Source organism: Chryseobacterium camelliae (genome assembly GCF_030818575.1).
Lineage (GTDB): Bacteria > Bacteroidota > Bacteroidia > Flavobacteriales > Weeksellaceae > Chryseobacterium > Chryseobacterium camelliae_A.
Genome location: NZ_JAUTAL010000001.1, coordinates 3,344,564 through 3,402,234, shown reverse-complemented (window position 1 = coordinate 3,402,234; position 57,671 = coordinate 3,344,564). Strand labels below are relative to the sequence as shown.

Sequence of the window (57,671 nt, the reverse complement as noted above, 5' to 3'; positions counted from 1 at the left end):
AGGTGCAGATACCGAAGGAATCAAGAATGAATTAAAAAATTACGGATTCAGTGATTCGGATATCATCGTTTCACATTCCACTTCAGCCACTGACGTGTCCGGAGAAGCTCATCAGAAAGATGTAAAGGACAGAGGGTTCTGGGATTTTGTGTTTGCCAACGATGTGGAAGCACTGGATGCATACAGGAATGAGAGCGCAGGAAAAATCAATATTGTTGTCTATACAGACAGCCTGGAAGAGGCACAGAGAGCCAAAACGGTCCTTAATGAAAGAGGCGCTATCCAGGTACAGCGTAAAGGAGCAAAATCAGAAAGCCATGAAAGTGCACCGGCAGGCATGTCACAGGAAGTATATGACGGAATTATTGCCAAAGCAAGGCACAACATCTATTTTCTGGGATCGAACAGAGAAGACAATGAAAATGCCCGAGGAATGGAAGATGAGATGGACAGCCAGGGCTCAAAAGACTAATATAGCACAAAAATATAACCTAAAACCTGAATCTTTATTCAGGTTTTTTTGATGTGAAATTTTGCATATTCGGAAAAAACCATATATTTGCACCCGAAAATCAGTATTAACCCTTTAAAATAACGAAGCAATGTTCAATGCACAACATTTTTCTACAGTTGGATTACCGCTTATGGTGGTAAGGCTTCGTGGTTGGGTACATTCTTAGAATAACAGTACAAATATACCTCCCGGAGCCACTGGTTCCGGGTTTTTTATTGCGCAATATTCAAAATTAAGTTAACCCGGATCTTTTTTATCAGGAGCTTTTTCCCGCTTTCCGCTGCTACTCCTCGCTCGCCTTTCAGGCTCGCTGCGGGGTATCCGCTGCAATAGGGGCTAGAAAAAGGCATCCGTTCGAATGCTGCCCTCTCATCAGTGGCACATTGAACTAAATATTTCGTCAGAACTCTGATATCTGAAATCAGAACTCATACCAAGCGAACATCTGGTATCTGAAATCTGGATCTGACATCTGACCTCTAAAACCAAAACAATGGGAAATTTAAAACTTAAAGGAAAAGACATATTAAAATTAGGCTATCCGAACAACCAGAGCATCAATATAGCCTTGGAAGTCATGAAACGGAATTTTGCCACTAAAAATATCCATCACGTAAAATCAGTCCTGAAAGATATTCTGCTGAACCCGGAACATTTTGAACAGGACCTTACATTTGGCCAGATTGCTGAAGCTCTGCTTTCTTCGCGGAAAACGGAAAAAAGAATGATGAACAGGCAGCGTGCCTCATTTCAGATTTTCGGGAACAATATCTCAGACGAAGCTAAAAACCAGCTGTATACCGCACTGAAATTGCCCATATCGGTACAGGGTGCACTAATGCCGGATGCCCACAGTGGATACGGACTGCCGATTGGCGGAGTGCTGGCTGTAGAAAACGCAGTCATCCCTTACGGAGTCGGAATGGACATCGGATGCAGGATGAGCCTCAGTATTTTGGATACACCGGTTTCCTATCTAGACGGTGCCAAAGAAAAATATGAAAAAGCACTGGCAGAGCATACCAAATTCGGGATGTATGAAACCCATAAATCGCATGTGGACCATGAGATTTTTGAACAGGATACGTTTGATCTCATTCCCATATTGCGAAGGCTGAAAGGAAAAGCCGTAAAACAGATGGGCACTTCCGGTGGCGGAAATCACTTCGTGGAATTCGGTGAAGTGGAAATTACCGGAGAAGATGAACAGATCGGTCTTCCCAAAGGCAGGTACCTGGGCATCCTTTCGCACAGTGGCTCACGAGGCCTGGGAGCCGAAATCGCTCAGTATTATTCCAGGGTAGCGGCAGAACAGTGCCCCCTTCCCAAAGAAGCGCAGCAGTTTGCCTGGCTGGGCCTGAATACCCATCTGGGACTTGAATACTGGACAGCTATGAGCCTCGCGGGAGATTATGCTTCGGCTTGCCATGACGATATCCACAGGAGGCTGGTAAAAGCAGTAGGCGGCCGGGTAAAGGCCAGGATTGAGAACCACCACAATTTTGCTTGGAAAGAGATCCATAACGGCAAAGAAGTGATTGTCCACCGCAAAGGTGCAACGCCGGCTCATGACGGTGAACTGGGCATAATTCCAGGCTCTATGACGGCAAAAGGATTCATTGTCAGGGGCAAAGGAAATCCTGAAGCGCTGAATTCGGCATCTCACGGAGCAGGAAGAGCTTTCTCAAGAGGAGAATGCAGGAGCCGCTTTACCCAGCATGACATTAAAAAAGAGCTGCAACTCAAAAATGTCACACTGATGGGCGGGAATGCAGAAGAAGCACCAATGGCCTACAAAGATATCCATGAAGTGATGAATGCACAGAGCGAACTGGTGGATATCCTGGGAACTTTTCAGCCGAGGATGGTGAGGATGGATAAATAATATGTAATGAGTAATGAGCAATGAGTAATGAGTAATGTTTTTCATAAGTTACAGTTACATGATGGCATTATATCTTACAATCAACAATTAAATTAAAAAAATCAACGAAAATGGGAGCACCACATAATACCAAAAGATATGGAGAGCTATGGCCGGAATATAGAATTCAGTATGGCCTGGAAATTTTAGAACACTTAAAACATAAGGTCATTATATCGGGCGGCTGGGCCTGGCATTTCATGTCGGAAACCGGGCATATGGAATACAAGCACGCCCATGACCATAAAGACATTGATATTTTTGTAACCAAGGAAAATGTAGCGGAAGTCGTTATGCTGCTTCAACAAAAAGGGTTTTCCAAAGTCTGGACACGGTATGATCACCTGCCTAGCGAAGAAAACTTCAGGCGGTATGAAAAGACCGTAGAAACGGAAACCGGGAAGACCCACAGGATCACGATAGATTTCTTTGAACGTAGTGATCTGGATACCATTGAAGTAAACGGCTTTACCATTCCTGAACCGCAGATTCTGCTTTCCTTTTACAGAAATATCCATTCAAGCGATAAATGCTGGGCTGTGATGGCGGCGAAAAGATTGCTGGATCATAACATTGATCCCGTCGGCCATCCTGAACTCAGTAAAATACCGGAATAACATGGAAAAATTAATACAGATCACCTCGGGAAGAGGTCCTTTAGAATGCCAGTGGGTAGTTGCCAGGGTATTGAAGGCATTCCTTGAGGAGGCTAAAAACAATACGATAGATTACGAAATCATTCACCGGGAGAAAGGGGATGAAAATATGACCCTCAAATCCGTCACCTTGCTTCTGAAAGCAAAAGAAGAACATTTGACCGGATTTCTGAAAAGCTGGACGGGAAGCATCTGCTGGACCGGGAAAAGCACGTTCCGCAAGCTGCACAAAAGAAGCAACTGGTACATAGGTATATTTGAGCTGGAAGGAATACAAAAAATAACTTTCAGTGAAAAAGACATCAGGTTCCAGGCTACAAGAAGCCAGGGAAGCGGCGGGCAGAATGTCAACAAAGTCAGTACTGCGGTACGGGCTACCCACATTCCGGCCGGAATCAGTGTTTTTGCACAGGATTCCCGTTCTCAACTGGAAAATAAGAAACTGGCAATGATGAGATTACGGGAAAAACTAATGGAACTTCACATCAGGCAACTGGAAAAAAGGATGCAGGATACCTGGAACAATCATCTTCAGGTTGAAAGGGGAAATCCTGTACGGACTTTTACCGGCACTGATTTTAAGAGTCACCATCGGGACCTGTCTTTCAAAAAGCAGAGGTATGCTTTAAAAAAACAATTAAAAAACGAGCACAATGACCTTAACTAAAAGTAAGTATTACTTTGAAGCGCTGGATAATTACCCTTACTGCCTGCCGGATTGTCTGGAAGCTCTGAATTATGCGCTTTCTTATGATCCGGAAGATGCAGACAGCTTATGCCTCATGGGAAGGATCTATGCTGAAAGCCTGAGGGACTATGAAACAGCAAAATCATATTTTGAAATGGCAATGCAGAGCAATGTCAGCAATGTCAATATCCCTAAGTATTATATCTCATGCCTCATCGATAATGAAGATTATGATGAGGCTGAGAAGCTGATTGCATATGCCCTGAAAATAAAGGGAATTGCAAAAGCAGACCTGCTGTACAGGCAGTCCTTCCTATACGAAAAGAAAGAAAATTATAAGAAAGCTTTGCAGTATATTAAGGAAGCAAAAAAATTCAGCTACCATAAAACCATGACGGATTTTCTTAATGAAAGGCAAAAGTTTGTAAAAGGCAAAATACCTAAAAAAAAGAAAAAGACCCATAAAGACGTGAAGGAGACATATTAGTCTCCTTTTCTTTTAACAGGACCATAGGTTATTAATATTCAATTAATTAAATTGCAGTTGGAAATTAAATGAGCTTTGATGAAAAAATTGCTGATCCTGCTGCTTACTGGATGCCTGACCCCTTCCCCGGCCTATGCACAGAAGCAAAGCACAAATACTGAAATAGAGCTATGGCCAGGCGTGATGCCCGATGCCGGAGGAGCCCGCGGTCCGGAAATCAATAATAAAGGTTCCATTACCCAGGTTTCAAAGCCAAGGCTGATTGCCCATGTCCCCGAACACCCTAATGGTATCGCAATGCTCGTTATCAGTGGGGGAGGATATGCCCATATTGAAACCGGAAAAGAGAGCAGCCCCGCAGCAGAATGGCTGAAAGCAGAAGGCGTTACTGCATTTGAGTTGATCTACAGGCTGCCGCAGGAAGGCTGGAAGACACGTCTGGTCCCATTTGAAGATGCACAGAGAGCCATGCGGATAATAAGGAGTCAGGCGAAGCTCTATCATATTGATCCACATAAAATAGGTGTGCTGGGCTTTTCAGCCGGAGGTCATCTTGCCGGGATTACCGCAACATTACCGGATAAGGTTTTTTACCCGCCGGTTGATGATGTGGACGCCACCCCTTCAAAGCCTGATTTTGCTGCGCTTATCTATCCTGTGATCTCCATGCTTCCTCCTAATGATAACACGCACTCGCATAAAAGCATTTTAGGAAAAGAACCAAGCCTTGAACAGGAAACCGCATTTTCCGTAGAAAGACAGGTGAAAACAGGGATGGGACCGGTATTTCTCGCTCAGGCAGCAGACGACCCTGTTGCTTCAGTGGAAAACAGCCTGCTGATGTTTGCTGCTTTGAAAAAAGAAACCGTTCTGTCCGAAATGCATATTTTCCAGGCGGGTGGACATGGATGGGGTATGGGAAAACCAGGCAGTGCTGTATCTTCCTGGCCACAGCTTTTTAAAAAATGGTTAGAATGTAACGGAATCTTAAATAATTAAGATTCAATTAAGGATAAAATAAAAAATAAGCTTTCAAAGAAAGCTTATTTTTTATTGGCAGAGGCCAGATAATCATACACCATCTGATGTTGTTCATCAGATAGTTTGGCTTTTGGGGCCATTCTGCTTAATGTTTTTATCCATCCCTGGTCATCATGCTTCGCAGGATCGGGAAGCTTATGGCAGCGGTTACACGAATTTTCGAAAATTGTTTTCCCCTCGGCAATCTTCTCGGTGGAAGAGTATTTGGGCCCTGTTACAGCAGTGCTTTTAGGTCCGCACGAAGTGAGGAATGCCGCGGCGGCCATCAGGATCAGAACTGAATTTTTCATATGGTAGTATTTAGCGAATTGATACGAACTTATTTTTTTCCGGCAGACACTATATAGTCATACACCCATTGGTGCTGTTCATCTGTCAGCCTTGCCTTAGGTGCCATAGAATTCATGATTCCTACCCACTGTACAGAAGTGTGGCTGGCCGGATCAGGCAATTTGTGACATCTTCCGCATGAATTTTCAAAAATGGTTTTTCCCTGGGCGATCTGTTCTGCAGTAGAAGTCGCAGGGCCTGTAGCGGCTGTGGGGGTAGAGGTCTTAGGCGTACAGGAAATCAATAAGACAGCAGTAAATGATGCTGCAGCGATGAATTTTTTCATATCCGATATTTAGGCTTAACAAAACAAATGTAATCAATTCCGTTAGTGGTTCGTAAGGCCAAACCTAATTTAGAAGCAATAAAATTAAAGGCTGGGAAAGGATTGTCCCGGTTATTTTATATTTTTGACCTAATGAAATTTTCTACAGAAGAGCTTGTCGACGGGATACGGTCAGGAAACAAACGCCTGATTGCAAAAGCCATTACCCTGGTTGAAAGTAAAAAGGCAGAACACCGCCAGCAGGCAGAAGATCTGCTTAAAAGGATCATGCCTTTTACAGGAAATTCACTGAGGGTAGGCGTCACCGGAGTCCCGGGAGCCGGAAAATCCACGTTTATAGAAAATTTCGGCAGGCTCGCTATTACTAACGGAAAGAAAGTGGCAGTTCTGGCTATAGATCCCAGTTCCTCAGTCAACAAAGGAAGCATCCTCGGGGATAAAACCCGCATGGAAGAACTTTCCAGGGAAGAAAATGCCTTTATCCGGCCTTCTCCAAGCTCAGGTTTTCTGGGCGGTGTAGCCAACACCACTTTTGAAACAATGATGATTTGTGAAGCTGCAGGTTATGATTATATTTTGATTGAAACCGTAGGAGTAGGACAGTCTGAAGTTCTGGTAGCTGATATCACCGATGTTTTTCTGTTCCTCAAAATCATTGGGGGAGGAGATGAGCTGCAGGGCATCAAGCGGGGCATTATGGAAATGGTAGACATCATTTTTATCAACAAAGTGGATCAGGATAACCTGCCGAAAGCAAAAAATGCCAGGCTTGAGCTTAAGCGCGCACTTGATTTTATGCCTCCGAAGGAAAAAGGCTGGAAAGTGCCGGTACTGCTGGGTTCAGCATTGCATAACGAAGGGTTGAATGAAGTTTTTGAGCAGATTGATACCTTCATCAGCCTCAAGAAAAAGTCAGGAAGCTTTGCTGAAGTCAGGACACAGCAGGCAGAAAAAAGATTTGAGTACTGGGTACAACATTACCTGCTGAATATGATGAAAAAGGATGCTTCCGTGGAAGAAGCCTATGCAGTCCATAAAAAAAATGCTTCGGACAGGATTTCCAATCCCAGTACCGAAGCAAAAATATTCGTTGAAAGCGTGTTTTTCAAAAAAACTTAGGGTTTTGCCGTTGCCTCATTTTTTGAGATGTACCCGTCATACGTGATCGGCTGTCGGTCATTGCTGCGAATAGATGTAAAAGCCTTTCCGGTTTTATATACCTCAATGATAATTTCATCAATATTCTTACTGTCATTGGTCTCAGGCTTTATCCTGACGATCCAGTTGCCCTTTTTATTCTGGGACTTATTCACGGTGAAATTCTTCGTCGTAAATCTGAAACTGTTGTCTGCCCCGTAAGTGGGGTTGAATACCCTGCCGAAATAAGGCAAAGCGACATCCAGCATATTATTTTTCAGCACTACTGTATAATTTCCGTTGAGCTGCAATATGTTCGTTGATGTTGAATTCGGAATAGAGTTCATAACGTTGATTACATCATAGTTCGTAGGGTTGGCTCTCTGTGCATAGAACGTAAATTCCTGTGAATTAACGAGGGTATCTACAGTTTTGGAATCGAGAGATCCCTGTGAGGAGCAGTTTTGGAAAAAAAATAGAAATCCAAGCAGGGCCAAAAGCGGAATACGTTTTTTCATGATATGATAATTAGAAAGTAGAGAGAGCAAAATGCATGCAAATATAGCAAGCTTATTTTGTTTGGAATAATAATTGTTAAAGTTGAAATAAATAACACTCGGAATATGAAAATAAAACATTTGTTAGGAACATCCGCAATAGCACTTTCTGTAATGGCATGTACAACCAATCCTATTACAGGAAGATCTTCCTTGCAGCTGGCTAATAATTCTGAAATAGCCACGATGGCTGCACAGGAATACAAAACTACATTGTCCAAATCCAAAGTGATCACCGGAACTGCAGATGCCAGAAGAGTAGTTAATGTAGGAAGCAGGATAAAGGCTGCTGCCGAAAGATATTATCAGAATATAGGAAGGTCTGCGGATCTGGCTAATTATAACTGGGAATTTAACCTTATTCAGAGCAACGAGCTGAATGCGTGGTGTATGCCAGGTGGTAAAGTAGCTGTATATACAGGTATCCTGCCGATTACTAAAAACGATAATGGCCTTGCAGTTGTTATGGGCCATGAGGTATCCCACGCTCTTGCAGGACACGGTAATGAGAGGATTTCCCAGGCCATGGTAGCACAATACGGCGGAGCCATTCTGGGCGGAACTATTTCTAATGCGCAGTGGGCGAGCGTTTTCCAGCAGGTGTACCCGATAGGTTCGCAGGTGGCATTATTAAAATACGGCAGAAACCAGGAATCAGAAGCTGATGAAATGGGATTGTACCTAATGTCTATGGCAGGCTACGATCCTCGGGAAGCAACCGCATTCTGGGGAAGAATGGAAGCAGCGTCCAAAGGAAGCAGGCAGCCGGAATTCTTGTCTACCCACCCGAATCCTGAAACCAGAATTTCAGATATTCAGAAAGATTTACCAAAAGCTCTGGAGTATTATAAGGCAGCCGGAGGAAAAATATAAATCAACAACAACACTTTAATCTATTCACGAAGTAAGCCTTATCCGGATCTTGATCTATGGAATAAGGCTTTCTTTTTCTTAACCAAAACAAACACATTATTATGAAAAGTTTATCAATTACAGGGATTGTACTTTTAGCCATATCGGCGTTATTGTTCTACCTTACTACAGATTTTACCGTAGAAAGAATTACATTGTCCCATGTTATGGGCGTTATGGCAGGAATTGGAATCGGTCTTATTATAGGCGGGATGGTAGGATACGTAAGTAAAGGAAGTGCAGTGAAGGCCGAAGAGAAAAGAAGAGAATACAAGCAGCTTCAGAAAGAAAAAGAAGACCTGGAAAAGCAGGCAGCAGAACTGGCCAGGAGAGAGGCAGAAATACAGGCTGAAGCTTCTTATAAAAATCAAAATCCTCAAATTTAATATTTGAGGATTTAATTTTTTATTGATAGAAGGATATGCCTTAAAACTTATATCCGAGTCCTACCATAAACAGGTTAGGTCGGTTATCATATCTGATCTCTTCACCGGATACCCTGTTGATGAAATCTCTGGAATCCTTGCTGAAAGAGCCTTCATATTTCGCGTTGATGATCAGGCTTTTAAGTTCAACCTGAGCCCCGAACTGGTAGCCTACCGTAAAGTTGTCTCTTGCATTTTCCCTGAAGTCATTGAAGGTATCTTCCTTGCTCAGGTTATAGCTGGCTACGGGTCCTACAAAGGCGCTCAGTGTATTACCTAAAAGGTTATATCCTAAAAGGACCGGAAGGTCTACTCTGTTGCTTTGGATATCAAATGTAGTATTGGACGCTGTAAACTCATTTTTAAAATGGGTATAATACAATTCCGGCATTACATAGAATGCCATAGGAATACCTACCTTCATGGAAAGTCCTACGTTGAAACCTGCGTTGTTCTTGCCTTCTCCTTCAACAGCCGTATTAACGGTACCTTTAATATTTTTCCAGGAAGGTGATCCGGTAGGAAAAATAAGGTTGGCTTTTCCTGCAAACGAAATCTGGGCAGAAGCAAACAGGGCTGCATTAATAAATGCTATACTAAGTACCTTTTTCATTGTCATCTAGTTTAGTGATTGTATTATCAATAGTTTTGTTATTCTCCAGTAAATATTCCCTTAATTCTTTAAACAACTCTGATGAATAAACGAAGTCAATCAGGTTTTTATTGCCGGCGGTAATCAGAATATCTTTATTTCCTTCCCATTCCTTGATTCCCAATCGTAAATAAACAATCTTTTCACCAATAGTCATTACAGAATTCATATCATGGGTATTGATAATGGTCGTTGTATTGTACTCCTTTGTAATTTCCAGCAAAAGATCATCGATGACATTGGATGTATAAGGATCAAGTCCGGAATTCGGTTCGTCACAGAACAGGTATTTTGGGTTATTTACAATTGCCCTTGCAATGGCCACCCTTTTCTGCATCCCCCCGGAAATTTCTGAAGGATATTTTCTGTTGGCTTTATCCAGATGCACTCTTCCGATGACATCAAATACCCTTTTCTTTTTTTCTCTGAAAGTTAAATTCGTAAACATATCCAATGGGAACATGATGTTTTCTTCTACTGTTAAAGAATCAAACAAGGCGCTTCCCTGAAATACCGTGCCAATCTCAGAGCGGAGATGTTGTTTCTCGTCCCTGGTCATTACATTAATATCTTTGCCATCAAAAAGGATTTCCCCTGAAGAAGGCTGGTATACGTTCAGCAGGCTCTTAAGAAAAACCGTTTTCCCGGAACCACTCTGCCCGATGATGAGGTTTACCTTTCCTTTATCAAACGTCGTTGAAATCCCCTTAAGCACTTCAACCTGATCAAAACTCTTTTTAAGATTTTTTACCTCAATCATCAGCTTAGTATTAACTGGGTTAAAATTAATTCAGAAATAATAATGAACACCATTGTCCATACCACAGCCTGGGTACTGGCTCGACCCACTTCCAGTGAACCTCCTTTAACAAAATAACCGAAATAGGAAGGAACGGAAGCAATGATAAAGGCAAATACAATAGTTTTGGTGAATGCGTAATAAATAAATAAAGTCGGCATATACATCTGAATACCGGTAATGTAGTCATTCTCAGTCCAGTTACCCGTTAAGATCCCGGCAAGATACCCTCCGGCAATACCGAATACGATGCTGATGGCAATAAGCAGAGGATTGAATATCATACAGGCCACAATCTTAGGGAGTACCAGGAAATTGGGTGAATTAACCCCCATAATATCCAGGGCGTCAATCTGTTCGGATACCCTCATGGTTCCGATACTGGATGCAATATAAGAACCCACTTTTCCGGCCAAGGTCAGACTGATGATGGTAGGAGAAAACTCCAGAACCAATACCGCTTTGGTCGCATATCCTACAAACGAAGGAGGAATAGGAAATGAAGATGCATCAAAATTGTTAAACATCTGAATAGCAACTACCGCACCTACGAATATGGAAGTGAACACTACCAGCCCAAAAGAATTGACCCCAAGATCATTGATTTCCCTCATGAAGAGTTTCCAGAAAACTTTCATTTTCTGGGGCTTCTGAAGAGATTTGCCCAAAAGGATCATATATTCTCCTACGGCTGTAAAAAACTTTTTTAACATATCGCTAAATTAGACTTTTTTTATTAAAGCTTTATTCATTTTGCATTTTTATCTCCCGTGATGACCAGTACCACGGTCTTCACAATAATCACCATATCCATGATGAAACTCCAGTGCCGTACATAAAAGGTATCGGCCAGTACCCGTTTGTTCATTTCCACCTCAACATCCCCGGAATCACCCCGTAAACCGTTTACCTGGGCAAGCCCGGTAATGCCCGGGCTTACCATGCTCCTCAGGCTGTACCTTCCGATTTTGGGTTTGTAATACTGGTCAACAGCCAGCATGTGAGGGCGGGGTCCCACTATGGACATCTCTCCCTTCAGTACATTGATGAACTGAGGCATCTCATCCAGGCTGGTCTTCCTGAGAAGGCCACCGAAACGGGTAATCCTGCTGTCATTCTCACAGGTTGTACGGATTGCTGACTCATCATTCACCACCATAGTCCTGAATTTGATGCAGTTAAAAACCTCTTCATGAAAGCCGTATCGCTTCTGGATGAAGAATACCGGGCCTTTTGAAGTCATTTTAATGATGAGGGCAATGACCGGAAAAAGCCATGAACAGATAAGTACCAAAATAAGTACCGAAAAAACAATATCAAAGATTCTTTTTAAAAGAAAATTCGAAAAATAATCCAGAGGGTACCTGGCCTGGTTAAGGACTGGCTGAGTCTGGATATAACCGAGGTCATGCAGGAGGAAATCACTCTGCGCAATGCTGGGAACAAGGGAGATGTGTACCTTGTTGTTTTCCGCCAGCTTAAAGACCTCTTTTTCGGTATCTTCGCTAAGGGAATTCTCCAACGGAAGGAATACAGTGTAAATTCCGTTTTTTTTCCAGAAGCTGACCAGCAATTCGGCATTAATTTCCGTACTGCCGTAATCAAAAATCTTATAACCATAGTCTTTCCTTTCGGTAAGAATATTTTTAAGTACTTCTGTGGCAGCATTTTCATCCAGAAACATCACATTTCGATGGTTGATACCCAGGCTCCTCAGGTATTTTATTGCAAAGAAAATAAGGGACTTCACCAGAAAAATAAAGCAGAAAAGATATAAGGAAAGCCAGTATACATCCGAATTAAAGAACGTATTATAACTTACTTTACTGATCAGCAGGATACCGAGGATAAACAGCAGGCAGTGAATGAACAGCCGTTCCAGAAACAGGGTATAGGTTAGGTTCCTTGCGATATTGTATATTTTTGTCCTGCCGCTTAAAAGCATCCAGAATAAAAATAACAGGATCAGGGAAAACATATTCTGATACCAGGTCTCCTGATTGTATTTCAGATGTTCGTTCCTGCTCACAAAAAAGAATATAAAGACCGATGCAATAACCAGAAGGTCAAGCAAAATAATAATCGATTTCACATATCTCGAATATCGAATTCTCTGCATCTAATTCTTTTAGCGATACGAGGAGCTAATGTACGTAATTTTACGGGATATTCAGATATTTATGGGTCTGAACTGAAGCCTGCCACCGCGGGTGGGCCAGAATAAAATCGGTAATTTTAGGATACATTTCGTCGCGCTTGCTCCATTCACTCTGGAGGTACAGTTTACAGCTTTCAGAAACCCGGGCCGCCTGTTCTTCGGCAAAAATAAAGTCATGCTGATTGAAAATAATGACTTTCAGCTCATGGGCTTTCTGGTAGATTTCCTCTTTCGGCAGGCCGGTCTTTTTCGGTGACAATGTAATCCAGTCCAGTTGTCCGCTCATAGGATACGCTCCTGAAGTTTCAATATGAATCGTACATCCCAGGGATTTTAACCTTGAAGTAAGGATATCCAGATTCCACATCAGTGGTTCACCGCCTGTCAGCACAATGGTTTTGCAGTGGGCTGCTGCCGTTTCTGCAATTTCTTCCGCGTTCATCAATGGGTGAAGGTCGGGATTCCAGCTTTCCTTTACATCGCACCAGTGGCAGCCTACATCGCAGCCACCCAAACGGATGAAATAGGCTGCTTTTCCGGTATGTGCCCCTTCTCCCTGTAAAGTGTAAAAATGCTCCATTACGGGGAGCATTTTACCTTCTTGCAATAAAATATTTTTTTCTTCGCTGTTCATTATCAATTTAGTCGTTATAGACTGAGGTCTTATAGGCGAGGATGGTATTTTTCATCAGCATGGCTCTGGTCATCGGACCTACTCCTCCTGGAACAGGCGTGATCCAGCTGGCTTTTGCCGCACAGCTGTCGAAATCCACATCTCCCGCAAGGTAATATCCTTTCGGAGAATCGTCATCTACTCTGGTAATTCCTACATCCACAATTACGGCTCCTTCTTTAATCATATCTCCCTTCAGGAAGTGAGGATCTCCGAGTGCTGTAATTACGATGTCCGCTTTTTTGGTATAGGCTTCAATATCTTTCGTATAAGAGTGCGTAAGGGTAACGGTAGAGTTCCCCGGGAAATCTTTTCTTCCCATCAGGATACTCATCGGTCTTCCTACAATCTTACTTCTGCCGATAATCACACAGTCCTTACCTTTGGTTTCAATATTGTAACGCTCCAGAAGGGTTAAGATCCCAAATGGGGTAGCAGGCAGGAAGGTATCCATTTCAAGGGCCATTTTGCCGAAGTTTTCCGGATGGAACCCGTCAACATCCTTTCTGGGATCAATAGCCTTGATGATCTTTTCCTGATCGATCTGATCCGGTAGAGGCAGCTGAACAATAAATCCGTCCACTGCTTTGGATTTATTCAGCTCATCGATTTTTTCCAGCAATTCAGCTTCTGAAACCGTGCTTGGAAATTTGATGAGGCTGGACTGGAATCCTACTTCCTCACAGTCTTTTACTTTACTGTTTACATACGCCTTGCTGGCTCCGTTGTTTCCTACAAGAATAGCCACCAGATGCGGTGCCCTCCTCTTACTCTCAAGGATCTTTTCAACCTCCGCCTTAATTTCCGCTTTAATTTCTTTGGATACTTTCAGTCCGTCAAGAATTTCTGCCATTGTACTTTTTATTACTTTTTATTTAGATTTTAGGATATTTATCCGGATTCTGATGGGTACAGAAAACAGACAGGATGTAAATTATTTTTTTCTTCTTCATCAACTTCATAGAAAATAACGTAGGAAAAGTTCTTCACAGGAAGAGCCCTAACCGGTCTGAACCTTTTTTTGAAAATAAGGGTTTCTCAAAATATTGCTTATAGAAACATCTATTTGCTTATTAAAACTTTTAAGTACCTTAAAAGAGATATTGGCATAATAATCAGTTGCCTCTTCAATATCACGTTCTGCAGTCGGCAAGAATTTATAATCAAAGTCCATATTTGGCCCTGCTTCTTTTTAAAGACTCCTTGCCGTCCACCGTTTCAGACCTGTCCTGCTTTAGTGCATCATCCTCATTTTTTTCAAAGCTGATCTTCGTCCTTTGCAGAAGATTTTCCATAAAGGTCTCTTCTTCCTTATTTTTCAGATGTATTGTTATGGTGCTCATTTCCTTTAATTTTAATCAAAATTAATGAAAATATGCAACACTTACTTATTTGCTTTATAATAGTTAATTAAACCATTGGTTGAAGAATCATGAGAGCTTACTGCTTCATTACTTTCAAGTTCCGGTAAAATTTTATTGGCCAATACTTTCCCTAATTCCACTCCAAACTGGTCAAAGCTGAAAATATTCCAGATCACTCCCTGAACGAAAATCTTATGCTCATATAAAGCAATCAGTTGTCCAAGTGAAAATGGGGTTAATTCATTGAATAATATGGAGTTGGTAGGCGTATTTCCGTGGAAGACCTTGTAATTCAGCAAGGCATCGATTTCATCGTCAGATTTTCCGGAGCTTCTGAGTTCTGCTTCCACTTCCTCTTCTGTCTTTCCGAAAGCAAGAGCTTCGGTCTGGGCAAAAAAGTTGGCCAGCAGTTTATCCTGATGGTCAGAAACTTTGTTCGGGCTTTTGGCATAGGCGATAAAATCTGCCGGGATCAGTTCTGTTCCCTGGTGGATCAGCTGATAGAAGGCATGCTGCCCGTTTGTTCCCGGTTCACCCCAGATGATCGGCCCGGTTTCATATTCCACAAATTCACCATTTCTGTCTACGCACTTTCCGTTACTTTCCATATCTCCCTGCTGAAGGTAGGCGGCAAAGCGGTCCAGATATTGGGAATATGGAAGAATAGCATAGCTGGTAGCGGCATAAAAATTACGGTACCAGATTCCTAAAAGTCCCATCAGAACAGGAATGTTTTCAGAAAACTCCGTGTTACGGAAATGCTGGTCTGTATCTGAAGCCCCTTTCAGGAGCTGCTCAAAGTTTTCATACCCTACTGAAAGCACAATGCTCAGTCCGATAGCACTCCAGAGTGAGTATCTTCCGCCAACCCAATCCCAGAATTCGAAGATGTTTTCTTCTGCAATCCCGAATTTTTTAACTTCCTCCACATTGGTGGATAATGCTACGAAATGTTTCGATACGTCTTCCTGCTGACCTTTTTGAAGGAACCAGTCCTTGGCAGAATTGGCATTCGTCATCGTTTCCTGTGTGGTAAAAGTCTTGGAAGCGATGATAAACAAAGTCGTTTCAGGATTGAGGTTCTTTACCACTTCAGCGATGTGGTTGCCGTCAACATTGGAAACGAAATGAGCGTTTAACCTGGTCTTGAAATGTTTCAGTGCCGAACACACCATTACCGGACCCAGGTCTGAGCCACCGATTCCGATATTCACCACATCCGTAATCTCCTTTCCGCTGAAACCTTTGTGCTGCCCGGAAATAACGCTTTCGGAGAATGATTTCATGTGATCAAGCACTCTTCTGATCTGCGGCTTGATGTTTTCCCCGTCAACCAGGATTTCCTCATCTGAAAAATCCCTTAAGGCTGTATGAAGGACGGCCCTGCCTTCCGTTTCATTGATCTTGTCGCCGGAAAACATTTTAAAAATGGCATCTTTCAGTTGGCATTCCTCTGCAAGGTTGAGCAGTAATTCTTTCGTTCTTGCATCAATAAGGTTTTTAGAATAATCAAACAGGAAATTGTTTTTCTTAATGGAAAAATCTTCAAAACGGTTTTCGTTATACTGGAATAGGGTTCTCAGATCAAAATCATTATTTTCAAAATGTTCCGTTAACGCTTTCCAGCTTTCCGTGTGAAGAGGATTTATTTTTGACAGCATAAGTAAATTCTGTTTTAAGATTGAGCATTCAATGGGTGACGGAATGTCTACCGGTTGAAATTAAAATGCAAATTTACGGAAAATTGAACGGATGAAAAATTTTAGCGGATAATTTTAAATGGTTAATTTTAATCAATATTCATCTGTAACCATGCTTAATAGAAGAAGTTTTATCAAAAAGTCCGGAATAGGCTTAGGATATTCCTTATTACCAGGTTCTGTAAAGTTTTTATCACCACAGGATTTTATTTCCCGCAGACCGGAAGTCGGCAAAAGAAAATTCATCTCAAAAGAGGTGGAGAAAACGATACGTTCTGTAAAGAAAGTGATTGCCGATCCGGAGCTGGCCTGGATGTTTGAGAATTGTTTTCCGAATACACTGGATACCACTGTCACCTTTTACCATAAAAACACTAAGCCATATACCTTTGTCATTACCGGTGATATAGATGCGATGTGGCTCCGGGATTCTTCAGCGCAGGTATTTCCTTACCTGAACCTTGCCAATGAAGATGAAAAACTGAAAAACCTTTTGAAAGGTGTCATCAATAAACAGATTGAATTCGTGCTGCTGGATCCTTACGCCAATGCTTTTTATGATGATCCAAGTAAAATCAGCGAATGGAAAGATGACCGCACCGAAATGAAACCCGGCATCCATGAACGAAAGTGGGAAGTGGATTCTTTATGCTATGTTATGCGGCTGTCCTATCATTACTGGAAAGTAACCGGAGATGCCTCTGTATTGGATGAAGATTGGAAAAGAGCTATGGGTCTGATTGTACAGACGTTTAGGGAGCAGCAGAGAAAAAATTCGAAAGGGCCGTACCACTTCCAGAGGGCTGACGGGAATCCTCTGGATACACAATTTGCCGGCGGATATGGAAATCCAACCCAAAAGATAGGGTTGATCCATTCTATGTTCCGGCCTTCCGATGATGCTACCTTTTATCCGTTTCTTATTTCTTCCAATATGTTTGCAGTCGTGTCCCTCAGGCAGACCGCAGAAATCTTCAATGACGTTTTTAAGGACCGGTCTATGGCAAAAGACTGTATGGACCTCGCAAATGAAGTTGATGCAGCAATCCGTAAATATGGAATTTTGAAACATCCTGAAGCAGGCAGTATTTACGCCCTGGAGATAGATGGCTTCGGAAATGCCCTGTTCATGGATGATGCCAATGTACCCAACCTGCTGTCAATTCCTTATTTAGGATATGCTTCCGGGGAAGATGAAGTATACAGGAATACGAGGAAGTTTTCTCTGAGTAATGCCAATCCCTGGTTCAGTACAGGAAAATTTGCAAAGGGGATCGGAGGTCCTCACATAGGTGAACATAAAATATGGCCTTTAGGCCTGATTATGCAGGCCCTGACCACAGACCAGGAGGATGAGATCATCTATTGCCTGAAAACATTAAAAGCCACACATGCCGGAACCGGCTTCATCCATGAATCTTTTGACGTGAACGATCCCGGAAATTTTACGAGGTCTTGGTTTGCCTGGGCCAACACTCTGTTCGGCGAACTGATCCTTCATCTTTATAAAACCAGGCCGGGTCTGCTGCGCATGAAATTCTGAAATTATATCAGATGCCGCTATAACCTTCAGGTTTTTTCTGAAGGTTATGGGAATAACGTAATTGATGAGATCCGAACGAAAATTTACTCAGAGATCGTTTTTTGAATTTTCCTCGCTGGCTTTCTTCTTTTTATGAAGACAAAAATAAGTAAAGCGATAACCCACAGCGGCCAGATGGTCATCAGCAATACAATGATTTTCTGGATCAGATAGCAACCTTCGGCAAAAGCATTTTTCATGCTGTATATAAAACTGATCCTGTATTTATTGTCAATATGGGTTGTATTGGTAACCGCGATTTCCGAAACCCGGAGCTTGGGCTCTCTGATGAAAATGTCAACGGTGCTGTATTTGAGGCGGTCTGTAATATCCATATTAGCTAGTTGCTGCATATTATCCTCAGACATATTCTCGTCACTGAGCTTCACTTTGTCCTTGCTGCTTTTGAGTTCGGAAATATGATCAGCAGTGGTCTTCATTCTTTTTCTTTCAAGAGCAGCATACTGTATTTCCGCTGTAACATCTTCCGCACTGATCGTTCTTGAATTCAGGAACAGTTTTTTCGTGTTGATCAGCGTAAGGAATTCTCCGAGGTTAGCAGTCGGAATACGTACCTTCATTGAATTTTCCGTCTGGTATTTTTTAACGAGCATGGCATCCTTGTCGGACGTATTGTAGGTTTCTTCGGATAATACTGAGCTCTGCAAGTTGCTGTTGGTTACAAATCCGCCCATATCCTGAACGGTTTTTTCTATGGAGATGGTGGTTTCATATACATCCTGCACTTCCATATTCACGTCTGCGGTTTTTACGAACTGCTTATCCTTTACTTTCATGGTTGCTACCGAAGATATGCTGTCGGAAGTAACAGCGGCTGCAGAGTCTGCTGTGGCGGAAGCTTCATAATCTTTGCGGGCTGCTTCTCCCTTTTTACAGGAATATAAGCCTAATAGCAGAACAGAAGCCAGCGATAGTTGAATGCAAATGGTTTTCATAATGTTGATTTTTAAGGTTTGTCTTTTCCAAAGTTCAGGGTGAATCGTTTGTAAAGATTGAAAATCAAAGGCAAAAGCTTTGTAAAAAGAAATTCCGGTTCAATGGTTTGATATTAAGGGTTTTGTAAAACGTAGTATGAGGTAGGCATTGGTTTTCGGATTAATTTTTGCTACCTTTTAGGAATCAAACACAATCCATTTATTATGTCAAATACCTTTTCAAAAATCAGAAACGCAATAGAATTATTCCGGACTATAGATTTCGACCAGCTGAGTACCATTTCACAAAAAGTAAATCTGCCGAAGCTGATGGAGAATTTCTCCAAGCTGGATGATAAGCAGCTCAGCGGACTTATGAAAATGCTCGATCCCAATAAAAAGAAAAAAGAACTTCCGCCTATCGATGGTGACTTCTATGATATCTACCATACGCTAACGCCGGAACAAAGGGAAATCCAGCTGAAAGTAAGGGCTTTCATGGAAAAAGAGGTAAAACCTCTGGTAAACCATTACTGGCTAAGGGATGAATTTCCCCATGAGCTGATCCCGAAATTCCAGAAGCTGGATATCTGCGGGGTGACCTATGAAGGATATGGCTGCCCGGGAATGCCTTTCCTTATGGAAGGGGTGATTGCGATGGAAATGGCAAGAGTAGATGCTTCCATAGCAACCTTTTTTGGTGTGCAGTCAGGATTAGCAATGGGCTCTATCTATATCTGCGGATCTGAAGAACAGAAACAGAAATGGCTTCCACAGATGCAGAAGTTTGAGAAAATCGGGGCATTCGGACTTACTGAGCCTGAAGTAGGTTCCGGTGCAGCAGGCGGATTAACTGTTACCTGTAAGAAGACTCCGGAAGGATGGATACTGAACGGACAGAAAAAATGGATTGGTAACGCAACCTTTGCAGACCTGGTTATCATCTGGGCCAGAGACCTTGATGACGGAGAAGTGAAAGGGTTTATTATTGAAAAAGATAATCCGGGCTATTCCGTGGAAAAAATCAAAGGTAAGATGGCATTGAGAATCGTGCAGAATGGATTGATCACCTTAAAAGACTGCCTGGTAACGGAAGAAAACCGATTACAACATGCCAATTCATTTAAGGATACAGGAAAGGTACTGCGAATGACCAGGGCAGGCGTAGCATGGATGGCTACAGGCTGTGCAAGAGGTGCTTATGAAAGCGCTCTGGACTATACCCGCAAAAGAGAACAGTTCGGGAAACCGATCGCCTCTTTTCAGATGATACAGGGCCATCTTGTGGAAATGCTATCCAATCTTACGGCAATGCAGACCATGGTATTCAGGCTTTCTGAGATGCAGGATGAGGGGATTCTAAAAGATGAACACGCTTCATTGGCAAAAGTATTCTGTACGCTGAGGACCAGGGATATCGTTTCCAGGGCACGAGAGGTCCTGGGAGGAAACGGGATCCTGCTGGAGTATGATGTAGCAAGATTTGTTGCAGATGCCGAAGCGATTTACTCTTATGAAGGAACCAAAGAAATCAACTCGCTGATTGTAGGAAGGTCTATTACCGGATTCAGTGCATTTGTGTAGAGAAGAACAGGTGTTGAAGCGAATAAGCGATCGTGAATGATCAATTCGCTATGCTTGTGAATGATAATTTCATCCGGAATGAATTATACAAAAAGCCTTCTTCGGAAGGCTTTTTTGTGATCATATATAACATATATAAGTTGTAAAGGTCAGGATATTTTATCGATACAAAGATTAACTAATTAATATAGGAAATAAATTGACGAGCTTAGTGAATTGACCGTTTACTCTTAAATCCCCTCAATCCATCTCCTTTAATGTGATATTCTTTGATATCTTATAGGTCTTTTTCTTCTTATCAGGCTTCTCATCCTCTCCCAGTAATTTTCCCCAAGGCTGCAGCCCTTCAATTTTTTCAAATATAATTTTAAGGATGGCAATAGCCGGAATGCACAGAAACATTCCTGCAATTCCCCAGAGATGTTCGCCGACAAGAATTCCCAGAAATGAAAACAAAGCATTGATTTTTACCTTAGAGCCCACTACGAATGGCAGGATAATGTTTCCGTCAATGATATGCACCACGATATAGCCGATAACTACGTAGATACATGTGGAAGGTGTTCCTGTAGCAAAAGCAATAAAGCACGAAATAAACAGCGAAATAAAAATACCCAGATAAGGGATTACATTCAGTAATCCGGTGAGAACCGCCAGGAGGATCGCATATTTTACTCCTATGATAGAAAGTGCGATTCCTGTTAAAGTTGAAACAATGATGATCTGAAGGCATAATCCAATGATATATTTCTTTGTCATGATCCGGATTTCCGTAACGGCTTCCTGTACACTGGCTTTGTGTTTCTCGTTAAAGACCGTCAGAATGAAATTGTTCAATACCCTTCTGTAGTTCAGGATAAAGATGAAAAACAGGATGAAGAACAGGATAAAGCCTATGCCGGTAGAGAATATCCCAAACGTAAATCCTAAAATAACGCCTGAAGAGGACAACAACTTGCTCAATCCCTGGTCAATATAATCCAGCTGTTCCTTGATTTTTACATGGAATGTCTTTGAAACCCAACGCTGAAGATCATTGAATACGGTGTTGAATTGCATGCGTAAGCGCGGAAGGTCTTTGCTGAAACTGGAAAGCTGTGACCCGAAAAAATAAATCAGTCCCGTAAGGATAATCAGCATCAATAAAACAGCCGCCATCGTTGATAAAGATCTTGGGAGCCTTAATCTTTTTTCCAAAAAGGTTGCCAGAGGCAGAAAAAGCATGGCCATAAGAAAAGCAAGGAAAAATGGAGCGATGATGCTCTGCCCTAAAGCCAAAAGGTATCCAAGGCCTATAATGGAGATGACAACAAGCGTAAGCTTGAGGAGAAAAGGAAGTTTAAAATAATTCATATCCGATTGTGATTTTGCTACATAAAAATAAGAAAAACCTCATCATATACAGATGAGGTTTTAAAAAAAATATCGTTAAAATGATCATTATTGTAATAAATTACACAATACAGGGTCTTTAACCCTATTATCATCATTGATCAAAGTGAAATTTGATCACCCAATTACTGCTCAATGGCAATTTCAATTACTTCTTCCATCCGGCTTACGTAATGGACTTTCAGGTTTCTAAGGTAATCTTTTTTAATTTCTTCCACATCTTTCCTGTTGGCATCGCACAGAATCACGTCCTGTATTCCCGCCCTTGTAGCAGCCAGAAGCTTTTCTTTAATTCCGCCTACGGGAAGTACTTTACCTCTCAGCGTAATCTCACCGGTCATGGCCAGATGTGGTTTTACCTTTTTATTTTTATAAGAAGAAACCATAGAGGTCAGCATGGCAATTCCTGCAGAAGGGCCATCTTTTGGAGTGGCACCTTCAGGAACGTGTACGTGGATGTTTGTCTTATCCAGGTCATCTTGTGGGATGCCCAGGTCTTCATGCCTTGCCTTAATGTATTCAAGCGCAATCGTGGCAGATTCCTTCATTACGGTTCCAAGATTCCCGGTCATGGTAAGATTTCCCTTTCCGTTGCTCAGGATACTCTCGATATATAAGATATCACCGCCTACACTTGTCCAGGCAAGTCCGGTAACGACACCGGGAACACCCGTGATTTCCGACAGGCTTTTCGGTCGGGGAACACCCAGGATTCCGTCAATCTTATCAATTGAGATTTTAGGATTGTAATCCTTGAGGAGTGCAGTCTGCAGTGCTACCCAGCGTGCTATGGCAGCAATCCTTTTCTCCAGGGTTCTTACCCCGCTTTCTGAAGTGTGCGCTTCAATAATATGTTTCAGTTCATCGTAACCCAGCTTGAATGATTTAACATCAAGTCCGTTTTCCTGTTGCTGTTTCTTAATGAGGTGCCTTTTTGCAATTTCAATTTTCTCCTCTAGCGTATAACCGGCAATCTGTATGATTTCCATACGGTCGAGAAGCGGTGTCTGGATCGTAGACAATGAGTTGGCCGTAGCGATGAACATAACCTTAGACAGATCGTAGCCCATTTCCAGGAAATTGTCGTAGAATGATTTATTCTGTTCAGGGTCAAGGACTTCCAGTAATGCAGAGCTTGGATCGCCGTGAATTCCCTGCCCGACTTTGTCAATTTCATCCAGGACAATAACCGGATTGGAAGTCCCGGCTTTCTTAATCGACTGTAAAATCCTGCCGGCCATTGCTCCGATATAGGTTTTTCTGTGCCCGCGGATTTCACTTTCATCATGGAGGCCGCCTAAGGAAAGACGGACATATTTTCTCCCTAAAGCATCTGCAACAGATTTCCCTAAAGATGTTTTTCCTACTCCCGGAGGCCCGGATAACAGAAGGATAGGAGATTTCATGTTATTTTTAAGCTTCAGCACGGCCATGTGCTCAAGGATTCTTTTTTTGATGTCTTCAAGTCCGAAGTGGGCTTTATCCAGCACCTTTTCCGCTTTGGCAATGTCAAAAAGGTCTTTCGTATACGTTTCCCACGGAAGGTCGGTGAAAAAATCAAGGTAATTCCGCTGGACATTATAATCCGGCGAATTGGGATTCTGGCGCTGAAGGCGGGCAATCTCTTTCTGGAAATGTTCTTCCACTTCCGGAGACCAGGTTTTGGCTCTGGCTTTTTTTACCAGCTCTTCCGCATCGTTTTCAGGTCCGCCGCCCAGTTCTTCCTGGATGGTGCGGATCTGCTGGTTAAGGAAATACTCCCTCTGCTGTTTATCAAGATCTTTGGAAGTCTTCTGATGGATCTGGTTTCTCAGCTCCAGTTTCCTGAAATCTTCATGCATCATTTCATAGGACTTTTTAGCCCTTTCCATGAGGTTTTTCTCCTCCAGCAGTTTCTGTTTCTCAGATGACGGGAAATTGGAATTAGTACAGATGAAATTAAGCAGATCATCATTATTATTGATATTCTTGATCGCAAAATTGGCCGCATTCGGAATGTTTGGATCAAGTTCTATGATCTTTAATGCGAGATCTTTGATATTTTCGAGCAATGCGTCGTACTGCTCTGTATTTTTAGCCTTTGTATCTTTCAGACGTGTAATTTCAGCTTTAAAATAAGGCTGTTTCTCAACCATTTTCCTGATTTTGAAACGGTAAAACCCTTTTGTAATAGCCGTAATATTCCCTTCGGGAAGCTTGATGATCTTAATGATCTTTGCCATTGTGCCCACCTGAAAAATGTCTTTTTCATGTGGCTGTTCCACATCCGAATTTTTCTGGCTTACAATACCGATCAGGCTACCGCTTGTCTGAGCCTCTTCCAGCAGCTGTATTGAATTTTTTCTTCCGGCCGTAATGGGAATGACCACATTGGGGAACATCACCATGTTTCTTACCGGCAGGATGGGGAATATTTTTTGTTCGGAGTCCTGATCCGTTTCCGAAAAATCGGAAAGATTGATTTCTTCTGCTACAATATCAAATCCGTCATTGATCATTTCTTCTAAACTTATATCTTCAAATTCTGTCATAGGTTATTGAATGACAAATTGTCATTTCCATTTTTAAATCGTTAAGTACGGCGGCGGCAACATCCCTGAAAAACACATCATATGCCGTTGGGGATAAGAACGCACAAGACTTATGCCATTTGTTTTTTCGTGGAAATTACGGCCAAAATTTCCTTTTTTGCATTATTTGGATTTTAAAAATTAAAAAAAGGTTTCAGATTTCTGTAATTTCTTAAAAATGTGTATTTTCGCAAACTGATAAAAAACTATAATTTATATAATGGCAATTTTAGGACAGATTAGGAACAGACCTTGGCTTTTGATGGGAGTAATTGCACTGGCGCTTTTAGCGTTCCTGGTGAACCCGGACAGCATCGATAAGGTTTTTGGTAAAAATCCTGATGTTTTAGGAAAAGTAAATGGCGATAAGATCACCCGCGAAGAGTTTAATGATCAGCTTTTCGTGCTTCAGCAGCAGGCAGAACAACAGGGCCAGCCTAAGAACGGTCTTGAAGAGCAGGCGTGGCAATTGCTGGTGCAGTCTAAGCTTATCAAGCAGCAGTTTGAGAAGTTGGGCTTTGAAATGACAGACGATTATTTCTGGAACCAGATCCAGTATGATCAGATGTTTGCTCAGAACAAGCAGCTGTTTGATGAAAAAGGAAACTTTAAGACGCAGGAGCTTAAAAAACAGATCGAGGACATCAAGGCAACGAATCCAGAGGCATACAACCAGTGGCTGAAAACCAGAAAGTCTATTGAATACAGGCTGATGGCAAGACAGGTATTTGCCAATGTTTCCACAGGGATCACCACCGGAAAAAAAGAAGCTGAAGAGCTGATGAAAGAAAGAGATCAGCTGGCAGATATCGACTTTGTAAAAATCGATTATGCTACTTATCTTCAGAAAAACAATATCAAAGTAACTACAGCAGATCTTGCAGACTACATCAAGCAACATCCTGTAATGTTCAAAACAGAAGCCAGCAGAAATCTTGGGATCGTTTATTTCCCTTCTAAGCCAAGTGCGGCAGATGACGCAGCAGCTCAGAAGGAAATTACCAAATTGTTCTCAGGAGGTACAGATGCGAGCGGTGGTAAGGAGAATTTCCAGAATACGACGAATGATTCACTGTTTGTAATGGCCAATTCAGATATGCCGTTTACTAACCAGTATTTTAAGCCTGATCAACTGCCTCAGACAATCCAGGGGCCTATCACCACGGCAGCTATCGGCCAGACTTTCGGTCCTTACAAAGAGCAGAATTTCTATGTGGTGTCCAAGCTTATCGATAAGAAAACTTCAGACTCCACTTTATCCAGACATATCCTGATTGCCTTCAAAGGAAGTCCTGCAGGAGAGGGAGTGACCAGAACCAAAGAACAGGCTAAAAAATTAGCGGATTCTATCGGGGCAATCGTAAAGGCTAACCCTGCCAGGTTCACGGAATTCCTTAAATTATCCAGTGACCCTAACTCTGCTGCGCAGGGAGGAAGCCTTGGATGGACAACTCCTGAAACACCTTTTGTGCCTGAATTCTTACATTATCTGGCGAACAACCCTAAAGGAGCAACAGGTGTGGTAGAAACTCAGTACGGATATCATGTCATCAATATCGAAGATAAAAAACCGGGCGCTATGGCCTATAAAGTAGCCAACCTGGTAAAAGCAGTGAAGCCTTCTGACGCTACAGAAGCTGATACCGATAAAAAAGCAAGAAGATTCATCCAGCAAGTGCAGGGCAAATCATTCAATGATTTCGTGAATATTGCTAAAAAAGGCAATTACCAGTTCTCCAATCCTAAATCTGCTAAAAGGTTTGACGGACAACTGCAAGGTTTAGGAACCGATAAAGATGCAGAAATTCTAGCCTGGGCATTTGATAAGAAAAGGTCTAAAGGAGATACCGAGTTCTTTACCGTAGATGGTACCGGAGATAAGATCGTGGTTTACCTGAACGGTATCCAGGAAAAAGGAACTGCAGATCCTGAGTCTGTAAGAGACCAGATCGAGGTAATTGTGAAAAACAAGCTGGCTGCAAAACAGATTTCTGAAAAGATCAATGCAGCTAAAGCTTCAAACCTGGATCAGATTGCCAAATTGTTCTCTGTAACAAAACAATCTGCTCAGGTAAATCTTCTGAACCCTTCAGTGGCAGGAGCTATGGAACCTAAAGTGGCAGGAGCTGCCTTCGGTGTTGCGAAAGGAAAACTTTCCAAGCCGGTTGAAGGAGGAACAGGGGTTTATGTTGTTCTTAAAAAGAATGAGACTGTAAACAAGCAGCCGGGAGACCTGAAGCAGTTTACGGAAACCATTACACAGAGAAATGCAGGAATGTTTGGACAGGCTTGGTTAAAGAGTCTTCAGGACAATGCTGATATCAAAGATTACAGAATCGAAATCTGGAATAAACTGGGTTCTCAGCAACAATAAAAATAAATTTACATACCTATAGAAAAGTGGCAGAATTTTTGCCACTTTTTTTGTGGTTTAACACAGGGCAATACAGAAAAACATTAATTTAAAATGTGCTATATTTGCTCATAAGAAAAATTTAGCAAGTGAAGTTCAGTAAAGAATTAAAGGCAGGTTTAATTACGCTCTTAGCCATTGTTGGCTTTGTCGTATTATTTCAGTTTATGAAGGGCAGGAGCCTTTTTACTACCGACAATATATTTTACGCAAAATACAATAATGTGGAAGGGCTGGCGCAGTCTTCGCCCGTTTCAATCAATGGTCTTAAAGTGGGTCAGGTGGATAAGATCATTCCTCAGACTTCCAAAGACGGTAAAATTGATTTTATCGTAAAAATTACCATTGACAATAATTTTGAATTCTCAAAAAATTCTACTCTTGAAATCTTTGAACCGGGTTTGATGTCCGGAAAAGAAATGAGAGTTAATCTCGCTTATGGAGGCGCAACGGCAAAAGATGGCGACACGCTCAGAGGTGCATTCAAACTGGGAACGCTGGGAAGCCTTTCTTCTCAGGTAGGACCGGTAAAAGATCAGCTCCAGACCGTGCTGTACCGTGTAGATTCTCTTATGTCCAGTGCCAACCAGGTTGTGAATGCCCAAAACAGGGAGGAAATCAGGTTATTGCTGGCTAACCTTAACAAAACAGTAGCTGCACTGCAAACGACCGCCGGAAGTATCAACTCGTTGGTCGGGCACAATGATCCTAAACTGCAAAAGGTTCTGGATGATGCGAGCCTTACCATGCAAAGCGGAAAAGTTACTTTGGATAAGTACGGTACCTTAGCAGAAAGCATCGATACCCAAAAGCTGAATGCTACCATTGCCGATCTTGATACCACAGTAGGAAAACTGAACCAGGTAATTACAGGTATCGATAACGGACAGGGAAGTTTAGGTAAAATCATGAAAGATGACCAGCTGTACAATAATCTGAATGCGGCTTCCAATAATCTGAATCTGCTCATTGAGGACCTGAAAGCGAATCCGAAAAAATATGTAAACTTCTCGGTATTCGGGAAGAACAGTAAATAAACGAATAGGTAACCATGCAGTATATTGATAATATTGTTTTCCTCATTTTGCTGGTAGCAGGCTTTGGATTGTTTGCCAAAAGTTTGCAGAAAATATACAGGAACATTACGTTAGGAAGGGCCATCAATCGCAGCGACAGAAAAGACGAGCGTTGGGCTACCATGGCGCGGGTTGCCATGGGACAGAGCAAGATGGTTAAACGTCCTGTTGCCGGTGTCCTGCACCTGTTTGTTTATGTTGGATTTATTATCATTAATTTTGAACTGATTGAAATCGTTGTAGACGGACTTTTCGGGACCCATAGGTTCCTCGCGTCTATAATGGGTCACAATGTATATAATTTCTTTACAGCAACTTTAGAGATTCTGGCACTGCTTGTAGTTATAGGAGTGGTTATCTTTTTCATCCGCAGGAATTTCTACGGAGTAAAAAAGGCTGAACATGAAAGAACTCTTCGGATGGCCGAAACAGGATGCCAACTGGATTCTAATCATTGAATTTGCTTTAATGGTGGCTTTCTTTACCATGAACACCTCAGATTGGGTTTTGCAGCAACGAGGGTTACTGGCAGAACATGGAAGTTTCCCGGTTAGTGCTAATATTTTTGCACCTATTTTCAGCAATTTCGGAGACCGCTTTTTATTCTTTTCAGAAAGAGCGGCATGGTGGTTCCATTTTGTCGGGATCCTTTTCTTTATGAATTATCTGTATTATTCAAAACATCTTCATATCATCCTGGCTTTTCCAAGCACATGGTATGCTAACCTGGAGAAAAAAGGGAAATTCAATAATCTTGAATCCGTAACGAAAGAAATAAAACTGATGATGGACCCGAATGCTGATCCATACGCCGCACCTGCGGAAGGAGATGAAGCGGCGGCACCATCAAAGTTTGGGGCAGAAGATGTATTTGATCTTAACCAGGTCCAGTTACTCAATGCCTATTCCTGTACAGAATGCGGAAGATGCACCTCGGTTTGTCCGGCCAACATTACCGGCAAAAAATTATCTCCGAGATTAATCCTCATGAAGACCAGGGACCGCCTGGAAGAAGTAGGTAAGAATATAGATGCAAACGGCAAATTTGTAGACGACGGGAAGAAGTTGCTTAATGACTATATTACCAAAGAGGAACTTTGGGCCTGCACTACCTGCAATGCCTGTACGGAAGCCTGTCCTGTATTGCTGGATCCGCTTTCCATTATCTTTGATATGAGAAGGTTCCTGGTGATGGAGCAGTCTGCGGCACCACAGGAGCTTAACCTGATGATGGCCAACGTAGAAAATAACGCCGCACCATGGCAGTATAATCAGGCAGACCGTCTGAACTGGGCAAAGGATTAAGAATCAATTACGAAATCTGAAAATTTGAAAATTAATCACTTGTATTTTCAAATTTTCAAATTCATACATTTTCAAATTGAGAAAAAAAATGGATTTCAATATAAAAACAATGGCAGAATATGCTGCCGAAGGGAAGTCACCGGAAGTTTTGTTCTGGGTGGGATGCGCAGGAAGTTTTGATGACCGTGCCAAAAAGATTACCCGTGCATTTTGCAAGATCCTGAATAAAATCGGGGTTGAATTCGGGGTACTCGGGCAGGAAGAAAGCTGTACAGGAGATCCTGCCAAGAGAGCCGGTAACGAATTTGTATTCCAGATGATGGCGCTTACCAATATTGAGGTACTGAATGCCTACGAAATCAAAAAGATTGTTACGGCATGCCCGCACTGTTTTAATACCCTTAAGAATGAATACCCGAGCTTGGGCGGACATTATGAAGTTCTTCACCATACCCAGTTCCTGAAAAATCTTATGGAAGAGGGAAGGCTGAAGATTGAAGGCGGATCTTTCAAAGGTAAAAAAATCACATTCCATGATCCTTGTTACCTTGGCCGTGCCAATAACGAATATGAAGCTCCCAGGATGCTTCTTGAAAAATTGGATGCCGAATTGGTAGAAATGAAGCGTTGCCGAAGCAACGGACTTTGCTGCGGAGCCGGAGGAGCACAGATGTTTAAGGAGCCTGAAAAAGGCAGCAAAGACATCAATATCGAAAGAACTGAAGAAGCACTGTCGTTCGAGCCGAAAGTGATTGCTACCGGATGCCCGTTTTGCAATACCATGCTTACCGATGGAGTGAAACACTTTAACAAAAATACGGAAGTAGCCGTAAAAGATATTGTAGAACTTCTGGCTGAAGCAGAAGATTTATAAGATTTGATTAAATAACGTACAGAATGAATGAGAACCCGGAATTTCCCGGGTTCTTTTTCTTTTGTCATGAATAATTCATAAATTTATACTTTAAAATATTGGAAATGAAAATTGAAGAATCCAGCATTGTAGAAACCAACGACTACAGAATCATCATATATCCTGCATCCAGGCCTTTCAGCACCAAAGAAGCCAAAACCATTACGGAGAAACTGTTTGATTTCCTGGCCACCTGGGCTGCTCACGGGAAACCGCTGAGTTCCTCTTTTAAAATAGAGAAGAACCAGTTTATTGTCATCTGTGTAGATGAAGAAAAAGAACTGGCTTCAGGCTGCAGCATAGACGCCTTGGGAAAACTAATGAGGGAAATTGACGGTGAGTACCAACTGGGACTTTTTGACCGTATGAAAGCAAGCTACGTAGAAAACGGAGAGGTGAAAACTTTGAAACTACAGGATTTTAAATCTAAAATAAGAAGCGGGGAGATTTCCAGGAATATTGAAGTTTTTGATTTTTCAAAAAATACCTATCTGGAATTCCTGAGTAATTTTTTACTGCCTTTTGATAAAAGCTGGGCTGCTTCGATACAATAAAGATCATCATCAGTATAAAATAAAAAAGTGGAAGGAGTTCCACTTTTTTCGTTTTAGTATATTTGCATGGAATCTGACCGCTTACCCTGCTTTGATAAGATTAACACATGCCCAGAATACTTTTTTTAACCACAGCCCACCGGTACAATGACGACCGGATTTTATACCACCAGGCAAAAGAACTGAAAAGCAGGGGATATGATGTGAAAATCTGTAGCCTCAGTTCGGAATATCAGGGCTGTATTGACGGAATTGAAATTGAATCCTATCCGGTGCTGGATCAAAGCTCAGATGAAAAAACCAGGCTATTTAAGGAGGTCTGCAATACTTTTCGTCCGGATTGCATCATCGGATCAGAGCCTCTCGCGATTATTGCGGTTAAAGAGTATCGGAAAAGGCATAGAACCAGCCTCATTTATGATATTACCGAGTGGTACCCGTCAATGAGAATGGTCCGGGAATATTCTTTTTTCCTGAAGATATTTCATACGCTTAAATTCCTGATGATCCAGCTGTATGCCGGGTATCTCAGCACGCATTTTATATTTGGTGAAAAAACCAAACGGTTTCCTCTGGCTTACTGCTTTCCGTTTAAAAAAAGCATTATTCTTCCTTATTTCCCGGACGACCAATATATTTATACAAGTATCAGGCAACCTGAAGCCGGTAAAATAAAGCTGTGTTACACGGGGCAGATCTCAGAAGAAAAGGGAATAGGGAACTTTTTTAATGCGGTTGACCGCCTTCGGAAGCTTAGGCCCGGGCTGCAGATCTCCATACTGATCATTGGCGGTGCCCGGACAGAAAAAGATCAGGCCTATTTTGAAACTCTCCTCAAGAAATACCAATGGCAAGACATCAGCATCCGCAAGCCGGCCTCTTTTGAGACTTTTACCGAAGCATATTCGGAAGCGGATATCTGCTTTGATCTCAGGGAGATCAATTTTGAAAACCATCATTGTCTTCCAATCAAGATATTCTATTATGCTGCTTCCGGCAAACCGGTGATCTACAGTGATCTTAAGGCAACACGGCGGTTTGTGGATATTTCAAGGTTCGGATTTCTGGTTGATCCTGAAGATGCGGATGCTATAGCTGAAAAAATCATAACTTATATAGATAACCCGACACTTTATAAGGCGCATGCGCATGGGGCAAGAGCTGTATTTGAAGAACAGTACAACTGGGCTACCATTAAAAATTCATTTGTGGATTTCGTAAAACAATCAATGCTCAAATGAAACATGCAACCCTCCTGAAAACGTTTGTTTCCCGCTTCTTAATTCTGATACTGAATTTTGGGCTGGTGGTCTATTCCACGAATGTTTGGGGCAGTGAAGGAAAAGGGGTGATCTCTATTGTCATTGCCGACTTAACGGTGATCAGTTTTTTTGCGAGTATTTTCGTAGGCAGCAGCATCACTTATTTTGCGCCCAAGTACAAAACGGAAGAGATCCTGCTGTATGCCTATGCCTGGTCTTTGCTGATTGGGATTACCATGCCGCTGCTGTTCGCCTTTACGAAAAATACCGTGCATTTAGGATATCTTACCGGCCTGTCAGTTTCGTCATCGCTGCTGGCGGCCAATGTCAATCTGTTTGTAGGTCAGAAGAACATCAGGATGTTTAATGTATATACGATCCTGCAACAGGCGGTTCATATTGCTTTTATTGCTCTCCTTGTGTATGGGATTGGCTTCACTTCGGTTTCTGCTTATTTTTTAGCCCAGATCGTCTGCTACAGCGTGCTGTTCTTTGCCAGTCTCTATCAAATCATGAAGGGCAGGCCACTGCCAAAATTTTCTGTCTCCGGTCCTGTATTGAATTCTTTGTTCAATTATGGCTGGAAAACACAACTGAGCGCTTTTTTTCAGTTCCTGAATAACCGGTTGTCCTTTTATTTCTTGGAATATTTCCGGGGCATGATGAGTGTAGGCGTATTTTCTGTCGGCGTAGCGTTTTCAGAGGCTATATGGACGGTCAGCAGGAGCCTTTCGGTGATCTTATACGCTGATGTGGTTAACAGTAGCAATTCGGATACGGCTATCCAGAAGGCTAAAGTGTCGATGAGAATCAGTTTCCTGGTCACTTTATTGTTTATCACCATCATTCTTTTGGTTCCGTCTCATTGGTACGCCCTGATCTTCGGAAAAGATTTTTCACAGGTCAAGAAAATTACGCTGCTGCTGGCTCCAGGTATTATGGCTATTGCAGTCAGCAATATCATCGGATACTATTTTGCCGGGATTAACAAATTGCGGATCTTAAATATGAAATCACTAATAGGGCTTATCTTTACTCTGGTTTCCTCTTTCATTATTATTCCGCGGTGGGGGATTGCGGGGGCCTGCATCATTACCTCTGTTTCCTACTGTCTTTCCTCATCTCTGCTGTTCTGGAGATTTTATCAGGAAACTCCATTTTACTTCAGCGATTTTATTCTTTCCAGGGCGGAAATACGGATATTAGTGAATAAATTCTTGAAGAAATAAAACTTAAGTTTTATCTTTGTTGGGATGAGAAACGTCTTCTTCGGTACAGCACTGGTCCTTTTCGCACTTCTGAGTTGCAGGAGTGACGAAGACTCTATCCAGAATATTGATCAGATCCTGGATATTTATATTAAAAACAGTGCAGGGCAGGATTTACTGAATGCCAAGAAAAACGGTTCTTTTTCTGGATATACAATGACCGACCTATTTGGGACCATAGATAATGCGCCGGTAAACAATACGCTTAAGGTAACTGCTGACTCCCTGTATTATATCGAGTATATTGCAGGAGCAAGACGGATCACGCTGGATTCGGTGAGTCCGGACAACAGGACCTATCACTCCAGAATTGCTCTGGCTTTAAGAAGGACACAGAATAATGTAACAGATACCATCAATGACACCCTTGAAATCCAGTATCGCTGGACTCCCTCAGTCTTTGAAGTCTCGAAAGTCTATTACAACAAAAACCTTAAATTTACCAAGCAGCCAGGATCTCCCAACGTGGTTACTATCATAAAATAAAGTACATTTGCAAATGATTAGCTCTAAAAAAGCTAATTTCTAATATTTAACATCTCAACACAATGTTACAGGTTAATTTTTTGCGCGACAATAAAGAACGCGTTTTAGAAGGTCTTAAAAAAAGACAATTCAAGAATCTTGAGTTGGTAGATGAAGCGATCGCTACTGACGATGAAAGAAAAAAAGTTCAGTTTGAACTGGATTCCCAGCTTTCCGAGATCAACAAGATCTCCAAAGAAATCGGTCTTTTAATGAAAGAAGGGAAAAAAGAAGAAGCTGAATCCGCGAAATCTAAAACCGCACAGTACAAAGAGTCGAGTAAAGAATTGCAGTCCCAGTTGGAGATCAAAGAACAGGCTTTACTGAATATCTTATATCAGATTCCTAATATTCCTTATGAGCTGGTGAAAAATGGGGCATCTGCCGATGATAATGAAATTATTTATCAGTCTCATGATGTTGAAGGATTGGGAGAAGGTGCCATTCCGCACTGGGAACTGGCCAAGAAATACAATCTCATCGATTTTGAGCTGGGGGTAAAAATTGCTGGCGCAGGATTTCCCGTATACCTCGGGAAAGGGGCCAGGTTGCAGCGGGCTCTTGTCCAGTATTTCCTCGATAAAAATATCGAAAAGGGATATATGGAGGTCAATCCGCCCCACGTAGTGAACGAAGCATCCGGATACGGAACAGGACAGCTGCCGGATAAGGAAGGGCAGATGTACCATATCGGTCAGGATGACCTTTACCTCATTCCTACAGCGGAAGTTCCGGTAACCAACCTCTATAGGGATGTATTGCTGGATGAAAAAGACCTTCCGATAAAAAATACGGCTTTTTCCCAGTGCTACAGACGGGAAGCGGGAAGCTACGGAGCCCATGTACGGGGACTGAACCGTCTTCACCAGTTTGAAAAGGTGGAGATTGTAAGGATCGAAAAGCCTGAAAATTCCTATGCTGTCCTTGAGGAAATGGTAGAACATATCAAGGAAATCCTGACAGACCTTGAGTTGCCTTACAGAGTGTTAAGGCTTTGCGGAGGCGATACAGGTTTTGCTTCTGCTATGACCTATGACTTTGAAGTCTGGAGTGCAGCCCAGGAGAAGTGGCTTGAAGTAAGCTCCGTTTCCAATTTTGAAACGTTCCAGGCCAATCGTCTGAAATGCCGGTACAAGGCCGACGGGAAATCTCAGCTGGTACATACCCTGAACGGCTCAGCTATGGCACTGCCAAGGATTATGGCCGCTTTGCTGGAAAACAATCAGACGGCAGAAGGCATCAGGCTTCCGAAAAAAGTCGCTGAATACGCGAGATTTGATTTGATCAGTTAAAAATATTCGTCAATTTATTGAAAGAAATAAACCCCCGTTGTATTTACAATGGGGGTTGTTATAAACTATAATATATTTCTTAATGGCAATTCGTGCCACTATGATTATGCGTACTATGGTCTCCAGGCAGATGACAATCCCCCTGATTATCCTTTGAAACCGTCATGGCTTCAGCCCGGGGAGAAATGTACGGAATTCCCAGTTCCAGGCCTCGTACAATAAATAACCCACCCAGTATAATCATCACGATGGGAACCGCTTTCAGGACTTTAATCCTGAATGCCTGATTCATCAGGTTTCCGACCAGAACTACCGCGAACATGAACGGAAGTGTTCCCAATCCGAATAAGGCCATATAAACGGCTCCCTGCCATATCCCGCCACTGGCAAGGCTTGCAGTGAGTGCCATGTAGACCATTCCGCAAGGAAGGAACCCATTCAGGATACCGGTTGTAAATCTGGAACGGTAGTCTGCTTTTTGAAGCAGTCTTCCGAGATTCGATTTTACAGAGAATAAAAATTTTGAAAAGAATGGGATCCTTGAGGCAAAATCCTTTCCTCCAAAAGAAAAGACAGCCATGACAATCAGCAGGATGCCCACAGCAATGGTCAGATACTGCTGTATGCCTGCCATTTCAAATCCTTCACCGATGATTCCCAGGACAGCACCCAGCAGAGCATACGTAAAAATACGACCGAACTGATAGGTGAGGTTCTGCAGGTAGAAATTGGTGGCCTGTTTCTTCGTTAAGCCCATCGACAGTGCAATGGGTCCGCACATTCCCACACAGTGGAAACCTGAAGCGAATCCCAATCCAATGGCCGATACTATAAGTGCTATTTCCATATCACATCAAAGTCCATCCGGTAGTCTGTCTTATCTTTAGTCCACATCAGTCTCAGGGTGTAATTCCCCGGTTTCAGTACCTGCGCCGGGATTGTAAAGGACTGTGACGGATTCAGCTGTACAGATTTCTTTACATCCAGGTTCTGGTCATCTGTTCTGTTCAAAACAAATTTAACGGAGGTATTGGAATTATTGTAATCTTTTGGGAAAGATATGGTAATACCGCCTGCGTTCTGTGTATACTGTGGTTTTTCCTCCAGTTGATCCGCTCTCTTCTTGGCATCAATCACATCCTGGTATTTCAACTCTTCCTCGTAATAGTTATCTGTTACCATTTCGGAATTTTTCTGGCCGTTAGGGAACAGGAACATCATGGAAAGTATAAAGATTATAAAGGCTGCCAGTGCGATTACCACACCGTGGCCCCAACTAAAATTTTTCATTTCTAAAACTTAAAATTGCAATTTAAAAGGTCCTTCAAAATACGTCTGGTAAGAGTCGATCAGCTTACCTTTCATATCATAGACACCGATGGTAATATTCTGTTTGGACAGCTTCATTTCGCTTTCCGGAAAGCTGATATTAATGGTTCCTTTGGATATTTTATCCCGGTCCACCTGTATTTTGCTTGAGGCACTGTACGTGATTTCACCATGTGCAGGTTCAATGACCTTTACCGTTACTATTTTTTTGTCATTCGTCTTATTGAGGAATGTATAGTTATAGGTATTGGTAATTTTACCGTCCCTTACAAAAAAGGTGCTTCCTGCAGGCTTGATGAACTTGGCTTCCATTTCTCCCCTGTTATACAGCAGGTATCCCAGGAATCCCATCAGGAAGATGAGAATAATGGTAAAGCCTTTCATCCTGCCGGTAAATTGGAAGGAGGTCTTATTTTCAATTTCATTTTCCGAAGCGTAGCGGATCAGGCCTTTCGGTAATCCTACTTTTTCCATGACTTCATCACAGGCATCAATACAGGCGGTACAGTTCACGCATTCCAGCTGCTGTCCGTCCCTGATATCAATCCCGGTAGGACAAACCACCACACACTGATGACAGTCGATACAGTCTCCTTTCCCGGCAGCTTTCCTGTCTTCTCCTTTCCTCCATTTCGCCCTGTTTTCTCCACGGTTGAAATCATAGAACACATTGATGGTATCTTTGTCGATCAGCACACCCTGCAGTCTTCCGTAAGGGCATACCAGCGTACACACCTGCTCCCTGAACCATGCGAAGACAAAATAAAATGCTGCTGAGAATAGGACCATCACAATAAAATTGGTCGGATGGGCAAAAGGCCCTTCGGAAACAATTCTGAACACTTCACGGTAGCCCACAATATACATGAACATGAAATGCGTTATGATGAGTGAAATGATCACATAAATGCTCCATTTAAGGCTGCGCTTCCAGATCTTTTCGCCGTTCCATTCCTGCCTGTCAAGTTTCATCTGCTTGTTTCTGTCCCCTTCAATCACATATTCTATTTTCCGGAAAATAAATTCCAGAAAAATTGTCTGAGGGCATATCCACCCGCAGAAAATTCTCCCGAAAGCAATCGTAAATACAATGATGAATATCAGGGATGCAATAGCACCTAACGTAAGGATGAAAAAGTCCTGTGGATAGAAAGGCTGTCCGAAAATATAAAATTCACGGTCTATGACATCAAATAACAGAAACGGGTTTCCGTTGATACTGATGAACGGGGTAGCAAAATAGACCGCTAATAATACATAGCTTACGATATTTCTATAGTTGGTAAATTTACCTTTCGGTTTCCGCGGAAAGACCCATTTCCTCTTTCCGGATTGTTCCATAGTTCCTATAGAATCCCTATATGTCTCAGGGTCCAGAACCTGGCCCTGTCCGCCGCGTACTTCTACTTCTTCTATGTTTGACATGTTTTTATACTCTATTTAAAAATGAAAAAACATAATTTGTTACTATTTTTTCTTCTAATAACAAATTATGTTTTCTTCATAGGTTTCTAATTTAAATTTAAATTATTCTTTCTCCCAATGTGCTTCTGTTCCCTGAGGAGCGGCTCCGCCCTGAGCAGGGGTAATTGGAGGCTGTTCCTGGTTGATATGGTATACATAAGCAGCAATCTTTTCAATTTCTGCTCCGGAAACCTCTCCGTTTTTACCGAATGGTCTCATCGCAGGGTTATTTGGTGAACCATTCCAGTCCATATGGAAAACGTTTTTAAATAAAGTTTTCTCAGGCTGGTTGATCCAGTAGTTATCCGTAAGGTTAGGTCCAATTCCTCCTCTTCCGTCTTCACCGTGGCATGATGCACAGTTTGTTTTAAAAAGCTCTTTTCCGTCTGCGATATTATCAGCTGAATATTTAGCTGTTTCAATAGTTACAGGAGGCTGGTTCTTTTCATATTCTGCGATGCTTGCAATCTGCTCTTTATATTCAATTTCGTACTCACTGATAGGATGGGCGAAATCTGTGAAAGAGTAAGCTGCTACATACAGAATACAAAAAGCAGTCCCAAAGTAGAATAAACCTACCCACCATTTCGGAAGCTGATTGTCCAGCTCCATAATTCCGTCGAAACCATGGTCGATAAGGATATCCTTTTCTTCAGATGCTGTTTGCTTTTTAAAGGCAGCATCATAAAGCCTTTTGAAATAAGGGATTCTTTTTTCTGCCAGGTAAGCGGCTTTTTCTTCCTGTGATAACCTTTTGAATTTATTATTTTCAATCAAATCGCCGATGGCACTGTGGATAAAGGCTAAAATACCTGCAATAACCACTGTCCCCCAGAAATATGGTGAACCTAAAAACGTGTAGCTCTGTACAAACAGATAATAAAAAACGATTAAAAGTCCGATTATTATTAAAATGTTTACGAAAACCGGTGTCCTTTGTTTCATAATGGTTGTTTAATTTTTAGAATTCAATTCATCTTCATCATCCTGCAGAGGGGCCTCTTCTTCTTCGCGGTAATATTTTTTTGGCCTGCTGAATACATAGATGACCAGCGCTACGAAGAACAGCATAAAGAAAATCAGAGCCAGCGTCTGGTAAAAACCAGCATTGTCTGTATTGGATAATATATCTTTAAAGTTCTGAGGAATCATGCTTGAACCTTTTAATGTTAATTATTACTTGCTGTTTTTATTTCGGTTGTCTTAATATCCGTTCCTAATCTCTGAAGGTAAGCGATCAATGCTACGATCTCTTTTTTCTCCAGTTCGCCCTGAGGTCTCTTCGCATAAGCCTGTTTAAGGTCATTTGCTTCAGAGAAAATATCTCTTACGATTTTAGCAGACTGGTTATTGGCCCATTGGTTAGCCGTATCGATCTCAGCTTTGGTGTACGGAACATCGAAAACATTTTTCATCAGTACCATTTTGTCCACCATTTTAGATCTGTCCAGGTTGTTGGCTATTAACCAAGGGAAACGCGGCATAATAGAACCTGCAGAAGTTGATCTCGGGTTATACATATGTTTGTAATGCCATGAACTTGGGTTTTTACCACCTTCTCTCTGTAAATCCGGTCCGGTTCTCTTAGATCCCCATAAGAATGGTCTGTCATATACGAATTCCCCGGCTTTTGAATACTGTCCGTTTTTACCGTTGAACCTCACGATCTCATCTCTGAATGGTCTTACCATCTGGGAGTGACAGGAGTTACACGCTTCACGGATGTAAATATCTCTACCTTCAAGCTCCAGCGGTGAATAAGGTTTCACGGCTGAGATAGTCGGTACGCTTTTCTTTAAGGATAGGGTAGGGATAATTTCTACCATACTTCCTATAGATATCGTTAATAGGGAAAGGATTCCCATGATAGCCGGAGTTCTCTCCAGCCAAAGGTGAGTTCCTTCTCCTTCTTTACGCTTCCCGCTGATGTTAGCCAAAGCAGGTGCTTCTGCTGGAACTTCTTTCTGGAATGATCCTTTTCTTGCAGTGGCTATCAGGTTGATCACCATTAAGATTCCTCCTGAGAAATACAGGAATCCTCCTACGAATCTCATTTTAAAGTAAGGGATGATCGCCGTAACCGTATCTAACCAGTTTTTCCAAACCAGGGTTCCATCCGGGTTAAACTGCTTCCACATCAGTCCTTGTGTAAATCCGGAGATGTACATTGGTACCGCATAGAAAATAATCCCTAATGTTCCTAACCAGAAATGCCAGTTAGCCATTTTTACTGAATATAATTTCGTTCTCCACAGGATCGGGATCAGATAATAGATTACCCCGAATGCCATGAAACCGTTCCAGCCTAATGCTCCTAAGTGAACGTGACCAATAACCCAGTCGGTAAAGTGACCGATTTTGTTAATGTTTTTGGTTGCTAAAAGTGGACCTTCAAAAGTCGCCATACCGTAGCATGTTACCGCTACTACAAAGAATTTAAGAATTGGATTTTCCCTTACTTTATCCCACGCTCCCCTTAAGGTAAGAAGACCGTTCAGCATTCCTCCCCAAGACGGTGCGATCAGCATGATGGAGAATCCTGTACCCACTGCCTGAGCCCATGCCGGGAGCGCAGTGTATTGAAGGTGGTGAGGTCCGGCCCAGATATATACGAAGATCAGTGACCAGAAGTGGATGATCGACAGTTTATAGGAGAATACCGGTCTGTCAGCTGCTTTAGGAAGGAAGTAATACATCAGACCCAAAACAGGTGTAGTAAGGATGAAAGCAACCGCATTATGCCCATACCACCACTGTACGATGGCATCTTTTACCCCCGCATAAGCAGAATAAGATTTCCATCCGGTGAAAGACAACGGAACTTCCAGGTTATTGAATATATGAAGCATCACCACAGCAATCCACGTTCCGATATAGAACCAGATGGCCACATAGATGTGTCGTACTCTTCTTCTGGCAATTGTCATGAACATGTTGATACCGAACACAATCCATGAGAAAGCAATTAAAATATCAATCGGCCATTCGTGCTCTGCATATTCTTTTGAGGTGTTGATCCCCATAAAGAACGTAATATAAGCCGCAATGATCATGATCTGCCAGGACCAGAAATGGATCCATGACAAAGTATCGCTGTACATTCTTGTCTTAAGCAGCCTTTGCAGCGAGTAATATACTCCCACAAATACACTGTTACAAACGAAGGCGAAAATTACAGTCGTGGTGTGTAGCATCCTGATTCTCCCGAATCCGAATGCTCCCTGTGTATTAATCAGTCCCTGAATATTACCGGAAGCCAGACTTCTGATGGTCGTATCGTCCGTTCCGAATAAAAATTCCGGAAGCTCCGGGTAGAAAAGCATCAGCGCTGCCGTCAGCCCGAATAAGAATCCTATGATCCCGAAAGTCACGGTCGCATACAAAAACGCCCGGACAATACTGTTATCATAACTAAACTTTTGTGTTTCCATATCAACTATTCACTTTTATCTTCAATTTTACTTTTTTCTTGCGTTTCATCATTATGATTCTCATCATCATTCTCTTTTTCTTCCTTAATTTCATCAGAATCAAAGAGAATCCTTACAGCCGGTGATTCGTCATCTTCAAACTGTCCTTTTCTGGCGTTAATAATGAAAACGACCAGGAAAACTGCAGCCAAGGAAACACTGCATAGGATCATTAAATATAGAATATCCATTTGGATAACAAAATTAACCTATTTTCGGGTTTCAAATTTAATGAAAAATAATGATATTCATCACGAAATAGCGCGTTTGGCTAATTTAAAATCAGTCTAAATAACGGGGTTTTAAGCGTTTTTCCTGAAATATTTCCTCCCCAGTATCCAGGTAGAAAGCGTGGTAAAGGTGACCACTGTAATGGAGCTGATCGGCATGATGATAGCAGCGAATAGAGGGTGCATATGGCCTGTAACAGCGTAACTTAATCCGACAATATTGTAAAGAAAACTAATTATGAATGTCATTTTAACAATGGTGATCGAACCTTTGCATACATTGAGGTAGTGGTCCAGATTCACCACCTGGTCTCCGTTCATAATGACATCCGAGGATGGGGTGAATGTATTGGTATCATCGGAAATGGCAATTCCCACATTGCTTTGCTTAAGAGCTCCGGCGTCATTCAGTCCGTCGCCCAGCATGGCAACCCTCAGGCTCCTGTTCTGAAGCTCCTGTATGTAATTCAGTTTATCTTCAGGGTTTTGGTTGAAGGCCATGCCTTCACATTTCGGAATAAGCTCTTTGAGTTGGTTTTCCTCCGAAGCATTATCTCCGCTAAGAATGAATATTTTGTATGCCATAAGCCTGCTGAAAAGAGACTTAAGGTTTTTGCGGTATTCATTTTTAAAGATGAATTTACCGATATACTCATTATTTTTACTGATGTAAACGGCTGTTTCCAGATTCTTTGATTCCTGACCGTTGTATTTTGCAGAACCGATCTTGTAAACATTGCCGCGAACCTTTGCTTCATATCCTTTTCCTGAGAGTTCCGCAAAGCTTTCTACAGGGAAATACTCATCGCTGATTTCTATAAATTCATAGAGGGATTTAGATAGCGGATGATTTGAATTTTTAAGCAGTGTTTTGATGTTCAGCAGGTCGAACTCGCTGATTTCAGAACCTTCGTATTTGATATTCGACTTCTTGCGCTGGGTAATTGTCCCCGTTTTATCAAAAACTATCGTATCCAGTTTCGCGATCTTTTCAATCGTTAAAGTGTCTTTGACATAAAATTTATTCCTGCCCAGTATTCTCATGATATGCCCGAACGTAAACGGCGCCGATAAGGCTAGTGCACATGGGCAGGCGATAATCAGGATGGCAGAAATCACCTGGAACATTTTTTCCAGATCAATGAATGACCAGTAAATTCCTGAAATGATGGCAATGCCTAAAATAATGAAAGTGAAGTATTTACTGATGTTGTTGGTGAGTGTGTCAAGTCCTGTTTCATGTTTTTTAAAAGCCTCCTTATTCCAGAGTTGCGTCAGGTAACTCTGGTCTACATTTTTAATCACTTCCAGCTCAAGCGAAGACCCGATCTGCTTTCCGCCGGCAAAAATTTTGTCCCCCGGCTGTTTGCTGATGCTCACACTTTCTCCGGTTATGAAGCTGTTGTCGATGTTTCCCTCTCCGCTGATCAGGATGGCGTCTACAGGGATGATTTCCTGGTTACGGACCAGAATCCTGTCACCGACTTTAATTTCAGAAAGCAGGATATTGTCCTGTTTTCCGTTGAAGTCTACCTTCGTAACTGCAATAGGATAGAAGGATTTATAATCCCTGTCATACGAAAGTGCGTTGTAGGTCCTTTTCTGAAAGATTTTTCCCATCAGCATAAAGAACAGAAGCCCGCATAAGGTATCAAAATAACCCGGACCGTAATCTGTAGCGATTTCATACACGCTTCTTCCGAAAAGAACCAGGATACCCAGAACGATCGGAACGTCGATATTGACAATTTTATTTTTAAGTCCGTACCAGGCGGATTTGTAATAATCTGAAGCAGAATAAAATACGACCGGACACGCCAGTAAGAACATCAGGGTCCTGAAAAGACCTTTGTAATGGTCCATCCAGTAATCTTCTCCGCCGATGTATTCGGGAAATGCCAGGAACATCCCGTTTCCGAACGCAAAACCGGCAATGGCAAACTTTACAAGAAGCGATTTGTCAAGATGGTCGACGTTTTTGTCGGCTGTTTCAAGGCTGATAGCCGGTTTATACCCTAGGTTGGTGAGGAAGCTGGCTAATTCGCTTAATTTTAATTCCTTATGATTGAAGGAGATCTGCAGGGTTTTCCTGGTGAAATTGACCTGTGAATACTTAATATTCTTGTTAAGGGTATGGAGGCTTTCCAGGAGCCAGATACAGGAAGAACAGTGGATTACCGGAATCTTGAACGTCACAAGGCTGGTATCACCTTCTGAAAAATCGGTTATTTTTTCAAAAATTTCCGGGGTATCCAGATAGTCAAACTGAGACGTATTTTCAATCACCCGGGCGGATACCCGCTCTTTTATTAAGTTCGTAAAAATTAGTAAGATTATTCGTGTTCAGAATTTCATAGACCGATTTACAACCGTTGCAGCAGAAAGTCTTTTCATCGAATAAAATTCTTTCTTTTTCTATCCCTTGACCACAATGAAAACAGTTCTCGCTCACCTCCATAAAATATTGAGATACAAAATTATAACAAATTTTTTTGTTTATCGAATCAAAATGTTCTATTTTTGTGATAAATGTCATATAAAATGTCGCAGGAACAACAGATTGCTATTGAAGATAGGTTCGCCAGAGTTTTTAATGATAAATCATTTAAGGAAAGACTTTCCAGTGCAGATTTCGATAAATATATCAAAGCCAAGAAGAAACTCAGCTTTCAGAAACACGATACGATTTTTGAAGATGGAGAAACTCCGAAAGGGGTTTATTTTTTGGAAAAAGGAGCTGCTAAATTATCCAAATCCGGAGCATTCGGAAAAGACCAGATTCTCAGGTTTATCAAGGAAGGAGATATTATAGGCTATCGTTCTTTACTTTGCGGGGAAAATTTCCAGGCGAAGGCTGAGGCGATGACTGAAATTGAATGTACTTTCCTTCCTTCAGATATTTTCATGCACCTTTTGGAAGTGGACCCTCAGCTGTCTTTCGTAATGCTTCAGAAAATTTCTTATGAACTTGGAGAATCCTCCAATACCATTACTTTCCTGGCTCAGAAAACCGTACGGGAGAGACTTGCGGAAATTCTAATCCTGCTTGAGCAGAAACTGGGCGTTGATCCTGAAGGGTTTATAAAAATCTCTCTTACACGCGAGGAAATCGCCAATATCATCGGTACTGCTACAGAAAGTGCCATCCGCCTGATCTCCGAATTCAAACAGGATAGCCTGATTGAAGTGGACGGGCGAAACATCAAGATTCTCAACCACGACAAACTCATGAAACTCGGTCACGTAGTTTTATAATCCATACACATACAGGTCGGCGAAAGCCGACTTTTTAACTTTTAATATAGATCTATTATGTCTGTTCATTCTGAAATTAAGAAAGTTACGACGGAAACCTTACGGAAAATGAAATTCGATAAGGAAAAAATAACCATGCTCACTGCCTATGACTTCACCACGGCAAAAATGGTGGATGCAGGAGGAATTGATGCAGTTCTGATCGGAGATTCCGCAGCCAATGTAATGGCCGGTTTTGAAACCACCTTGCCTATCACGCTGGACCAGATGATTTATCATGCCCAGAGTGTGGTAAGAGGTACAGACCGTGCGCTGGTTGTGGCTGACCTTCCGTTCGGGACTTATCAGAGTAATCCTGAAAAAGCACTGGAATCTGCCGTAAGGATGATGAAGGAAGGCGGTGCCCACGCCGTAAAAATTGAAGGGGGGAAGGAAATTTCAAAATCCATCAAAAAAATCATCAATGCAGGCATTCCTGTTATGGGACACCTGGGGTTGACCCCTCAGTCCATTTATAAATTCGGGACCTATAAAGTACGGGCAAAGGAGGATGCGGAAGCAGAGAAGCTCATCAGCGATGCGAAACTTCTGGAAGAGCTGGGGTGCTTTTCAGTGGTTCTGGAAAAAATCCCTGCAGACCTGGCCAAAAAAGTATCAGAAAGTATTTCCATTCCTACGATCGGGATTGGTGCCGGGCCTCACTGTGACGGTCAGGTCCTGGTTTATCATGATATGGTAGGGATGAATAAAGGATTCAGTCCTAAATTCCTGCGTAGGTACCTTGATCTTTATACAGAGATCACCGGTGCCGTAGCTCAGTATGTGAAAGACGTTAAAAGCGTTGATTTCCCTAATGAAAATGAAAGTTATTAATGAAGAACATTGCATTGGCCCAGGGAATTATTTCCATTATTGCCGTTCTGTGTCTTGCCGCAGGATGGTTCCGCCTGTTTCCTCAGGATATTAATACATTCCTGTCTGCCAGGATGTTCTATATATTCATTGCCGTTAGCTTCGTTTTGCAGGCAAAGATTCTTTTTGACAGGAAATTTATTTATGCGATGTATGCTGCTGCTGCCCTGTGCTTTATCGGCGCTTTGCTTCCGCTGGAATCCAGGCTGTCCGGAATGAAGACATTGGGGTTGCTGATCGGTGTTATTATCTCACTGTCTAACAGGTCAAATTTCCGCCGGTAAGATATGGAAGAACAAATTGTATATGAGGACAACCACCTTCTTGTAATCAATAAAAAAGTGGGTCAGTTGGTTCAGGGTGACAAGACAGGTGATGAATCCCTGCTGGAATCCATCAAGAATCACATCAAAAAAAGAGATGGGAAACCGGGGAATGTTTTCCTGGGGCTGGTCCACCGTATCGACCGTCCTACGTCCGGACTGGTTATTTATGCTAAAACATCGAAGGCTTTGTCCAGATTAACGCAGATGGTTAAGAACAGGGAGATTAAAAAGACCTACTGGGCAGTAGTGCCTAAAGAACCTCTTCCTCAAAGCCAACGGCTGGTCCATTATCTTAAAAAGAATGAAAAGAATAATAAGGCCATTATCTTCCCAAAACCAACAGAAGGAGCTAAAGAAGCTATTCTCACCTATCATATCATAAAATCACTGGATCATTATATGCTTCTGGAGATCGATCTGGAAACAGGAAGGCATCATCAGATCCGTGCACAATTATCCAAAACGGGAATTCCTATAAAAGGAGATCTTAAATACGGTTCGCCGCGCTCCAATGCTGACGGCGGTATCCATCTCCATGCCAGAAAGCTGGAGTTCATTCATCCGGTAACCAAGGAACGTATTGAGATTACAGCTCCGGTTCCCACTCAGGATGCGATATGGCAGGCTTGTGAAAACTAGCCTTGATCAGAGCCTTATTCAGAATATTTCAGGGACTGCCAGTATTGGGAGTCCCTTCTTTATGTCTTATCGTGTATTGATAATAAAAACCTGTAACAGATGTTGCTCCGGCTTTAAATTATCGGTTAAAAACTTTAGAAATCATAGCCTATTTTGAAGCTCAGGTTTGGAACGGCCTGAATGTCATATCCAGATTTTAATATTTTGCCGATACCCAGTCCTAACTGCAGTTCATAATTGAAATGATCCGCAAAATTCCTTCGTAGTCCCCAAGTCGGGACCAGAGAGATCATAGGATTTACCTTGATTCCGTCTACATTGGAAATAACAAAGAGGTCAGGGACAAACCCTATTTTGGCCGCCAGATAATTGGCTGCATTATAGGCTGTATTTTTTGAATCCGCTTTCCTTTTGTCCAGATTATAATACCATTTAGGGGAAACCTTCAGTTCGGGAGCAATGGCAAAGCCTGTTTTACTGTACAGATCGCCACCCCATATGGAAGGAGAAAAATCTATATCGGTCCTCAGAACAAAATTTTCCTTTATACTGTATTCATTATAGACATTAACCCCGAAAAGACCTGCCTGTACCCCAAAAAATGATTTTTGTCCGGATGCGTTTTCCTGGGAGTACATCAGGGATGCCATTGGAATAAGCGCTGCTAAGAATTTTTTTTTCATGTTTATTACTTTTATTAAATTGAATCAGCTGCATTACTGCTTATTGCCTTTGATGGCAGGCTCCGTATTGTATGGAGTCAACAAGTAATAGCCGTTTGGGCAAAAGTAATATTAATTTATGAAGTAGGAAATTATTTCTTATCAATGTAAGAAATAGTATTGATTTTTTCCATGTTTATTTTCAATAATGCATTGTCTGTTGTGAAAAAATAATTAACTTCGCTTCCAACTTTAGGGGTGTCTGTACCAACAGACTGAGATTTTACCCTTTGAACCTGATCTGGATCATACCAGCGTAGGGAAAAGTAGATGACTTTTGCTGTGCATTCTATTGTACAATAACAGCCATTCCTAAAGTGTATTTAAAATTTAGGAATGGAACTCATAATCAATCACGTTACCAAAACATTCGATATCCTCCCGGAAAACCTGGAGGCATTGCTGCATGCTGAAATGCCGGGAAAACGGAAAGGGATTGCTATAGCGCTCAACAACCGTATTATTCCCCAGGCCTTTTGGAAGGAAACACTACTTGTAGAAAAAGATTCAATACTAATCATCACTGCCACCCAAGGCGGTTAATACCTTATAAAATCAATATTATGGATCATACCATCACACGTTCACCGTTTCCGAATTCCAAAAAAATCTATGTGGAAGGGGAAATCTATCCTATCCAGGTAGCCATGCGCGAGATAGAATTAAGCTCCACCAGGCTCAGCAATGGAAACCTGGAGCATAACCCACCGGTTACAGTATACGACACATCGGGGCCTTACACTGATGAAAATGCAGATATAGACATTATGAAAGGCCTTCCGAGAATTCGGGAACAATGGATCCTGGGGCGGAATGATGTCGATATATTGGACAGCATTACGTCAGAATATGGCAAGGCAAGGCTTGCAGATCCCAATCTTGATGCCTTGCGCTTTTCATATAATCATCAGCCTAAAGTGGCCCGGGAAGGAAAAGAAGTGACCCAATTGTATTACGCAAGGCAGGGAATCATTACAGCCGAAATGGAATATGTAGCCATCCGGGAAAACCAGCGCATTCAGCAGCTGGAAACCGTTACTCCGGAGATGGCTTTTCAGCATGAAGGAAACAGCTTCGGAGCGAATACCCCTAAAAAAATTACTCCTGAATTCGTGAGGGACGAAATTGCGGCCGGAAGAGCCATTATTCCGAATAACATCAACCATCCGGAAAGCGAACCGATGATTATCGGAAGGAATTTCCTGGTCAAGATCAATGCCAATATCGGGAACAGTGCCGTTTCCTCCAGCATAGAAGAAGAGGTAGAAAAAGCAGTATGGGCATGCCGCTGGGGAGCCGACACCATCATGGACTTGTCTACAGGAAAAAACATCCATGAAACCAGGGAATGGATCATCAGGAACAGCCCGGTTCCCATTGGTACCGTTCCTATTTATCAGGCACTGGAAAAAGTAAAAGGCGTTGCAGAAAATCTTACCTGGGAAATATTCAGGGATACTCTTATTGAACAGGCAGAGCAGGGTGTATCGTACTTCACGATCCATGCTGGTGTACTGCTGAGGTATATCCACCTTACTGCAAAGCGCATTACCGGAATTGTTTCCAGAGGAGGATCCATCATGGCCAAATGGTGCCTGTTCCATCATAAGGAAAACTTTCTGTATACTCATTTTGAAGAAATCTGTGAAATCATGAAGAGATATGATGTCGCTTTTTCTCTTGGAGACGGCCTGCGTCCGGGATCAATTGCCGATGCCAATGATGCAGCCCAGTTTGCTGAGCTGGAAACCTTAGGGGAACTGACAAAAATTGCCTGGAAGCATAATGTACAGGTCATGATTGAAGGGCCTGGGCATGTCCCGATGCATATGATCAAGGAAAATATGGATAAGCAGCTGAAAGAATGCCATGAAGCTCCTTTTTATACTTTAGGGCCTTTAACAACGGATATTGCTCCGGGATATGACCATATTACTTCGGGAATAGGGGCTGCGATGATCGGCTGGTTCGGATGTGCCATGCTGTGTTATGTAACTCCCAAAGAACATCTGGGCCTTCCGAATAAAAAAGATGTAAAAGACGGTGTCATTACCTATAAATTGGCAGCACATGCTGCGGACCTGGCGAAAGGTCATCCCGGTGCACAGTATAGGGATAATGCCTTAAGCAAAGCCAGGTTCGAGTTCAGATGGGAAGACCAGTTCAACCTGTCACTGGATCCGGAAACAGCCAGGTCGTACCATGATGAAACGCTTCCGGCAGAAGGAGCGAAGATCGCTCATTTCTGTTCCATGTGCGGGCCGAAATTCTGCTCTATGAAAATTACACAGGAAATCCGTGAATCTGCGGAACAGGGAATGATGGATAAGTCTATGGAATTTATTGAAAAAGGGAAAGAGATTTACTTATGATCCTGGTTATCACACCTGAAAATCAGGTTCAGAATGAGATATTGGTGATCAATCAGTTGTTTAGGGAAAAGCTTGATCTTCTGCATGTCAGGAAGCCCGGAATGAACGTGGAGGCCATGCGTAAGTATATTAGCCAGATCAATCCTGATTACCACAGTCAGATAGTCCTGCACAGCCATTACAGCCTGGCAGAAGAATTTGGTATTTACAGGCTTCATTTCAGAGAGGCAGACCGGAACAATGTTCCGGATCATTTTTTTGATGAATACGTATTATCCACTTCCGTGCACACGATAGATTGTTTTAATGAACTGGCTGCCCGATGGGAATATGCTTTTATAAGTCCCGTTTTTCCCAGCATCTCCAAAAAAGGCTATGGAACCGATTCGGAAATACTGGAAAGCATTCAGTACAGGAAGAATGACCGTTCAGGCCTTATCGCTCTGGGAGGTATCAGTCAGCATAATATCGATGCTGTTTTTACAGAAGATGTTGATGGAGCTGCCTTATTGGGAGCAGTCTGGCAGAGTGAAGAACCAATACAAGTATATACAGCATGCAGACAACGCGCCCTTTCGTTATGACCATTGCCGGATACGATCCGAGTGGGGGAGCAGGAGTACTTGCTGACATCAAAACTATGGAGCAGCTGAAAACAGCAGGACTTGCCGTATGTACTGCCATGACGGTACAAACGGAATCTGAATGCCTGAGTCTTGATTGGCAACCGGTGGAGTCCATAACAGAAACAGTACAGCTTCTGTTGAAAAAATACCCTGTTCAGGCAATAAAGATTGGTGTCGTGAAAGATGCAGCTATGCTGGGCGAAATCCTGGAGGTTATCAGCGGAAATAATACAGGAATCAAAATCGTTTGGGATCCTGTCCTTAAAAGCACGTCGGAATTTGCCTTCTTTGATCTTGATACGCTTCAGCAGCTGGATAAAGTTCTGGATAAAATCAGTCTTATCACGCCTAACTGGGATGAATATCAGATGCTGGACAAAAATAATCTTTTTGAGAAAAGCGTATGTTCAGTCCTGATGAAAGGCGGACACCGGAAAGACCGTTTAGGAACTGACATATTATGGAATAACGGGGTTGAAATCCCCATACTGCCTTCAGAGGAAAGCAGGGAGTATACTGCCAAGCATGGTTCAGGGTGTGTGCTCTCGTCAGCCATTGCCGGTTGGCTGGCCAGGGGAGAAGATACAGAAACCGCGTGCAGGAAAGCGAAATTATATGTTGAACACTATTTAAAAAGTAATCCTTCTTTATTAGGATATCATTCATAAAACATGGAAAAATTACAGTATATATCACAGGGAGTGACGAGATCGGAGCAGGAGAATAATATAAGAACTGCGCTGGATCATGGAGTCCGCTGGGTCCAGGTCCGCTGGAAAAATGCTTCTCCGGGAGAACTGATGAGGCTGTGTGAAGATGCTAAGCGGCTATGCTGCGATTACGGATCTGTATGCATCATCAATGATCACGTACAGATAGCCAGGCAGATAGATGCTGACGGGGTTCACTTAGGGCTGGAAGACCAGTCAGTAGAATCGGCAAGGCATATTCTGGGATCCGGTAAAATCATTGGCGGGACTGCGAATACAGCGGCAGATGTTCTACAGAGAATAAAGGAAGGCTGTAACTACATTGGCCTGGGACCGCTGCGATTTACGGCTACCAAAGAAAAGCTGAGCCCGGTCTTAGGTTTTGGGGGCTATTTTGAAATCATACAGGAATTGCAGTCAGAGAAAATAGAGGTCCCGAAGATTTTTGCCATCGGAGGAATTACCCTTCATGATATTGAATTTTTAAAGCCGATCGGCATTTACGGAGTAGCTGTTTCGGGGCAGATTACCCATGATCCTACCTTAATTAACGAATTTAAAACCGCATTACAATGAATATCGAGACTTTAACCATAGCAGGGCGCACCTTTAATTCCAGGCTTTTTCTGGGAACCGGAAAGTTCGGAAGCCCGGAAATCATGACTCGATCCATCATCGCTTCAGAATCCCAGATGGTTACTATGGCGCTGAAACGGATTGATTCTGCTTCTACGGAAGAGGATGACCTGCTTACCGCATTGCAGCCTGCAAACATCCATTTGCTGCCCAATACTTCCGGAGCCCGTACCGCCAAAGAAGCTGTATTGGCAGCACAGCTGGCCAGGGAAGCATTGGAAACCAACTGGGTGAAACTTGAAATCCACCCCGATCCGAAATATTTGTTGCCTGATCCTATTGAAACTCTTTATGCAACTGAGGAGCTGGCCAAACTGGGTTTTGTGGTGATGCCTTATATCCACGCTGATCCTGTATTGTGCAAACGGCTGGAAGAGGCAGGAACAGCCGTAGTGATGCCTTTGGGCGCACCTATTGGAACGAATAAAGGACTGCGCACCCTGGATTTCCTGGAAATTATCATCAGCCAGAGCCGTGTTCCGGTAGTGGTAGATGCAGGTATCGGAGCGCCTTCAGATGCAGCCAAGGCTATGGAAATGGGCGCCGATGCCGTATTGGTGAATACCGCCATTGCCGTAGCGGCAGATCCTGTTCAGATGGCTGTGGCTTTTAAAGAAGGCGTTATTGCAGGGAGACGGGCGTTTGAATCCGGTTTAGGAGCTGTCTCCCACCATGCCGAAGCCTCAAGTCCGCTGACCTCTTTTTTATTTGAATGACGATGAACAGTTTTATAGATGTTTTTGAACAATATTCATGGGACCAGGTACGCCGGAGGCTGGACCAGGTAACCCTTCAGGATGTAGAAAGGAGCCTTTGTAAACAACAAAGAAGCCTGGATGATTTCATCAATCTGATTTCTCCGGCGGCATCCGTTAAGCTGGAAACTATGGCGAAGCTGGCGCAGCAGCTTACCCGGAAACGGTTCGGGAAAACCATCCAGCTGTATGCTCCGCTGTACCTCAGCAATGAGTGCCAGAACATCTGTACCTATTGTGGTTTTAGCCTGGATAATTCTATTAAACGGAAAACCCTCTCTGATACAGAACTTATGATTGAAGCGACGGTTTTAAAATCAATGGGTGTAAACCATGTATTGCTGGTGAGCGGAGAAGCCAATAAGACCGTTGGGGTCAGCTATTTTCTGAATGCAATAAAGTTATTAAGGCCGCATTTTGCTAATATTTCCATCGAAGTTCAGCCATTGTCGGAAGAAGAATATTGTTTGCTTCATGATGCGGGAGTGAATGCCGTTCTGGTGTATCAGGAAACTTACCATCAGGAAGTATACAAAGAATACCATCCGAAAGGCAAAAAATCAAACTTCAACTTCCGGCTTGATACTCCGGACCGTGTCGGAAGGGCAGGCATACATAAAATCGGACTAGGCGTACTGCTTGGCCTGGAAGACTGGAGGGTAGACAGCTTTTTCAATGCGCTCCATATCGATTACCTTCAGAAACAGTACTGGAAGTCCAGGTTTTCCGTATCATTTCCGAGGCTCCGGCCGGCAGAAGGGATCATCGAGCCTAATTTTATCATGTCCGATAAAGATTTGCTGCAGTTAATCTGCGCCTACCGCATCTGGAATGAAGACCTTGAAATTTCCATTTCTACCCGGGAAAATGAAACGTTCAGGGATCATATTGTTTCATTGGGGGCAACAGCCATGAGCGCCGCTTCCAAAACCAATCCCGGCGGTTACGCTGTAGACAAAGAATCCCTGGAACAGTTTGAAACCAGTGATGATAGGAGCATGGAAGAAATAAAAGCTGTGATCCGGAATGCAGGATACGACCCGGTAATGAAAGACTGGGATCCGGTGTACAGCAGAACTAAATCAACGTATGACAGAACGGGAAATGAGTAAAGGAGATCGGTTTTCCCGGTACAGCCGCCAGATATTTATAGAAGAGATCGGGCTGGACGGACAGAAGAAAATTATGAATTCAAAAGTCCTGGTGATTGGTGCAGGAGGATTGGGCAGCCCGGTTATTCAGTATTTGGCAGCGGCAGGAGTGGGTATATTGGGTGTAGTGGATTTTGATGCGGTGGAACTGCATAATTTAAACCGGCAGGTGATACATAATGAACGGTCAGTCGGCATTTTCAAAGTGGAAAGTGCAGAACAATTTGTTAAAAACCTTAATCATCAGGTCAATTTTACCGGATATCGCCTGAAAATAGATGATACCAATGCTGAACAAATTATTTCGGACTACGATATCATTGTTGATGGCTCAGATAACTTCAAAACCAGATATCTGATCAATGATGCCTGTATAAAGCTTGGGAAACCCCTTGTTTACGGAAGTATTCTCGGATTTTCGGGTCAGGTTGCGGTCTTTAATGTTCAGGGTAGCCAGAATCTAAGGGATATTTTTCCGGAGCCGCCTTCAGAGGATGAGGTCCCGGATTGCGACAGCCTTGGTGTGCTGGGAGCTTTACCCGGAATCGTAGGAAGCATGATGGCAAATTTAGTATTGAAAATAGTTACTGATCTTCCGGTGCCTGTAAATAAGCTGACCTTGATTAATACATTTAACTGGACTTTTCAGACGGTCGATTTTTAGACAGAAATCATGTGGACCCAAGTATAAATCAGATTAATTGGTTAAAGGAGGAGGATTGAATCCTGAAAGTTTTGTATATCAATCCGAAGGCTAAGAGTTTCAGATAGGTATTGCCTGTAATTCTATTTTTATCCGTTTTTTTACGCAAAGTTTGCTTTTCCCGGTGCACATGATAAGAAGGCAAAGAAAGGATCAGCAAACTGATCTGATGAAGCACAAGAATAATCCGTCTGCTTTGCTGCCCCGCTTTGCTCCCTTTATAATTGAGGCAGAAAAGTTACCAGCTTTGTGTTACTCTTATTCGTTTCTAAGTATGAGTTTAGGTTGAATGGATAAAAGATTCGATTAATGGACTGAAAGAGGGGAGTTGGATGAGGGAAGTTTTTCCCGGTCAATATCACACCAACCGACTAAGTATCGAAGAGTGTTTTTTTCTTTGTTCCGGAGGAGCAATATCTGTCTGGCAGGTCTTTTTAACCATTAAGGCCTGCAACAAGATTAATGGTAAGCGCTACCACAAAAGTATTCATGAAGAAAGCGAGCAGCCCGTGGATCATGGTTATTTTTCTTAAATTCCTGGAAGTAATGCTCACATCCGAAACCTGAAATGTACAGCCCATGCAGAAAGAGTAATATGCAAAGTCCATGTAGTCAGGGTGGTATATTTCGTCTTTGTTTTCCGTTGGAAATTCCAGTCCGCCGATTTCCTCTTTTTCCCCGGAAGAATCCTCATCATAATATTCCCGTGCATAATGAAAGATATACTGGGTCTGAACCATGATCCAGGACAGGATCATAGCGCCGAGAACAGCCGGGAGGAAATAGATTTCTTTCTGTATCCCCTTATCTTTGGACGTAACCAGGAAAAATATGGCAAACATGCTTGCCAGAGAGGCAACAATAATGGTGGTAAAAACAAAGAATGCATTTCCGTCATCTGCCCTGGCTTTTTTCCGGATGTCATCCACTTTCCTGTGGAGAATAACCTGCCAGTCCAGAAAAAGGAAAACCACAGAAAATGCTAACCAGCAAAAAATGAGGATGATTAACGGTTTGAGGTTCAGCCTGAAAATCAAAAAGAAAACCAGCGCAGCAGCCAAAAGACTGATGATACCCCTTTGCAAAGGGCTAATGTTTAAAAAAAAGCGTTCACTTGATTTAATTTTTGTCATTCAAAATTTTCTTTAAAAATAGAGAAAAATGTCTCTCAATGCGCATTGCAATCCTGAAATTAAGATTTTTTTAAGGGCACAAACGAGATCCGGGATTATATGACAAACCCCTTTAATTTTTTAGAGTAAAGGGGGTTGTGATTGATGTTGTTTAAATCTTTTTACTGTCCCTGCGGAATTACCCCGCCATTATCTTCTTTTTTCGGCTGGTTCAGGATATTCTGATCTTCTTTGGCCAGCTTATTTTTGGTCGGGATTTTATAGTTTACCGATAGGCCGAAATTTCTCGTATCGTATTTATTCCTCAAGTACACGGTTTCCCCATATGGCGGATTAGAGCGTACCTGCATTACCTGTCCGTTAAAGATATCATTCGCAAAAACAGAAACCGTAAGCTTGTTATCCATGAATTTCTTGGTTAAGGTAAGGTCGAAAGAATTATTGAACGGTTTTTCTGCCGTAAAATAAAAGTAGCCTGCTTTAGGTGTCAGATAGCTGTAATTGGCGGTCAGTTTGATATCTTTTGGCAGGATAAGCTGCGTCATGATGTTGAAGATCCAGAATCCTCTGTTGTTCAGGTTGTCAATATCATGCTTCTGGTAACCCGCATACAGGTACATAAAATTGATCTTATCAGGGTTAAAATCAAACTTCATGATCTCACTGAGCGGCTTGCTAAAAATCATAAAAGGAACAGGAAGCCCAACATTGAAATTATGAATCGTCATATTGGCGATATTGATCTGCTCATTGTACAGGTTTTTCCCATCTTTCCTGATGATTTGGGCGACCTGGTTTTTAGCTGAGCTTACATTATATCCAATGAATGCATAGTCGAATGCAGAAATTTTCACTTCATAATTGTTGAAGATGGTCGGCTGAAGGTTCGGGTTCCCGGTTACCTGTGTGTTCGGTCCCTGGAATGTGGTATTGTTCGGGTTCAGCGCGGAAATGCTCGGCAGGCTGATTTTTTTATTGTAATTGGCGGTAATATGTACCTGGCTCATCAGGTTGTACTGCACGCTGGCATTAGGGAAGAACTTGAACTTGTTGAACGGGATCAGGTCTTTCTGGACTATGGATGCCGTACTGTCAACCCTTCTGGTAATTCCGCTGATGTCATAGTTTTCCGCCCTTGTTCCTAGGATAAAATCGAATTTCTTCAGCTTGGCCTGAAATTCAAGATAAGTGGAGGCTGTCTGCCGCTGATATTCCAGATTGGTGATCCCGAAGCTTTCCGTATCAAAATTCTGCTTCTCGTACAATCCTCCCGCGCTCACTTTTCCGCCATCCATGATTTTGATAGGCTGGGAATAATCAATTTTGAAATTGGCAACCCTCATATCCGAATTATTGCTCAGGACTCTTCCGGGTGCATTGGGAATTGGCTGTCCATCAGAAAATTCCCCTAGACGGAAAATATTATCCTGGTCAAATTTGCTGTCGGATTTGGTATAGCCGAACTGGAAATCAAGCTTCTGCGCTTTGTCTGCAAAACGCTTCTGATAGGTTGCTACAGCTTCCTGTCTCAGGTTATTGGTATAGGCGGCATCCGATGTATTGAAGTTAAAGTCCCTGTAAGTATATTCCTGCGGATCAGTATTGGGAACCACTTTTTTCTCTTCGCCCTCTCCTTTGCTTAAAGTGTAATTGCTGTTCCTGTTGTGGTAAATATCATAGTTTAACAATAACCTGTCCTGCCCTAAGTCAAACGTCAGTCCCGATTTGGCAAAATACCCCCGTCCGAAACGGTCTGTATTGCTGAAAAGCAATCCGTTCTGATCTGTATTCAGCATACTTTCCCGGTAATTCTGGCCCACATTCAGCTGCCATCCGAAAAACTTGTTCCGGGCATTTAAATTGAGTGAGTTGCTTGTGCGGCTCCTGAATTTGTCATAATTCGTAAATGAGTAATTTCCGGAATAGGTTGCGGTAAGGTATTTATTCGCATTCTTATTCGTAATGATATTCATGATGGCGCCCCCGGAAGTCGCAGGGAATTCGGCTCCGGGCTGTGTGATGACCTCAATCCGGTCTACAGAATTGGCCGGCATGCCTTCCAGGAAGGAATTCAGCTCATTAGAGGTAATATTCAACGGTCTTCCGTTAAGGTAAACGTCCAGTACTTTTCCCTGGTACATCATGCCTGCAATATCAGTAGATACCAGCCCCGGAAGTTTTTTGATGCCTTCCAGGACATTCCCGTTATTCAGCTGCGGTTGCTCCGAGAAATCAAAAATGGTACGGTCTGCTTTCTGCTCAAC

The 57,671-nt window shown here is 42.4% G+C and carries 55 protein-coding genes, 2 pseudogenes and 1 riboswitch (2 of these 58 running past the window's edge); of the genes and pseudogenes, 32 read left to right on the top strand and 25 right to left on the bottom strand.

Annotated elements, in window-relative coordinates; genetic code table 11:
- From QE404_RS15565 to QE404_RS15540, 6 genes are all read left to right on the top strand, one after another.
- Positions 1-472: the 3' portion of a hypothetical protein gene (locus QE404_RS15565; RefSeq protein WP_307452000.1), read on the top strand. Its footprint begins 32 nt before the window's first position; 472 of the gene's 504 nt are visible here — the last part of the coding sequence; its start codon lies off the left edge, out of view; it ends in the stop codon at positions 470-472.
- A 535-nt stretch (positions 473-1,007) separates the two neighbouring features.
- The gene (locus QE404_RS15560) at positions 1,008-2,399 is read left to right on the top strand and encodes an RtcB family protein (RefSeq protein WP_307451998.1); all 1,392 of its coding nucleotides are present in this window, start codon (positions 1,008-1,010) and stop codon (positions 2,397-2,399) included.
- Between the two features lie 110 nt (positions 2,400-2,509).
- Positions 2,510-3,055, top strand: coding sequence for a nucleotidyltransferase domain-containing protein (locus QE404_RS15555; RefSeq protein WP_307451996.1), 546 nt, complete (start codon positions 2,510-2,512; stop codon positions 3,053-3,055).
- Between the two features lies 1 nt (position 3,056).
- Positions 3,057-3,761: a peptide chain release factor H gene (prfH, locus tag QE404_RS15550; protein ID WP_307451994.1), complete on the top strand. Its 705-nt coding sequence runs from the start codon at positions 3,057-3,059 to the stop codon at positions 3,759-3,761.
- Positions 3,748-4,269 (top strand): tetratricopeptide repeat protein, encoded by a 522-nt coding sequence (locus QE404_RS15545; RefSeq protein WP_307451992.1) that lies wholly within the window; start codon positions 3,748-3,750, stop codon positions 4,267-4,269. The genes prfH and QE404_RS15545 overlap by 14 nt, the downstream gene beginning before the upstream one ends.
- A 78-nt stretch (positions 4,270-4,347) precedes the next feature.
- Positions 4,348-5,268, top strand: coding sequence for an alpha/beta hydrolase (locus QE404_RS15540; protein WP_307451990.1), 921 nt, complete (start codon positions 4,348-4,350; stop codon positions 5,266-5,268).
- Between the two features lie 44 nt (positions 5,269-5,312).
- Here the strand turns inward: QE404_RS15540 and QE404_RS15535 are convergent, their stop codons facing one another.
- Entirely contained in the window at positions 5,313-5,600 is a 288-nt protein-coding gene (locus QE404_RS15535) for a cytochrome C (protein WP_100075981.1), read from the bottom strand.
- A 29-nt stretch (positions 5,601-5,629) separates the two neighbouring features.
- The gene (locus QE404_RS15530; RefSeq protein WP_307451986.1) at positions 5,630-5,926 is read right to left on the bottom strand and encodes a c-type cytochrome; all 297 of its coding nucleotides are present in this window, start codon (positions 5,924-5,926) and stop codon (positions 5,630-5,632) included.
- Between the two features lie 132 nt (positions 5,927-6,058).
- Between QE404_RS15530 and meaB the strand changes: the two genes are divergently transcribed.
- The gene (meaB, locus tag QE404_RS15525; protein WP_307451984.1) at positions 6,059-7,045 is read left to right on the top strand and encodes a methylmalonyl Co-A mutase-associated GTPase MeaB; all 987 of its coding nucleotides are present in this window, start codon (positions 6,059-6,061) and stop codon (positions 7,043-7,045) included.
- On the opposite strand, the gene QE404_RS15520 is transcribed toward meaB, so the two are convergent.
- On the bottom strand, positions 7,042-7,581 hold the full coding sequence (locus QE404_RS15520) for a DUF4251 domain-containing protein (protein ID WP_307451982.1): 540 nt from the start codon (positions 7,579-7,581) through the stop codon (positions 7,042-7,044). The two genes, meaB and QE404_RS15520, sit on opposite strands and share 4 nt — an antisense overlap.
- A 105-nt stretch (positions 7,582-7,686) precedes the next feature.
- Between QE404_RS15520 and QE404_RS15515 the strand changes: the two genes are divergently transcribed.
- Entirely contained in the window at positions 7,687-8,493 is an 807-nt protein-coding gene (locus QE404_RS15515) for a M48 family metallopeptidase (RefSeq protein ID WP_307451979.1), read from the top strand.
- Positions 8,494-8,594: 101 nt separating this feature from the next.
- Entirely contained in the window at positions 8,595-8,918 is a 324-nt protein-coding gene (locus tag QE404_RS15510) for a hypothetical protein (protein ID WP_307451977.1), read from the top strand.
- Between the two features lie 40 nt (positions 8,919-8,958).
- Here the strand turns inward: QE404_RS15510 and QE404_RS15505 are convergent, their stop codons facing one another.
- The 8 genes from QE404_RS15505 to pgi form a co-directional block, all read right to left on the bottom strand.
- Positions 8,959-9,570 (bottom strand): outer membrane beta-barrel protein, encoded by a 612-nt coding sequence (locus QE404_RS15505; protein WP_307451976.1) that lies wholly within the window; start codon positions 9,568-9,570, stop codon positions 8,959-8,961.
- Positions 9,554-10,369: an ABC transporter ATP-binding protein gene (locus QE404_RS15500; RefSeq protein WP_307451974.1), complete on the bottom strand. Its 816-nt coding sequence runs from the start codon at positions 10,367-10,369 to the stop codon at positions 9,554-9,556. The genes QE404_RS15505 and QE404_RS15500 overlap by 17 nt, the downstream gene beginning before the upstream one ends.
- The gene (locus QE404_RS15495) at positions 10,369-11,121 is read right to left on the bottom strand and encodes an MlaE family ABC transporter permease (protein ID WP_307451972.1); all 753 of its coding nucleotides are present in this window, start codon (positions 11,119-11,121) and stop codon (positions 10,369-10,371) included. The genes QE404_RS15500 and QE404_RS15495 overlap by 1 nt, the downstream gene beginning before the upstream one ends.
- 35 nt (positions 11,122-11,156) lie before the next feature.
- Positions 11,157-12,527 (bottom strand): exopolysaccharide biosynthesis polyprenyl glycosylphosphotransferase, encoded by a 1,371-nt coding sequence (locus QE404_RS15490; protein ID WP_307451970.1) that lies wholly within the window; start codon positions 12,525-12,527, stop codon positions 11,157-11,159.
- A 40-nt stretch (positions 12,528-12,567) separates the two neighbouring features.
- A complete protein-coding gene (locus QE404_RS15485; RefSeq protein WP_307451968.1) occupies positions 12,568-13,200 on the bottom strand; it encodes a 7-carboxy-7-deazaguanine synthase QueE in 633 nt (210 codons plus the stop codon).
- A gap of 7 nt (positions 13,201-13,207) precedes the next feature.
- Positions 13,208-14,092: a bifunctional 5,10-methylenetetrahydrofolate dehydrogenase/5,10-methenyltetrahydrofolate cyclohydrolase gene (locus QE404_RS15480; RefSeq protein WP_307451966.1), complete on the bottom strand. Its 885-nt coding sequence runs from the start codon at positions 14,090-14,092 to the stop codon at positions 13,208-13,210.
- Between the two features lie 310 nt (positions 14,093-14,402).
- Positions 14,403-14,582, bottom strand: a complete 180-nt coding sequence (locus tag QE404_RS15475; RefSeq protein ID WP_307451965.1) for a hypothetical protein — start codon at positions 14,580-14,582, stop codon at positions 14,403-14,405.
- Positions 14,583-14,623: 41 nt separating this feature from the next.
- Positions 14,624-16,264, bottom strand: a complete 1,641-nt coding sequence (gene pgi / locus QE404_RS15470) for a glucose-6-phosphate isomerase (protein ID WP_307453987.1) — start codon at positions 16,262-16,264, stop codon at positions 14,624-14,626.
- A gap of 151 nt (positions 16,265-16,415) precedes the next feature.
- Between pgi and QE404_RS15465 the strand changes: the two genes are divergently transcribed.
- Entirely contained in the window at positions 16,416-17,846 is a 1,431-nt protein-coding gene (locus QE404_RS15465) for a glycoside hydrolase family 125 protein (protein WP_307451963.1), read from the top strand.
- Positions 17,847-17,929: 83 nt separating this feature from the next.
- Here the strand turns inward: QE404_RS15465 and QE404_RS15460 are convergent, their stop codons facing one another.
- On the bottom strand, positions 17,930-18,841 hold the full coding sequence (locus QE404_RS15460) for a DUF4349 domain-containing protein (protein WP_307451961.1): 912 nt from the start codon (positions 18,839-18,841) through the stop codon (positions 17,930-17,932).
- Between the two features lie 204 nt (positions 18,842-19,045).
- Here QE404_RS15460 and QE404_RS15455 point away from each other — a divergent pair, with 204 nt between their 5' ends.
- Positions 19,046-20,404 (top strand): acyl-CoA dehydrogenase family protein, encoded by a 1,359-nt coding sequence (locus QE404_RS15455; protein ID WP_307451959.1) that lies wholly within the window; start codon positions 19,046-19,048, stop codon positions 20,402-20,404.
- A gap of 240 nt (positions 20,405-20,644) precedes the next feature.
- Here the strand turns inward: QE404_RS15455 and QE404_RS15450 are convergent, their stop codons facing one another.
- Together QE404_RS15450 and lon are read right to left on the bottom strand one after the other, a co-directional pair.
- Positions 20,645-21,757 (bottom strand): AI-2E family transporter, encoded by a 1,113-nt coding sequence (locus QE404_RS15450; protein WP_307451957.1) that lies wholly within the window; start codon positions 21,755-21,757, stop codon positions 20,645-20,647.
- Between the two features lie 164 nt (positions 21,758-21,921).
- Positions 21,922-24,327, bottom strand: coding sequence for an endopeptidase La (lon, locus tag QE404_RS15445; RefSeq protein ID WP_307451955.1), 2,406 nt, complete (start codon positions 24,325-24,327; stop codon positions 21,922-21,924).
- 259 nt (positions 24,328-24,586) lie between these two features.
- On the opposite strand from lon, the gene QE404_RS15440 reads away from it, so the two are divergent.
- The 9 genes and pseudogenes from QE404_RS15440 (at position 24,587) to serS (ending at position 34,974) form a co-directional block, all read left to right on the top strand.
- A complete protein-coding gene (locus QE404_RS15440) occupies positions 24,587-26,740 on the top strand; it encodes a SurA N-terminal domain-containing protein (protein ID WP_307451953.1) in 2,154 nt (717 codons plus the stop codon).
- A gap of 128 nt (positions 26,741-26,868) precedes the next feature.
- Positions 26,869-27,816, top strand: a complete 948-nt coding sequence (locus QE404_RS15435; protein ID WP_307451952.1) for an MlaD family protein — start codon at positions 26,869-26,871, stop codon at positions 27,814-27,816.
- Positions 27,817-27,830: 14 nt separating this feature from the next.
- Positions 27,831-29,160, top strand: a pseudogene (locus QE404_RS15430) (4Fe-4S dicluster domain-containing protein).
- Positions 29,161-29,248: 88 nt separating this feature from the next.
- Complete coding sequence (locus tag QE404_RS15425) at positions 29,249-30,034, top strand: (Fe-S)-binding protein (RefSeq protein ID WP_307451948.1); 786 nt, start codon at positions 29,249-29,251, stop codon at positions 30,032-30,034.
- A gap of 104 nt (positions 30,035-30,138) precedes the next feature.
- Positions 30,139-30,627, top strand: a complete 489-nt coding sequence (locus QE404_RS15420; protein WP_307451946.1) for a hypothetical protein — start codon at positions 30,139-30,141, stop codon at positions 30,625-30,627.
- A 107-nt stretch (positions 30,628-30,734) separates the two neighbouring features.
- Entirely contained in the window at positions 30,735-31,868 is a 1,134-nt protein-coding gene (locus tag QE404_RS15415; RefSeq protein WP_307451944.1) for a glycosyltransferase, read from the top strand.
- Positions 31,865-33,118 (top strand): polysaccharide biosynthesis C-terminal domain-containing protein, encoded by a 1,254-nt coding sequence (locus QE404_RS15410; RefSeq protein ID WP_307451942.1) that lies wholly within the window; start codon positions 31,865-31,867, stop codon positions 33,116-33,118. The genes QE404_RS15415 and QE404_RS15410 overlap by 4 nt, the downstream gene beginning before the upstream one ends.
- A gap of 24 nt (positions 33,119-33,142) precedes the next feature.
- Complete coding sequence (locus tag QE404_RS15405) at positions 33,143-33,643, top strand: hypothetical protein (RefSeq protein WP_307451940.1); 501 nt, start codon at positions 33,143-33,145, stop codon at positions 33,641-33,643.
- A 62-nt stretch (positions 33,644-33,705) separates the two neighbouring features.
- Positions 33,706-34,974 carry a serine--tRNA ligase gene (serS, locus tag QE404_RS15400; RefSeq protein ID WP_307451938.1) on the top strand — a complete coding sequence of 423 codons (1,269 nt, stop codon included), beginning with the start codon at positions 33,706-33,708 and terminating at the stop codon, positions 34,972-34,974.
- 79 nt (positions 34,975-35,053) lie between these two features.
- Here the strand turns inward: serS and QE404_RS15395 are convergent, their stop codons facing one another.
- The 8 genes and pseudogenes from QE404_RS15395 to QE404_RS15360 all read right to left on the bottom strand — a co-directional run bounded on the left by QE404_RS15395 (position 35,054) and on the right by QE404_RS15360 (position 43,919).
- A complete protein-coding gene (locus tag QE404_RS15395) occupies positions 35,054-35,821 on the bottom strand; it encodes a sulfite exporter TauE/SafE family protein (RefSeq protein WP_307451936.1) in 768 nt (255 codons plus the stop codon).
- Positions 35,812-36,264: a FixH family protein gene (locus tag QE404_RS15390; RefSeq protein ID WP_307451934.1), complete on the bottom strand. Its 453-nt coding sequence runs from the start codon at positions 36,262-36,264 to the stop codon at positions 35,812-35,814. The genes QE404_RS15395 and QE404_RS15390 overlap by 10 nt, the downstream gene beginning before the upstream one ends.
- A gap of 9 nt (positions 36,265-36,273) precedes the next feature.
- Positions 36,274-37,728 (bottom strand): cytochrome c oxidase accessory protein CcoG, encoded by a 1,455-nt coding sequence (gene ccoG, locus QE404_RS15385; RefSeq protein ID WP_307453985.1) that lies wholly within the window; start codon positions 37,726-37,728, stop codon positions 36,274-36,276.
- Between the two features lie 102 nt (positions 37,729-37,830).
- Positions 37,831-38,712 (bottom strand): cbb3-type cytochrome c oxidase N-terminal domain-containing protein, encoded by an 882-nt coding sequence (locus QE404_RS15380; protein ID WP_307451931.1) that lies wholly within the window; start codon positions 38,710-38,712, stop codon positions 37,831-37,833.
- A 9-nt stretch (positions 38,713-38,721) separates the two neighbouring features.
- Positions 38,722-38,919: a cbb3-type cytochrome oxidase subunit 3 gene (locus QE404_RS15375; protein ID WP_294206566.1), complete on the bottom strand. Its 198-nt coding sequence runs from the start codon at positions 38,917-38,919 to the stop codon at positions 38,722-38,724.
- Positions 38,920-38,936: 17 nt separating this feature from the next.
- Positions 38,937-41,198 (bottom strand): cytochrome-c oxidase, cbb3-type subunit I, encoded by a 2,262-nt coding sequence (gene ccoN / locus QE404_RS15370; protein WP_307451929.1) that lies wholly within the window; start codon positions 41,196-41,198, stop codon positions 38,937-38,939.
- Between the two features lie 5 nt (positions 41,199-41,203).
- Complete coding sequence (ccoS, locus tag QE404_RS15365; RefSeq protein WP_307451927.1) at positions 41,204-41,428, bottom strand: cbb3-type cytochrome oxidase assembly protein CcoS; 225 nt, start codon at positions 41,426-41,428, stop codon at positions 41,204-41,206.
- Between the two features lie 111 nt (positions 41,429-41,539).
- A pseudogene (locus tag QE404_RS15360) lies at positions 41,540-43,919 on the bottom strand (heavy metal translocating P-type ATPase).
- 89 nt (positions 43,920-44,008) lie between these two features.
- Here QE404_RS15360 and QE404_RS15355 point away from each other — a divergent pair.
- The 4 genes from QE404_RS15355 to QE404_RS15340 are packed head-to-tail and all read left to right on the top strand — an operon-like array spanning position 44,009 to position 46,599.
- Positions 44,009-44,722, top strand: a complete 714-nt coding sequence (locus QE404_RS15355; RefSeq protein ID WP_307451923.1) for a Crp/Fnr family transcriptional regulator — start codon at positions 44,009-44,011, stop codon at positions 44,720-44,722.
- Positions 44,723-44,779: 57 nt separating this feature from the next.
- Positions 44,780-45,595 (top strand): 3-methyl-2-oxobutanoate hydroxymethyltransferase, encoded by an 816-nt coding sequence (gene panB / locus QE404_RS15350; RefSeq protein ID WP_307451921.1) that lies wholly within the window; start codon positions 44,780-44,782, stop codon positions 45,593-45,595.
- Positions 45,595-45,918 (top strand): hypothetical protein, encoded by a 324-nt coding sequence (locus tag QE404_RS15345; RefSeq protein WP_307451919.1) that lies wholly within the window; start codon positions 45,595-45,597, stop codon positions 45,916-45,918. Before panB ends, QE404_RS15345 begins: the two co-directional genes overlap by 1 nt.
- Positions 45,919-45,921: 3 nt before the next feature.
- Complete coding sequence (locus QE404_RS15340) at positions 45,922-46,599, top strand: RluA family pseudouridine synthase (protein WP_307451917.1); 678 nt, start codon at positions 45,922-45,924, stop codon at positions 46,597-46,599.
- A 134-nt stretch (positions 46,600-46,733) separates the two neighbouring features.
- Here the strand turns inward: QE404_RS15340 and QE404_RS15335 are convergent, their stop codons facing one another.
- On the bottom strand, positions 46,734-47,282 hold the full coding sequence (locus QE404_RS15335) for a hypothetical protein (RefSeq protein WP_307451916.1): 549 nt from the start codon (positions 47,280-47,282) through the stop codon (positions 46,734-46,736).
- Positions 47,283-47,505: 223 nt separating this feature from the next.
- Positions 47,506-47,601, top strand: a riboswitch (TPP riboswitch).
- Between the two features lie 56 nt (positions 47,602-47,657).
- Between QE404_RS15335 and thiS the strand changes: the two genes are divergently transcribed.
- Genes thiS through QE404_RS15295 form a run of 8 tightly spaced genes read left to right on the top strand, consistent with a single transcriptional unit; the run spans position 47,658 to position 54,235 of the window.
- Positions 47,658-47,864 (top strand): sulfur carrier protein ThiS, encoded by a 207-nt coding sequence (thiS, locus tag QE404_RS15330; RefSeq protein WP_307451914.1) that lies wholly within the window; start codon positions 47,658-47,660, stop codon positions 47,862-47,864.
- A 20-nt stretch (positions 47,865-47,884) separates the two neighbouring features.
- On the top strand, positions 47,885-49,693 hold the full coding sequence (thiC, locus tag QE404_RS15325) for a phosphomethylpyrimidine synthase ThiC (RefSeq protein WP_307451912.1): 1,809 nt from the start codon (positions 47,885-47,887) through the stop codon (positions 49,691-49,693).
- Positions 49,690-50,277 (top strand): thiamine phosphate synthase, encoded by a 588-nt coding sequence (locus QE404_RS15320; RefSeq protein ID WP_307451910.1) that lies wholly within the window; start codon positions 49,690-49,692, stop codon positions 50,275-50,277. Before thiC ends, QE404_RS15320 begins: the two co-directional genes overlap by 4 nt.
- Positions 50,250-50,987 carry a hydroxymethylpyrimidine/phosphomethylpyrimidine kinase gene (locus tag QE404_RS15315; protein ID WP_307451908.1) on the top strand — a complete coding sequence of 246 codons (738 nt, stop codon included), beginning with the start codon at positions 50,250-50,252 and terminating at the stop codon, positions 50,985-50,987. Before QE404_RS15320 ends, QE404_RS15315 begins: the two co-directional genes overlap by 28 nt.
- A 3-nt stretch (positions 50,988-50,990) precedes the next feature.
- On the top strand, positions 50,991-51,605 hold the full coding sequence (locus QE404_RS15310) for a thiamine phosphate synthase (protein ID WP_307451906.1): 615 nt from the start codon (positions 50,991-50,993) through the stop codon (positions 51,603-51,605).
- On the top strand, positions 51,602-52,381 hold the full coding sequence (locus tag QE404_RS15305) for a thiazole synthase (RefSeq protein WP_307451904.1): 780 nt from the start codon (positions 51,602-51,604) through the stop codon (positions 52,379-52,381). Before QE404_RS15310 ends, QE404_RS15305 begins: the two co-directional genes overlap by 4 nt.
- Positions 52,382-52,383: 2 nt before the next feature.
- Positions 52,384-53,532 (top strand): 2-iminoacetate synthase ThiH, encoded by a 1,149-nt coding sequence (gene thiH, locus QE404_RS15300; protein WP_307451902.1) that lies wholly within the window; start codon positions 52,384-52,386, stop codon positions 53,530-53,532.
- Positions 53,525-54,235 carry a HesA/MoeB/ThiF family protein gene (locus tag QE404_RS15295; RefSeq protein ID WP_307453415.1) on the top strand — a complete coding sequence of 237 codons (711 nt, stop codon included), beginning with the start codon at positions 53,525-53,527 and terminating at the stop codon, positions 54,233-54,235. Before thiH ends, QE404_RS15295 begins: the two co-directional genes overlap by 8 nt.
- Positions 54,236-54,708: 473 nt before the next feature.
- Here QE404_RS15295 and QE404_RS15290 read toward each other — a convergent pair whose 3' ends face one another.
- Together QE404_RS15290 and QE404_RS15285 are read right to left on the bottom strand one after the other, a co-directional pair.
- Positions 54,709-55,359 (bottom strand): DUF1345 domain-containing protein, encoded by a 651-nt coding sequence (locus QE404_RS15290; RefSeq protein WP_307451900.1) that lies wholly within the window; start codon positions 55,357-55,359, stop codon positions 54,709-54,711.
- Positions 55,360-55,568: 209 nt separating this feature from the next.
- Positions 55,569-57,671: the 3' portion of an outer membrane beta-barrel protein gene (locus tag QE404_RS15285; protein ID WP_307451897.1), read on the bottom strand. It continues 126 nt past the right edge of the window; the window shows 2,103 of its 2,229 coding nt (coding positions 127-2,229); the start codon falls outside the window, past its right edge; its stop codon occupies positions 55,569-55,571.

Excerpts from the sequence above, each read along its gene's own strand:
- QE404_RS15530 (WP_307451986.1), bottom strand. The coding sequence starts at position 5,926 with ATGAAAAAATTCATCGCTGCAGCATCATTTACTGCTGTCTTATTGATT.
- QE404_RS15380 (WP_307451931.1), bottom strand. The coding sequence starts at position 38,712 with ATGAAACAAAGGACACCGGTTTTCGTAAACATTTTAATAATAATCGGA.
- serS (WP_307451938.1), top strand. The coding sequence starts at position 33,706 with ATGTTACAGGTTAATTTTTTGCGCGACAATAAAGAACGCGTTTTAGAA.
- QE404_RS15510 (WP_307451977.1), top strand. The coding sequence starts at position 8,595 with ATGAAAAGTTTATCAATTACAGGGATTGTACTTTTAGCCATATCGGCG.
- thiH (WP_307451902.1), top strand. The coding sequence starts at position 52,384 with ATGAACAGTTTTATAGATGTTTTTGAACAATATTCATGGGACCAGGTA.
- QE404_RS15495 (WP_307451972.1), bottom strand. The coding sequence starts at position 11,121 with ATGTTAAAAAAGTTTTTTACAGCCGTAGGAGAATATATGATCCTTTTG.
- QE404_RS15515 (WP_307451979.1), top strand. The coding sequence starts at position 7,687 with ATGAAAATAAAACATTTGTTAGGAACATCCGCAATAGCACTTTCTGTA.
- QE404_RS15520 (WP_307451982.1), bottom strand. The coding sequence starts at position 7,581 with ATGAAAAAACGTATTCCGCTTTTGGCCCTGCTTGGATTTCTATTTTTT.
- QE404_RS15500 (WP_307451974.1), bottom strand. The coding sequence starts at position 10,369 with ATGATTGAGGTAAAAAATCTTAAAAAGAGTTTTGATCAGGTTGAAGTG.
- QE404_RS15340 (WP_307451917.1), top strand. The coding sequence starts at position 45,922 with ATGGAAGAACAAATTGTATATGAGGACAACCACCTTCTTGTAATCAAT.
- QE404_RS15555 (WP_307451996.1), top strand. The coding sequence starts at position 2,510 with ATGGGAGCACCACATAATACCAAAAGATATGGAGAGCTATGGCCGGAA.
- QE404_RS15505 (WP_307451976.1), bottom strand. The coding sequence starts at position 9,570 with ATGAAAAAGGTACTTAGTATAGCATTTATTAATGCAGCCCTGTTTGCT.
- QE404_RS15455 (WP_307451959.1), top strand. The coding sequence starts at position 19,046 with ATGTCAAATACCTTTTCAAAAATCAGAAACGCAATAGAATTATTCCGG.
- QE404_RS15335 (WP_307451916.1), bottom strand. The coding sequence starts at position 47,282 with ATGAAAAAAAAATTCTTAGCAGCGCTTATTCCAATGGCATCCCTGATG.
- QE404_RS15355 (WP_307451923.1), top strand. The coding sequence starts at position 44,009 with ATGTCGCAGGAACAACAGATTGCTATTGAAGATAGGTTCGCCAGAGTT.
- QE404_RS15485 (WP_307451968.1), bottom strand. The coding sequence starts at position 13,200 with ATGAACAGCGAAGAAAAAAATATTTTATTGCAAGAAGGTAAAATGCTC.
- QE404_RS15415 (WP_307451944.1), top strand. The coding sequence starts at position 30,735 with ATGCCCAGAATACTTTTTTTAACCACAGCCCACCGGTACAATGACGAC.
- ccoS (WP_307451927.1), bottom strand. The coding sequence starts at position 41,428 with ATGGATATTCTATATTTAATGATCCTATGCAGTGTTTCCTTGGCTGCA.
- QE404_RS15405 (WP_307451940.1), top strand. The coding sequence starts at position 33,143 with ATGAGAAACGTCTTCTTCGGTACAGCACTGGTCCTTTTCGCACTTCTG.
- QE404_RS15465 (WP_307451963.1), top strand. The coding sequence starts at position 16,416 with ATGCTTAATAGAAGAAGTTTTATCAAAAAGTCCGGAATAGGCTTAGGA.
- QE404_RS15420 (WP_307451946.1), top strand. The coding sequence starts at position 30,139 with ATGAAAATTGAAGAATCCAGCATTGTAGAAACCAACGACTACAGAATC.
- QE404_RS15540 (WP_307451990.1), top strand. The coding sequence starts at position 4,348 with ATGAAAAAATTGCTGATCCTGCTGCTTACTGGATGCCTGACCCCTTCC.
- QE404_RS15425 (WP_307451948.1), top strand. The coding sequence starts at position 29,249 with ATGGATTTCAATATAAAAACAATGGCAGAATATGCTGCCGAAGGGAAG.
- QE404_RS15345 (WP_307451919.1), top strand. The coding sequence starts at position 45,595 with ATGAAGAACATTGCATTGGCCCAGGGAATTATTTCCATTATTGCCGTT.
- panB (WP_307451921.1), top strand. The coding sequence starts at position 44,780 with ATGTCTGTTCATTCTGAAATTAAGAAAGTTACGACGGAAACCTTACGG.
- QE404_RS15395 (WP_307451936.1), bottom strand. The coding sequence starts at position 35,821 with ATGGAAATAGCACTTATAGTATCGGCCATTGGATTGGGATTCGCTTCA.
- QE404_RS15375 (WP_294206566.1), bottom strand. The coding sequence starts at position 38,919 with ATGATTCCTCAGAACTTTAAAGATATATTATCCAATACAGACAATGCT.
- thiS (WP_307451914.1), top strand. The coding sequence starts at position 47,658 with ATGGAACTCATAATCAATCACGTTACCAAAACATTCGATATCCTCCCG.
- QE404_RS15315 (WP_307451908.1), top strand. The coding sequence starts at position 50,250 with ATGCAGACAACGCGCCCTTTCGTTATGACCATTGCCGGATACGATCCG.
- QE404_RS15490 (WP_307451970.1), bottom strand. The coding sequence starts at position 12,527 with ATGCAGAGAATTCGATATTCGAGATATGTGAAATCGATTATTATTTTG.
- lon (WP_307451955.1), bottom strand. The coding sequence starts at position 24,327 with ATGACAGAATTTGAAGATATAAGTTTAGAAGAAATGATCAATGACGGA.
- QE404_RS15305 (WP_307451904.1), top strand. The coding sequence starts at position 51,602 with ATGAATATCGAGACTTTAACCATAGCAGGGCGCACCTTTAATTCCAGG.
- QE404_RS15310 (WP_307451906.1), top strand. The coding sequence starts at position 50,991 with ATGGAAAAATTACAGTATATATCACAGGGAGTGACGAGATCGGAGCAG.
- QE404_RS15475 (WP_307451965.1), bottom strand. The coding sequence starts at position 14,582 with ATGAGCACCATAACAATACATCTGAAAAATAAGGAAGAAGAGACCTTT.
- pgi (WP_307453987.1), bottom strand. The coding sequence starts at position 16,264 with ATGCTGTCAAAAATAAATCCTCTTCACACGGAAAGCTGGAAAGCGTTA.
- prfH (WP_307451994.1), top strand. The coding sequence starts at position 3,057 with ATGGAAAAATTAATACAGATCACCTCGGGAAGAGGTCCTTTAGAATGC.
- QE404_RS15480 (WP_307451966.1), bottom strand. The coding sequence starts at position 14,092 with ATGGCAGAAATTCTTGACGGACTGAAAGTATCCAAAGAAATTAAAGCG.
- QE404_RS15320 (WP_307451910.1), top strand. The coding sequence starts at position 49,690 with ATGATCCTGGTTATCACACCTGAAAATCAGGTTCAGAATGAGATATTG.
- QE404_RS15460 (WP_307451961.1), bottom strand. The coding sequence starts at position 18,841 with ATGAAAACCATTTGCATTCAACTATCGCTGGCTTCTGTTCTGCTATTA.
- QE404_RS15535 (WP_100075981.1), bottom strand. The coding sequence starts at position 5,600 with ATGAAAAATTCAGTTCTGATCCTGATGGCCGCCGCGGCATTCCTCACT.
- QE404_RS15440 (WP_307451953.1), top strand. The coding sequence starts at position 24,587 with ATGGCAATTTTAGGACAGATTAGGAACAGACCTTGGCTTTTGATGGGA.
- QE404_RS15545 (WP_307451992.1), top strand. The coding sequence starts at position 3,748 with ATGACCTTAACTAAAAGTAAGTATTACTTTGAAGCGCTGGATAATTAC.
- thiC (WP_307451912.1), top strand. The coding sequence starts at position 47,885 with ATGGATCATACCATCACACGTTCACCGTTTCCGAATTCCAAAAAAATC.
- ccoN (WP_307451929.1), bottom strand. The coding sequence starts at position 41,198 with ATGGAAACACAAAAGTTTAGTTATGATAACAGTATTGTCCGGGCGTTT.
- QE404_RS15390 (WP_307451934.1), bottom strand. The coding sequence starts at position 36,264 with ATGAAAAATTTTAGTTGGGGCCACGGTGTGGTAATCGCACTGGCAGCC.
- QE404_RS15450 (WP_307451957.1), bottom strand. The coding sequence starts at position 21,757 with ATGAATTATTTTAAACTTCCTTTTCTCCTCAAGCTTACGCTTGTTGTC.
- QE404_RS15295 (WP_307453415.1), top strand. The coding sequence starts at position 53,525 with ATGAGTAAAGGAGATCGGTTTTCCCGGTACAGCCGCCAGATATTTATA.
- QE404_RS15560 (WP_307451998.1), top strand. The coding sequence starts at position 1,008 with ATGGGAAATTTAAAACTTAAAGGAAAAGACATATTAAAATTAGGCTAT.
- ccoG (WP_307453985.1), bottom strand. The coding sequence starts at position 37,728 with ATGTCAAACATAGAAGAAGTAGAAGTACGCGGCGGACAGGGCCAGGTT.
- meaB (WP_307451984.1), top strand. The coding sequence starts at position 6,059 with ATGAAATTTTCTACAGAAGAGCTTGTCGACGGGATACGGTCAGGAAAC.
- QE404_RS15410 (WP_307451942.1), top strand. The coding sequence starts at position 31,865 with ATGAAACATGCAACCCTCCTGAAAACGTTTGTTTCCCGCTTCTTAATT.